This window comes from Thermogemmatispora onikobensis (genome assembly GCF_001748285.1).
In the GTDB taxonomy this organism is placed as follows: Bacteria; Chloroflexota; Ktedonobacteria; order Ktedonobacterales; family Ktedonobacteraceae; genus Thermogemmatispora; species Thermogemmatispora onikobensis.
This window is the reverse complement of the sequence record NZ_BDGT01000010.1, coordinates 1-57671: the sequence shown is the minus strand read 5'-3', so window position 1 is coordinate 57671 and position 57671 is coordinate 1. Positions and strand designations below refer to the sequence as shown.

Sequence of the window (57671 nt, the reverse complement as noted above, 5' to 3'; positions counted from 1 at the left end):
AGCGCGGAGAGGGAACGGATGGAGGCAGGCCGCCGTAAGGCGTGGAGGCAGAGACCAGCGTAGGTGAGTATAAAGAGCAAACTGGCGATCGTGTGGGCCACACTCTCCGGAAGGGACCCCGTATTTGGATTCATCTGGATCAAGCGGATATGGACAATGGTCGCGTAAAGATGAACTAAAAATTCATATAGTGTATTACGGGCCATCGAGGCACTGGGGTTGACCCGGAAGAGGCGCAGCACGGCGCCGTGGTGCCAGAATGGCCAATAGAGCAGCACGATACAGCTCACATACGTGAGGAGCATGGCCGCTGGTAGACGCAGGCGCAGCCAGAGAGGGCGCCGCTCCTCCTGTGCCAGAAGGAAGAGGAGCAGCCCGGGGAAGATGACGATGAAGGTGATTTTGAGACAGGCCGCCAGGGCCAGGGCCAGAGTGGCCGCCAGCAGCCAGGGCACTTGCTGGCGGCGTTGCCAGCGGAGAAGGAGCCAGCAGGCTAGCATGATCAGGAAGAGAATGGTGGCATCGTTGTGAGCGTTGACACAGGCTTCCAGAAGAAGGAGAGGATTCCAGGCCAGGGCCAGGGTGGCGGTGAGACGGGCCAGGCGAAGGCGCGGAGAGGCGCTCTCCTGCGGCGCAAGCGCCAGGCTGCTGCCGCTCCACAGAAGAATGGTGGCCCCAAGGTGCATGGCCAGGCCGAAAAGGCGTAGGAGCAGCACCATGCTCCAGACGCTGCTGTGGTGCAGCTGTAGTGCCAGCCACTGGAGCAGGCTGGTGCAGGCGATCCAGGTCGGGCCGTAGGCCGAGGGTTGAGTGGTCCAAAAGATGTATTGATAGATGGGGTCCTCAGAGATGGCAACGGGGAGGGTGGTCAGGGGATTGAGATGGTAAATTACGCCTATGCGGGCATAGGTAATGTAGGAGAAAACGTCTTGTGAAGTCAGAGCAGGATATAATACTAAAATGAAACCGAGGAAAGCCGTTGATAAGAGGATAAAGCGGTAGGAGATCAAGGGAGGCAAGGCGCGGAGGGCTAGCAGATAGAGCAGGCAGACCAGCGCCAAACCTCCCCAGAACAGGAGCAGGTCGTGCCAGTTGAGCGGAGCATTGTGCAGGGCCTGAGCGTCCAGGGGATGGCGCGGCGAGACAGGTGGCTGGTGGGGGAAAAGCAGGCGCGTTGGCAGAAGAAGCCAATGTTCTACCCACGAGCCGGGAAATGCCTGGTAGAAGTAGAGCGCGCGCAGGGGAAGGATGAGGCCAAGGGCCATCAGGGCCATCCCTAGCAGCAGTGCAAAGAAGACGGGTCGCGATCCTGAAGAAGGCTCCGTCATCCCTGATTCTTTTTTTGTATAGCCTTGAGCTAGAGGAGTTGCTGGATATGTCATCTGGAAAGGTACCCCCGCCGTGGTCTGTGGACTATCCACGCCCTGGTCCTGTTGGGCAAGGACCAGTACCAGTATTTTTACCTATCGCTAGGTATAAATACCTAAACATAGTATACGGTCTCGTGTAAAGTGCCGCTTGTTCGTGGGGACCAGGCATGGTATACTTTGGCAGAAGGGAGCCGCGTGCCATTCAAGCGACTGCTGTGAGCAGAGCAAGTACGATGGGCCAGTACCAGCAATGGCTACTCTGTCAGGAGACAGACCAGAGCCTGAGACGGAAACTGGAGGCGCTGGAAGCTGAGCGAGCCGCTTTGCTAGAGCGGCTCGGCCAGTTAGAGCGAGTGCAGCCGCGGCCAGAGAATCAGCTCGTGCGTCTTCTGCTGAGCGCGCTAGAGGAGGAAGGGCAGCAGCAGGGTCAGCAGGCGCGTGTGAATCTCTCGCCGCCCTCGCCGCCGCCCTCCTCTAGTGGTGCGAGAGCCTGGCCAAGGCATCACACGAGCGAGGTCACTGGAAGCCTTGGCCCTGCTCCTGCCCCTACCCCTGCTCCTGCTCCTGTCCCTGCTCCTGCCCCTACGCAGGCACCGTTGCCTGCTGCAGGCCCAGAGCAGCGTGGTGGTGGGCTTTCTGCTCCTCATCAGGAGAGCCTGGCTCAGCTGGGATGGCCAGTGAAGTTGCAGGAACTTGAGCTGCCTGAGTGGCTTCATCGTCTGACCGTCTCCTCGGGTAAAGATCGGCGCCCTGGTCCCATCGATGAAGAGCGGATACGCACCAATCGCCTGGTACAGCGCTGGTTGGAGCGCTGGGGGCGCATTTCCCCCTCGCCATCTTCGTCCCACTCCTCCGCTTTGGGAGAGGGCCCGGCCCAGGAGTGAAGGCTCCTGCCAACTGACTGGCCCCGTGCTCTGCTTGAGGATACCAAGATGAACAACAGCGAGCAGTTGCTGCATCTCTACAGCCGCCTGAGCCGGCGCGACATCGAGGAGTTCTATGCTGGCTATCAGCTCTGGTTAGCCGAGCAGCGTCTGGCCGTCTTGCAGGCGGAGATCCAGGCCCTGCGTCAGCAGATTGAGCAGAACGCCGAGCGCCTGCGTCAGCTTCAGCCCCCGGAGGGAGTGTTAAACCTCCTGACGACCCTGCGCGCGTGGGGGGTCAGCGATGTCGTCCTGCTCGATCGTCTCTGCGAACGTGGCGAGGAATGGTTGCAGGCCATGTTTCGTCGGCTTGAGACCTGTCAGCGGCTGGGCCTCTTTGACGGCGATTATACGCGCTGGTGTGAGCATGCTCTGGAGGGAGCCTATGACTGGCTCGATTCGATCGAGGAGGGGACGCTGCTGGCGGCGGAGACTGCCACTCAGGCTGGGACGGGGAGCAGGACCCTGGCGGAGAGTGAAGAAGGGGATCTTGACAATGGGCTAAGCGAAGACGAGTTCCTGCGCCGTCTGCTCTCCGAAGAGGCCACTGCAGGGAGTCTGCCTGCAATCGTGCCTGCGGAGGTGGTGGTAGTCGACGGCGCTGAAGCTCCGGTAGTGGAGCCTTCAACGTCCGAGCAGGCGACTCCAGCGGAGGTGGTTCCCCTTTCTGAAGAAGAGATCTTCCTGGCGACAGAGGCCGGACTGGCGGGCGGAGCCGCGACAGCAGAGGGGCCAGGTGGGCAGGAAGAGGCCGCGCCGGAAGTGGAGACGCGGGAGAGCACCGTCGAGAGCGAGATGTCTGAGACGTCTCTCAGTGAGGCCCCGCTAGAGCAGCTCCCCTCTTCTCTGGCCGAGCCGGCCATGCGTGAGTATGTCGGTAGCGCTGTCGATGGGGCAACAACGGCCTCCGACGAAAACCACGATCTGACCAACGAAGAGGGCGCGGAGAAGAGAGAGAGGCCCTCGGTTGAGCAAGAGACAGACCACGCTCTGGCGGGGGCATTCTATGAGTTTAGCGCTGCTGGTTCTCCCGAAGGGGCCTCTGTGAGAGAGGAAGTGATCTGGCCCGAGGGAGAGGATCGGTCTGCGGGGGAGGCAGCAGACCGGTCTGACCCAGCAGATGAGGTCGCTGTTGAGCCAGGATGCGAAAGCAATGGGGAGGAGCCAGAGCTATCGGAGGTTGCTGCCGAGGTGGAGGTCGAGGGCAGCGCGGCGGCGGCTGACGAGACCAGGGCGGCGGCCCTGGCTGACCTGGAGGAGCCGGAGCCGCCGCAGGCGGAGGAGCAGATGCAGGCCAGGCCCGAGACCGTGAAGAAGGATGAAGGGGAGGATGATCCCAACGAAACGGTTGGCATAGAGGAAGGGGAGGAAGATACAGCGGCAGAGCTGCGTTTCTGGCAGCGCATTTTTGGCCGGCATAGTGTCGAACTTGATTGAGCAGCTGGCATCTTGTGCGCTGTCCTTCCCTGTCAAACAGCCGGACCGAGGAGGCGGGGCAGAGCAGAGCAGGAGAGGAGAAAAGACCCCAGGGGACGGGAAGCGGAAGCCCGTCCTTTTGTTTGTTATAGTGGCGGTTCACGGAGCGGAGCTTGCTCAGTCCAATCCTGGTAATTGAATTGGCCCTGGCCACTGACTACTGGCCAAACGTCGGGCGAGAGAAACCGTCTCACCTACACCTGGAGAGGGGAGAGCAGGATCTCCCTCCCTCGGACCAGCGAGGCGAGGTGGAGCAGCCCTCGCCTTAATAGGCTCCAGGCGGATAACCGGCAGGAGGGCCAGGGTGGTGGCCAGGAAGTGTGCCGGGACCGGGCATACCTGGGATACCGGGCATTGGCACAACCGGTGGCATCTGCGGGAGCGGCCCGGAAGGAATGCGCGCCGCCTGCAGAGCTGCTGCCTTCTCTCGCTCAAGTTCGGCCACACGCTTGCGCAGTTGCTCCAGCTCTCGCCGGTCCCTGAGCGAGGCCAGAACTGCGATTACATAGAAGACCAGTGCGCCCAAGAGGAACGAAAGCAAAAGCAGCACTCCCAGCGGGAGAGGAATGTGGAGGTGCCAGGAGAAGAGTGACAGCTCGACGTCGCTCAATGGAGACCCGTTTGCAGTCATCATGGTGCACCGTTCAACAGCAGATCTATCGATGCGTGCTCATGGTTACATATAGCCGGCATCTTGACGCTCATGCACGAGCTTACCTTGCGAGCGAGATAGGAGGAAGGGCCGCGCCAGGAAGAGCCGGGCCTCGCGACGTAGTTCCTCCAACCCACACGGGGATGTTCAAAGTATATGCAAAAGCTGATCGTACTGGCAACCGGGTAGGACTGAACAGCTAGGCGTGCTCATGAGCAGCAGGATGGCTAGAACGCTTTTACAAAGCGGCGGATTCGGGGTAAACTAAGCATCACGCCAAGAGTCTCTGGGAGAGGTGAACCGTGCTATTTGAGGAGTACGAGAGAGAGCAGCAGAGCAACCATAGTCCGATCCGGTCTCAATATCTCGCCATCAAGGAGCGCTATCCCGACACCATCCTCTTTTTCCGTATGGGCGACTTCTATGAGATGTTTGATGAGGATGCCGAGATCGTGGCCCGAGAGCTGGAGATTGCCCTGACGCGGCGCGACTTTGGCCGTGGAGAGAAGGCTCCGATGGCTGGAGTGCCGCATCAGGCCGCCGACAGCTACATTGCTCGCCTGGTGAGCAAGGGCTACCGGGTGGCTGTCTGCGAGCAAGTCAGCGACCCTGCCCTCTCGCGGGGGCTGGTAGAGCGCGAGGTGACGCGCATTGTAACACCGGGAACCGTGGTTGAGCCGGCCATGCTGGCAGCCAAGCGCAATAACTTTCTGGCGGCGGCGGTTATGGGGCGCAACGCCGTTGGAGTAGCCTATGTGGATATCACCACGGGCGAATTCGCCGCGACGCAGATTGCGACCAGCGAGCCGGAGCTGACCTTGCAGCAAGAGATGGCGCGCATCGCGCCGGCGGAGGTCCTGGTGGAGGCCCACTATGGGCAGCAAAGCAATCGCAAGCGGCGCTGGCTGGCAGCAGTGATGAGTGAAAAGCCGGTTCCCCGCCTTGGCAGCAATGGTGATCCCGACGGTGCGGCGGCCCTGTTGGGTGAGCAGGACGAGCTGGAGGAGGATGACGACGAGGAGTTTGCTCCGCTGGCGCGACTCTTTAAAGGGCTGGCCGGCCATGTCACCCCCTACGATGCACGCTTCTTCAGTGAGGCCGATGCGCGTCATCGCCTGCAGACTCACTTTGGCGTCGTCTCTCTAGAGGGCTTTGGCTGCGAAAGGCTGCCGCTGGCCATCCGCGCCGCTGGGGCTGTTCTGGCCTACGTCCAAGAGACGCAGAAGGAGATCGTGCCCCAACTCACCGCCCTGGAGACCTACTCGACCGCTCATTTTATGACTCTTGATCCCCACACGCGGCGCAACCTGGAACTCTTCGAGAGTGGCCGCAGCGGCACCCTCAAAGGCTCGCTGCTCTGGGTACTCGACCGCACGCGCACCCCGATGGGTGGGCGCCTGTTGCGCCGCTGGCTCGGTCAGCCGCTGCTGGATCTCGCCGCGCTGCGCCAGCGCCAGGAAGTAATCGCGGAGCTATTGGCGGCCCCACTGCTGCGGGCGCGCCTGGGCGAGATTCTCAAGAAGATCGGCGATGTTGAGCGCCTGATCAATCGTGTACGCCAGCGCATCGCTGGCCCGCGCGACCTTATCGCTCTGGCGAGCAGCCTGCGAGGGGCGTCGGAGATTCGCGCCGATCTGGCTGCCGCCGATGAAGAGGGAGCGGCAGCGCTGCACTCGATGCCCTCGCTAGCGACCTTACTGCAGCGACTGGCTGATACCGAAGATGTCATCACGCTCATTGAGCGCGCCATTGTAGCGGAGCCTCCGGCCAGCATCTCCGAGGGGGGGATCATTCGGCCTGGCTTCAGCGAAGAGCTTGATCAGTTGCGCGCGATCTCTCAGGACGGACAGCGCTGGTTAGAGCGTCTGGAGCAGCGCGAGCGCGCTCGAACGGGCATCAGCTCCCTCAAGGTAGGGTATAACAAAAACACCGGCTATTTCATCGAAGTCTCCAATGCTCATAAGCAGCGCGTGCCTGCCGACTACCAGCGGCGTCAGACCCTGACCAACAGCGAGCGTTTTGTGACGCCGGAGCTGAAGGAGTACGAGGCGACCATCCTCAATGCGCGTGAGCGCATCAACAAGCTGGAGAGCGAGCTGTTCGCCCAGATCCGGGCGGAGATCGCCGCGCAAGGCGCTGAGCGGGTGCTGGCCACAGCCCACGCCCTGGCCGAGATCGACGTTTATCTCAGTCTGGCCGAAGTGGCGGCGCGCAATAACTATTGTCGTCCCGAGTTAAACGACGGCGATACCATTCGCATCATCGCCGGGCGCCACCCGGTCGTTGAGCAGGCTCAGCCGGACGTGCCCTTTGTCCCCAACGATGCAGAGCTCTCGAATCACGAGGCCCAGATTCTTATTATCACCGGGCCAAATATGGCCGGAAAATCCACCTACCTGCGCCAGGTGGCTCTGATTACGCTCATGGCCCAGATCGGCAGCTATGTGCCGGCCCAGACGGCCACTATTGGCATTGTGGATCGTATCTTTACGCGCATCGGGGCTCAGGACGACCTGGCGACAGGCCAGAGTACCTTTATGGTCGAGATGGTGGAGACGGCCAATATTTTGCACCATGCCACCCCGCGTAGTCTGGTAATTCTCGATGAGATCGGACGCGGCACCAGCACCTACGATGGCCTGGCCATCGCGCGGGCGGTCGTCGAGTATCTGCATAACAATAAGCGCTGTGGGGCGCGGACGCTCTTCGCCACGCACTATCACGAGCTGGTGGAGGTGGCGCGCGTCCTGCCACGCATTCGCTGCTTTAATGTGGCCGTGAGTGAGGAGGAGGGCCGCATCGTCTTTCTGCGCAAGATTGTCCCGGGTGGGGCCGATCGCAGCTATGGGGTGCATGTGGCAGAGCTGGCCGGCATTCCACGCCCGGTCATCCATCGGGCCCAGGAGATCCTGGCCGAGTTGGAGCGCAAGGGCGAGGCCCAGGCGCGACGCAAGGCCATGAAGGATATGACCATGCCCTTGGGCTGGCAGATGACGCTCTTCGCCGCTGAGCCGCATCCAATCCTTGAGGAGCTGAAGACCCTGGATATCGAGAGCCTGACGCCGATCGAGGCCATCAGCAAGCTCTACGAGCTACAGCAGCGGGCGCGCCGTGAGGGCTGAGTCCCTGTCTGTTACACAGAAAGGGGCAGCGCCTGCTCGCTCACTCTTCAACGGGAGCGGGAGTCTGTCCACCTGGCATGGGGGCGGCCTCTCTGTGGTATATTCCAAAACACAATGGTTGTGTCCTGTGCTTTCTTTGTCTCTAGTCGATATCCAGCAAAGGAGCGTCGTCTATGGCGGTTTCTCATCTCTCTCCCGAAGAAGAGGAGCTGATTGCGGCTATTCGCGAAATTGCAACCGAGCGTGTGGCGCCGCGCGCGGCGGAGATAGATCGCACGGGGGAATTCCCCTGGGATATGAAAGAGCTGTTGGCGCAGCAGGATATCTACGCTATGCCCTTCCCCGTGGAGTACGGTGGTCTCGGCTCGACGAAGCTGGCGGTGGTGCGCGCTATTGAAGAGCTGTCGCGCTGCTGTGCCACAACGGGCCTGCTGCTGGCAGTGCAGCAGCTGGGAGCCATGCCGATTCTGCTGGCCGGCAGCGAGGAGCAGAAACGCAAGTATGTACCACCGCTGGCGCGCGGCGAGTGGCTGGCGGCCTTCGGTCTGACCGAGGCCGGCTCTGGCTCGGATGCGGCGGCGATGCGCACTGTCGCGGTGCGCAAAGGGGACCGCTACATACTCAATGGCTCGAAGCGCTTCATCACGAATGGCGGCCTGGCTCAGGTCAACACGGTCTTTGCCCTGACTGATCCGCAGGCGGGGACGCGCGGCATCAGCGCTTTCATTGTAGAACGGGATTTTCCAGGCTTCGCCGTGGGGCGCGTGGAAGATAAAATGGGGATCAAGGGCTCGCAGACGGCAGAGCTGATCTTTAATGATTGTGAGGTGCCAGCAGAGAACCTGATTGGGCGCGAGGGCGATGGCTTCCACATTGCCATGCGCACCCTGGATCGCACGCGGCCCGGCATTGGGGCCCAGGCGGTAGGCATCGCTCAGGGGGCGCTGGATCTGGCTGTCTCCTATTCCAGGCAGCGGGTACAGTTCGGACGCCCGATTGCTGAGAACCAGGGCATTCAGTTTATGCTGGCCGACATGGCCACGAAGGTCGAGGCAGCACGCTTGCTGGTCTACAATGTGGCGGAGATGATCGATCGTGGCGAGGAGCGCTTTACGATGTACTCGTCGATGGCCAAGATGTTCGCCTCGGATATCGCGATGGAGGTGACCAGCGACGCTATCCAGATCCTGGGCGGCTATGGGTACATGAAGGAGTATCCGGCAGAGCGAATGCTCCGCGACGCCAAGATCACCCAGATCTATGAGGGAACCAATCAGATTCAGCGCCTGGTGATTGCGCGCGAGTTGCTGACGCGAGCTTCAGCCTAGCTGAGGCTAGCAACAGAGAGCAATCAGTGCCTGCTTTTATCCAGCAGCGAGAGGCGCGGCTGCCACAGCAGAAGCCTGGTTCAGGGCTGCGCCTCTCCTGGTGAAAGGCGGAACCAGAACCCTGTACTGCACGGCACGCGCAGCAGCTCTAGCACTTCATCATCGGAGAGGCGCTCGGGTTTGCAGATAAAAGGTGTGATACGAGCAAATAGCTTCATACCGAGTGATATGATCGATCATCTTCGATGGCTTTGTGCTATCATGAAGAAGGTGGGTAGGAGGGGCGCCGTCCAATGGACAATGGCAATCTGACGCTCCTTCGCAGCACCCGGCCCGGCATCGGGCGGGCAGCACAGCACAGTGGGCAAAGCCGCCGCCAGCAAGTCATGCTCATCGAGCCAGCAGTCAGGAGCATCAGGCACGATCTGCGGCTGGACTGTCCTTGAAGGCCCGCCGGTGTCTGATTGGCAGACCTGATGAGAGATGGGCACAGCGTCATGAAAAAGTTGCAATACAAATGGATCGCGCTCTCGGTTGTCACCCTTGGCTCCTTAATGGTTGCCATTGACTCGACCATCGTTATTCTTGCCCTGCCGGCCATGTTGCAGGACCTTCATTCTGACCTGGTGCGTATGACCTGGGTGATTACCAGCTATTTGCTGATCAGCACCGTGCTGCTGCTCTCCTTTGGCAGAATGGCGGACATGTTTGGCCGCGTCCGCCTCTATAATCTGGGCTTTCTGGTCTTCACCATTGGCTCTGTCCTCTGCGGTCTGGCTCCCAACGATCTCTTTCTGATTGCGGCCCGGGTTCTCCAGGGAGCTGGGGGGGCCATGCTCAACGCCAATGCGATGGCCATCATCACCGAAGTCTTTCCGCCGGGCGAGCGTGGCACAGCGATGGGCTTCAACTCCATTACCTGGGGGGCTGGCAGTGTGCTTGGTCCTGTCCTTGGTGGTCTCATCCTCTCGCTTGCCAGCTGGCGCTGGATCTTCCTGGTCAATCTGCCCGTTGGTCTGATAGCGATGCTCGCCGCTTATTTTCTCCTGCACGAGATTGCTCCGCGTCAGCGACGCGAGCCTTTCGACATCCTTGGAGCCCTGCTCTTCTGCATCGGTCTGGTGGGTCTCCTCTTTGGCCTTCTGGAAGGCATCAGCGTTGGCTGGCGCTCGCCGCTCATTGTGGCTCTCCTTCTCATTGGCCTGATAGCTCTACTCGCCTTCCTCTGGCGCGAGCGTCACTATGCCTCTCCCATGCTGAACCTGCAGCTATTCAGCAACCGCGTCTACGCATTCTCGGTTCTAGCGGCCATGCTCCAATCGCTAGCCGTCTTCGCGGTCAACTTTCTCGTCATCTTCTATCTGCAGGGTGTGCGTGGCTACTCGCCGCTGGTAGCGGCCTTGCTCATTCTCCCGCTGCCTCTCTTCATTTCCTTGGTGGGGCCGCTTGGGGGGCGTTGGGCTGATCGGATCGGTGGGGCCATACCGGCCACCATCGGCCTGGCTATCCAGGCGCTCGCCCTGGTGCTGTTGGGACTGCTGACGCCGACCACGCCCTACTGGCAACTGGCTCTCATTCTGGCTTTGATGGGCATCGGCGGCTCCTTCTTCTGGTCGCCGAACACCAGCACCGCCATGAGTGCGGCCCCGCGCAGCCATCTGAGCGTTGCCTCTGCCACCCTCAACACCCTGCGCAACGTAGGTATGATCTTCAGCTTCGCCGTCGCCCTGGACGTCGCTGCTGTCTCCATGCCGCCAGCCCTGGTGGCCAGCGTCTTTTTGGGCACTGTCGGGCATCTGGCGCCCGCCATTGCCCAGGCTTTTACCGCCGCGATGGATCACGCCTTTCTGGCTTCGGCCCTGATCTGTGTGCTGGCCATAGCCTGCTCACTGGTACGGGCCGATAAAGGTCCACAGCTGACGGGTCTCACCAGCGCGCCGCTGCAACCCACGGCTTCCGAGCGCCAGGAGTAAGTCAGCAGCGAACCTGGGTGGAATCGCTGGTACGGTCCGCTCCGTAGCGCAGCACAGCACACGAACAGGGAGCCTCGCTAGCGAGCTAGCTAGCCAGAACTCCGCTGTTGAGGTGGTGAGGTCCCCATTCTTCTGCCCAAAAAAACCTGTGCCGGGCAGGAGGTGGTAGGAGGAAGATCCCTGCCCGGCAGTCTCCCCGAGACTCGCGGATTTCCCGTCTGTGCTGATCAGGGCTGGATAGCGCCCTGGGCTGGCTCCTGCGAACGCCGGGCCAGCAGATTGCCCAGCGGGATCAGGATCAGCAGCAGCGCGATCAGAACCACCAGTCCGATCAAGAAGGTCAGCGGCTGAGGCGGAGCGAAAGTGAGCAGCTGGTCCAGCGAGAAGCTACCGGCGCCCGTCAGGCCGAGTACGACGCCCATCATCAGCAGGGTCAGATTGAACTCAAAGCCGCCCTGGCTGTTCCAGAAGCCCTTAGCCCAGTGCACCCTGGCGATGGCCACCAGCATCGAACCCATTGGGAGCAAGACCGCCAGAGGCGTCAGCAGGCCCAGTGCTACCAGCAAACCGCCGCCGAACTCGCCCAGGGCCACGACCCAGGCCCAGAACGGAGCCGGCTGCAGGCCCAGCCTGCTCATCATCTCCTGCGTGCCACGCAGGCCATGACCGCCGAACAGACCGAACAGCTTCTGAGCACCATGAGCCATAATGATGAGACCAAGTGTCAGACGCAACAGCAAGAGACCGGTGGCAAGAAGCGCGTTCATGGTCCTCTCCTCCTTTCCTTAGACATCCAGAAGAAAGAGATGTCAGATCAGACCAGACACACTCTCTGTCAAGGAAGCAGAGTGCTAACGAGCAAAGCTCATTGAGAGACGATGGACAAAACAAGGAAACGAGTGAGAGAGACAGCCTGGCGAAAGCCGTTCGTCAGCCAGGCCAGACCAGACCAGACAAGGACAGCGCCCGATAAAGCGGGGGCCGCTCAAGCCACGCGCCGGAGGACAGGGGCGGCGCTCCTTGCTTGGAGCGGCCCCTGCCTGCCGCTATCTCAGCTGATGAATGAGCGAGCGATCACCGGGCGAGGCTTGACTCAACCGTCAGCGGCTGATCGGAGCCGCTGCGTACACTGATGTGCTTCGGACGATTCTCCTCCCTAACAGGCAGCCAGAGTGTCAGCACGCCGTGTTCGTAAGTACACTCCACGTGATCGGCATCGATGGGTTTCGGGAACGTCAAGCTACGCTCAAAGTGGCCAGGCGTAATCTCCTGAGCCAGCCAGTGCACCTGCTCATCGGGGCCAACAAAGGCCGGCAGCTGGCCCTTGAGCGTCAACGTATTCTGCTGAATACTCACATCCAGCTCCTCCGGCTTCACGCCGGGAACCAGCATGCGCACCCGATACCCCTGCTCCGTCTCGTAAGCATCCAGCTGCGCAACTGGACTCTGGCGACCCACCAGCGGCCAACCAGTACGAACGAAGCTCTGCTCAAAGAGCTGATCAATCGCCTTGCGCAGGCTCAGCGCCTCGCGGAAAGGATCAAACGGTAGCAGTGTTGTCATTGCTCACACCTCCGTACTGACCCACATCCGTCTCTTTCTGAGAAGAAGAAGCCCGCAACCTCCCACCACGACTAACCCAACCCATTGACCGTCACCTCACCTGCCGGGCGGAGCCGGATGGATAGGCGCCAGCTCAGCCCAGTCACCGCCCTGGCAACCGCCTCCAGCGTCCGCCGGCACCCGCTCTTTCATTCGTCCGACCATAGTATAGTCCATCTCACAAAAAATGTCAAGTCATATAACGGTTTTCTGACAATCTTCTAACACAGCTCTAACAGTGTCTCTAGAGAGAGAAGAAAGCGCCCCAGTGCAGTTAACCGGGGCGCCTCAAGGAGAGACAATGGAGGAGAGAGAATGAAAGGGACTGAACGGGGCAGAGACGGGAGCTACTGACCGGTGCGAGCCGGGGCAGGTGTAGCGGCCTCCTCCAGGGCGCGGGCCACGATCTCCGCGATATCCTCGACCTGGAGGCGCTCCTCCGCCTCCACGCCCTTCACGCCATCCTCAAACATCATAATACAGAACGGGCAAGCCGCTGCCAGCACCTCGGCCTCTGTCTCCAGAGCCTCATTGACGCGCGTCTGATTGACCCGCTTACCGAGGCGCTCCTCCATCCAGGCGCGACCGCCGCCGCCGCCGCAGCAGAAACTCTTATTGCGGTTGCGGCGCATCTCCGTGACCCCGTTGCTATTGAGCACCGTCAACACGCGGCGCGGCTCATCGTAGACCCCATTATAGCGGCCAACATAGCAAGGGTCGTGGTAGGTCAGCTTACGCTGATCGAAGCCGGTGGGGAGCTGCAGGCGGCCCTCCTTGATCAAGCGATCGATGAAAACACTATGGTGGATCACCTCATAGTGGCCGCCGAGCTGTGGATACTCATTCTTAATCGTATTGAAGCAGTGCGGGCAAGCCGTAATGATAGTCCGTGGGCGGGCGGTCTGGCCGTTATGGCCGTGGCCATTGTGGGCGGTCTCGGTCTCCGTCTGAGCGGTATTAAAGCCGTAGCTATTGAGCACCTCAATATTCTGCTGGGCCATCATCTGCCAGAGGTACTCATTGCCGATGCGGCGAGCCGGGTCGCCCGTGCAGGACTCCTCGGGGCCGAGGATAGCGAAATTCACCCCGGCGGCCTTCAGAATCTTCACCAGCGCTGTCGCCACCTTCCGGTTCCGCTGATCGAAAGACCCCATGCAGCCGACCCAATAGAGCACCTCGGCATCGGGGTTTTCCGCCATCAGCGGCACACCCAGGCCCGCGGCCCACTCCGCGCGGCGATCGTTACTGATCTCCCACGGATTGCCATTGCGCTCGATATTGTTGAACAGCGACGTCACCTCGGGAGGGAAATCGCTCTCCTCCATCACCAGAGAGCGCCGCATATCCACGATCTTGGGCACATGCTCGATCGAAACCGGGCAGATCTCCATACAGGCGCCGCAGGTAGTGCAGGCCCAGAGTGCCTCTTTACTGATCACCCCGCCCACGAGCGGCTGAATCTCCTCATGGCCGTTGCCGCCGCGCACATCGGCCAGCGGCAGCTTCTGGAAAAGATTCGGCTCACCCACGATCTCATGACGGCGGTCGAGCAGCGACTCCTTGACGCCCAGGATAATCTCCTTGGGCAGCAGCGGCTTACCGGTATTCGTAGCCGGGCAGACCGTATTGCAGCGACCGCACTCCGTACAGGCGTAGCCATCCAGTAGCTGCTTCCAGGTAAACTGCTCTGCCTTAGAGACCCCGTAGTCCTCGCGCTCCTCCAGGTTCTCCAACAGCGGCAGCGCGCCGCGGGGACCATAGTTACGGAAGAAGACATTGAAGGGCGTCGCCATCAGATGCAAATGCTTCGATCCCGGTAGATAGACCAGGAAGCCCAGCACCGTCAGGATGTGGGCCCACCAGAAGACGCGGTAGAGGACCACGTTGGTGGCCGTGCCCAGGCCATAGAAGGAGGGGCCAAGCCAGGAACCGATCAGAGACCACTCCTCGCCGTGGCTGGCGGCAAAGCCGAAGGTCTCAACCAGGGCCAGGGTCAGCAGGACCAGGAAAATGAGGCCCAGGATAATAAAGCCGTCCCACGGGCCGTGCAGGCGGCTCGATAACTGTCGGGGACGCACGATACCGCGCCGGATCGCGAAGACAATCAGCGAGACCAGCACGAAAAGCACAAAGAGGTCGAGCAAGGCTGCAAACGTATGATCGTGGCCGATCAGCGGGAGCGAGCCGTTAAAAGCTCCCAGGATCAGATTCAGCAGCCCGAACTGAATAATGATAAAGCCCCAGAAGGTAAAAAAGTGTGCCAGGCCGGGGATTGGATCGCGCAGGACGCCGCTCTGACCGAGCACCACCAGCAGGAAATCGCCGATGCGCTCCTCCAGATGATCGGTGCGATCCTCGCGGCGAGCCTTAGCCAGCAGCGTCACCAGCTGCCCGGCGCGCAGGCCGAAAACTGTCAGCGCCGCCAGGAAAATTACCACAAAGATAGTCGTCCCGATCCACCCACCGGTTGGAGAAATGGCAGGGGGTGCCATGACAACCTCCCTTAAAGGCGGCGGGGCCCCGTCGCCCTGCCTATCTGCCTGCTTGCTGCTTTGCAGCGGCAGCCGTGCCCCACCGCAGTAGTATGCTGCTTCTTGCCTGCTTGTGCGTCAGCGAGAACGAGCGAGCGTAAGCGCGCTAGAGCTGGGCTTTACGCCGCTTCACTTCCTCGGTCAGCTGGGGCAGGATCGTCAGCACATCGCCGACGATGCCCAAATCGGCCACTGAGAAGATCGGCGCGTGCTCATCCTTATTGATGGCGATGATATACTTCGAGCCTTTCATGCCAGCCAGATGCTGGATCGCGCCGCTAATGCCGCAAGCAATATAGAGGGTTGGCTTGACCGTCTTGCCAGTCTGTCCGATCTGATAGCTGTAGGGAAGCCAGCCGGCATCGACGATAGCTCGTGTCGCGCCCGGCGCTCCGCCGAGCACTGCCGCCAGCTCCTCGACCAGGTGGTAATTCTCGGCCTTCCCCAGACCGCGGCCTCCACTCACAATAATGCTGGCATCCTCCAGGGCGGGGCCTTCGCTCTGGACCTCGACGCGGTCGAGGATCTTCATCTGCTGCGACTCGGGCCGCAGCGTCACCGAGAGCTGCTCGATCTCAGCCTGACGGCCCTCGAAACGCTCCACCGAGAAAGCTTTCGGGCGCGTCAGCACGATTCCCGTTCCCTGATAAGGATGGGTGGCGACCACGACGTTCTCTCCGCCCCAGGGGACCGTCACCTCCAGGCGCTCGCCCTCGTAGCGGAGGTCGGTAGCATCCGTGATCAGGCCCAGATTGTGGCGGGCGCTCAGGCGAGCAGCGATATCGCGGACATCGTAGGTGGTGGGGAAGAGCAGAAGATCGGGCTGCTGCCGCTGCAGCAAATCGCTGATGGTATCGACAGCGGGGAGCGTCAGGTAGGTATCGTAAGTAGGATCGGCGTGGACGTAGACCTTTTCGGCGCCAAACTCACCCAGGGAGGGGGCCACCGTCGCGGCGGCGGAGCCGAGTACAATCGCCTCGGCGCGACCCAGATGGGCGGCCTTACTGAGCACCTCAAGAGACGAGCGAGCTGGCCGGCCATCCTCGATTTCGACCAGGACCCAGATCGTTTTTGCCATAACCTGCACTCCTCCTAGAGCAACTGGTGACGCTGCAAGAAGTCGGCAATGATCTCGGCAGCGTTGCCCTCGTCCTTAATAATCTGCCCGGCGGCGCGGGCCTCGGCCTTCCCGATGGAGAGGATCTGCTCGCGGGCGCCGGCCTCCCCGACCTGCGACGGCTCCAGCCCGAGATCGCTCAGGCTCAACTGACTGAAGGGCTTCTTGCGCGCACTCATAATGCCCTTCATCGTCGGATAGATGGCCTCGAAGGAGCCGCTGGCGATGGTCACCACGGCGGGCAAAGGACTCTCGACCACCTCATAGCCGGTCTGCGTGACGCGCTTGATCACGGCTTTGCTCCCCTCGACGGTAATCTCGCGCGCAAAGGTGAGCTGGGGCAGGCCCAGCAACTCGGCAATCGCCCCAGGCACCATGCCGGTGTAGCCATCGGTGCTCTCGGTCGAGCAGAAGATCAGATCGGGACTCTCGCGCTTGAGGGCGGCAGCCAGTGTGCGCGCCGTGCCCAGCACATCCGAACCAGCCAGGGCCGGATCACTAATGAGAATCGCGCGGTCAACGCCCATCGCCAGGGCGCGTCGCAGGGCCTCCTGGGCACTGGCTGGGCCCATGCTGATCGCTGTCAGCTCGCTGTTGCCGAGACTATCGCGCAGCTTGATCGCAGCCGCGATCGTTGTCTCGTCTCCCGGGTCAAGCACCAGCGAGACCCCGGTGCGCACCAGTCGTTTTGTGGCAGGGTCAAGCTTGCTTTCGACGGTGTTGGGGTCTGGAATCTGCTTTACACAGACGAAGATCTTCATTGCGTTGTTGCCTCATCTTACCTATGTGCGAGCAAAGGCGCAAGACACAAGACAGCCTACAACTGCGTAAGATGGCGCCTTCTCTGCAAAGAAGAACGGCAACGCCTTCTTTGCCTTCTTTGCCATTCTCCATCGGAAAAGGGCCGTGTGCTGTCTGCGTTCGTCAGAAGAGAGGACTGCCCCGGGCGCCTTACGTCTGCACAGATTCTCTCGCTATGGATAGAACGAGCAGGCCAATCGCTGTATTTACCAGGCCCTTTGTATTGTACCTGTCGTAAAAAGAACGTGTCAACGTTGCTGGCTAACGGCCAATGCTCTCCCAGCTAACAAAGGAAAGAAGGGCCAGAGACGCCCTCCAGGCTCAGCTCATGCGGCTCGACGCTGACGGTAGACGAGAATGGCCGTGAGCACTGTCAGCAGGCCGGTCACAAAAGGCGGCAGACTGGTGGCCAGGCTACCCGTGGTGAGCCAGAGAAAGACGGCGATGATTTCGAGGATGAGGCCGCAGGCGAAGAGCAGAGCGATGCCCGCGGGCGAGTGCTCTGCGGAGCCGGCGAGCTGCTGACGATCGAAGCGCGGTGAGGGCACTCTTGCCGGCCCTGCCCCGACCTGTTCTGGCTCTGGGCCGGTCTCTCCTCCAAGGCGATGCAAGGAGTCGTAGAGGCCCTCGATCACACGACGAGGAGCCCGCAGCAGGACAGCACCTTGCCCAGAGCTGATCAGCAGTTCATGCAGCAGCGGCTTGCTCTGGGGACTGCGCAGCGTGATGGCTGTGATCTCTGTCAGAGGAATGGCCTCCAGGAAAAAGCGCGAGCGCGGGAACTGGACCTGGTAATAGCCGAGCAGACGCCTGTTCGTGAGAATGACATCACAGGCGACGCTGCCGTGTTGCTGACTGTGCCAAATGACAGGCCGGCTCTCTAGAGGCTCTTCCCCAGGCTCCAGATGGGCTTGCAAGCCGCGAAAGCGACGAAGAATTCGACGCGCTGCACTCTGCTGGTTGCTTGAAGGGACGCTCATGCTCCTCTCTCTTATGAAACATGCTTCGCTGGCTCTTTGCTCTCTCATTATAGCACAGAACTGGCTGAGCAGAGCCAGCGGCCAGATCTCCTGCGCATTTGACAAGGATGGCTTCTTGCGCTATCCTTTCTATTAGACCCCTACCGGGGGGGTGTGGGTTAATATCGAGCGATGAACACAAGGAGATGCAGCAGATGGCAACCTATCTGCCTGGTCCTGGTGGACCGCAGAGCAGCATAGAGCGGAGCAGTGGAGGGAACGGTGAGTCTGAGCAGATGGCTGCGCTGACGCTGGCGCTGGAGGGCATGAGCTGCGCCTCTTGTGCCAGGCGCATTGAGCGGGGCCTACAGCGCTTGCCGGGCGTCAAGGAGGCTAGCGTTAACTTTGCCACGGAGAAAGCCACAGTGCTTTATGATCCTGGTCAGGTTAGCCCGGCGTTGATGGTCGAGAAAGTTGAGCAACTGGGCTATGAAGCGCTGCCGCTTGGGCCGTCCGCAGAGGAAGGAAGGGGGGGGGAAGAGGATCAGCGCAGCGAGTACGTCGGGGGAGATAGTGTGAGCAGCGGCGGCAAAGACACGGCTGCGGCGGGGGCTTTGGGCGTGAGTGAGGGCCAGCGGCAGGTGGATCAACGTCGGCTATGGCTGCTACTCATGGCGATCGCTCTCTCGCTGCCTGTCGTTGTGCTCAGCATGTTCTTCATGGACCGCTTCCCGGGGGAGAACTATCTCCTGTTGTTGCTCACGACGCCTGTCTGGGCGGTGGTTGGTTGGGAATTTCACCGTAATGCGCTCAAGAACCTGCGGCATGGGTCGGCCACCATGGACACACTCATCTCGGCTGGCTCAACGGCGGCTTACCTGCTCAGCCTGGTGGCCACGGCGGTCCCGCAGCTAGCTGATGAGCCGACCTTTTATGACACTGCGGCCCTGATCATCACACTCATTTCCCTGGGGCGCTATCTAGAGGCGCGGGCCAGAGGCGAGGCTGGTCAGGCTATTCGCCGTCTGATCGGACTGCAGCCGCGCAGTGCGCATCTCCTGCGCGATGGTCAGGAGCACGAAGTACCAATTGCCGCAGTCAAGCCGGGCGACCTGCTCGTCGTGCGTCCCGGCGAGCGCATCCCTGTCGATGGTCTGGTCGTGGCCGGTCACTCGACGGTCGATGAGTCGATGGTCACCGGGGAGAGCCTGCCAGTCGAGAAAGGAGAGGGCGAGCCGCTGATCGGGGCGACGATCAACCAGAGCGGCCTGTTGACCATGCGGGCCACGCGCGTCGGCGCCGATACCCTGCTGGCCAATATCATTCGTCTCGTTGAGCAGGCCCAGGGCAGCAAGGCCCCTGTGCAGCGTCTGGCCGACCGCGTAGCGGGCATATTTGTACCAGCGGTGCTGGTGATTGCCCTGCTGACCTTCCTCGGTTGGGGACTGGTGGGGGCTATGAGTGGGGGGGGGAGCGTGGACTGGATCAGGGCCTTGATCGCGGCGGTGGCCGTGCTGGTGGTGGCCTGTCCCTGCGCATTGGGACTGGCAACCCCTACAGCCATCATGGTGGGTACCGGTGTGGGAGCTGAGCAAGGGATTCTGATCAAGGGAGGCGAGAGCCTGGAACGTATTCAAGCAGTGCAGGCGCTGCTCTTTGATAAGACAGGCACCTTAACACGTGGCAAGCCGCAGCTCACTGCGCTGTTGGCTCTGGCTCCCTGGGACGAAGCTGGCTTACTGCGTCTGACCGCCGAGGTTGAGCAAGGCTCGGAGCATCCGCTGGCGCGCGCCGTAGTGGAGGCGGCCCACCAGCGTGGCCTCTCTCTGAGGCGCAGGCCGGAGCACCTGACGGCTCTGCCCGGTCGGGGCCTGGAGGCCGTACTAGAAGGGCAGGAGATCTTGATCGGTGGGCCGCGCCTGTTGGAGGAGCGTGGCGTGGGGCTGGTGGAAGTGCGTCCCGAGCTGGAGCGGCTGGAGCAGCAAGGGGGCACCGTGATGCTGGTAGCTGTAGCTGGTCGGCTGGCGGGCCTGCTGGCGCTGGCTGATACCTTGAAACCAGGCTCGGCTGAGGCGGTGCGCCAACTGCAGGCCCACGGGCTGCAGCTCTGGCTTGTCAGCGGCGATCACCAGCGTACAGCCCAGGCCATCGCCGCTCAGGTTGGCATCCCCACTGAGCGCGTGCTCGCTGACCTTCTGCCGGCGGAGAAAGCTAAACAGGTGCATCGCCTGCAGCAGCAGGGGCTGACCGTGGCCTTCGCGGGCGATGGCATCAATGATGCACCTGCGCTGGCCCAGGCCGATGTTGGGATTGCGATGGGTAACGGCAGCGATATCGCCCTGGAGACGGCTGATATTGTCCTGGTCAAAGGGAATCTGCGCAGCCTGGCCACCGCACTGGCCCTGTCACGGGCGACGTTGCGCACCGTCAAGCAAAACCTCTTCTGGGCCTTTGCTTATAATAGTGTGCTCATTCCGACAGCGATCCTCTCGCCTCTGATTCCTTTCCTCAAGGAGCAGGCCCCGATCTTCGCGGCAGCGGCGATGGCGCTCTCCTCAGTCTCTGTGGTCGGGAATGCCCTCCGTTTGCGTCGCTTTGAACGGTGGGGGAGCGAGCGGTAGAAGCAAGAGGCGGAAGAAGGAGAAGCGATCAGGCGAGGAATGCGCAGTCGGGACCGGGGAAGGCGGCTGTCGACTGCTGTGGCCGAAGGCTCTCCTTCTTCCGCCCGCTACCAACAGTGCGAGAGCGATGGGGGATGCGTACCGTTTGGCCCGACCTTAGAACTGGCTGCGGGCCGGGCGCAGCAGCTTATGAAAAATGCCGAAGAGCAAGAAAGCTGGTGGCCACTGACCGACGAACAGCCCCCAATCACGCTTGCCGCTTACGAAAAGCACAGCTGAGGTAATGATCGAGACCAGAGCAGCCCAGTACCACATCTCGCCGGGAAGACGATCGGTGGTCCGAAAATACTGCTCTTGCATATCACGAGCAGCTTTTGTCGTCTCATGAATATCGACTTTAGCCATGTCTTCTCCTCTTCTCAACTCGACTGTTTAAGAGAGCAGTACGCGCATCGCCGGAGGTCTCTTGATCTCTGGCGATGGTACTCTGCTCTAAAGACGTTGCGAGATACAACTCTAGGTAAGGGTTACGCTCTGGCAGTTTTTTTCTTGATATCCTTCTTCCTTTATAGAAAAGGGAGCGGGGCCTTGATAGTTACCCGTTCAGGGGGCCACTGGCTCAACAGCTCCTGGAGAGAGTGCGGGGCATGATACAATGCTCGATAGGGCCTGAGGAGGAGGTCGGGCGCACGCGGGGAAAGGAGCTGAGGACTGACATCGCCCGTTGATCTGCTCAGTGGGCGAGCAGGGTGAGGATGAGCAAACTGAGGGAGCATACACTGAATGAAGAAGGAAAATAAGATTATTGCTCAGGAACGTCGTAGAAAGATATTTGAAATTATTGAGTCTAGTGGGGTGGCCTCGGTACGCGATCTGGCGCAGCGCTTTGCCGTCTCTAGCATTACGGTAGTCAGAGATTTGCAGGAGCTGGAAGAGCAGGGGCTGATCAGGCGGGTACATGGAGGAGCCATCAGCCTGCGCGGAGCCAGCTATGAACCGCCGTTTAGTGCGCGCGAGACCGAGCATGCTGAGGAAAAGAGGCGCATCGCGGCGCGGGCTGTGGAGTTGGTCAACGATGGGGAGAGCCTGATTCTTGATGTGGGGACAACGACGCTGGAGATCGCGCGGGCGCTCAAGGGAAAGCGCAATCTGACGGTGCTGGTAACGAATCTACGGGCGGCTCTGGAGTTGGCCAATCAGTCGGCGATTCAGGTCATCGTCGTGGGAGGGAAGCTACGCCCGAGCGAGCTGTCGCTGGTCGGTCATCTGGCCGAGCGGACGCTGCGCAGTTTCCAGGTCGATAAAGCTTTCATCGCTGTTGGTGGTGTTACAGTCGAACATGGGCTGACCGAGTTCAATTTTGAGGAGGCCGGCACGAAGCAGGCGATGATTGAGCGGGCGCGACGGCGCATTGTGGTAGCCGATCATAGCAAATTTGGGAAGGTGATGCTGACAGCAGTGGCGCCATTAAGTGCCATCGATACTATTATCACGGACAGCGGGCTGGATAGCGAGACGCTGACTCGCCTGCGCGAGTTGGGGATCGAGGTCATTCTTGCCTAGCCTCGGCGCTTCCATCTGTCCGGTTGCTTCCCTGTTTCCTGTCGTATTTAACGACGTTGTCTGCTTGTAATGAAGGCAAGCAAGCTTTATTGAATTTTGATACACTCTTTCTTGTGTATCAAGAAGAAATATGAAGATATCCTTTTGGAGAACTTGCTTTTGGTGCCTGGATCTGTTATCCTCTTCTCATGGTTCTGGTGGTATTGACCAGGATCAACCGAGTGACCAGGCCATCTATTTTGAGAGAAGGGAGCTAGACGGAGGATGTCGCTAGAGCGGTTCTGGCTGGCCGATCGCGTCCGTGCCCAGGAGCATGCCATTGCTGTGCTTAGTGCGGATGTTAGAGGGCTGGCTGCCGATATGCAGGTGAGTTTTCGACAGCTGGCTGAGTATCAGCTACACAGCGAGCGCCAGAGCGAGGCCCGGTTTCAGCGCCTGGAGGCGCTGGTGGTGGCAACCCGTGATGAGGTGCGTGCTGTGCAGGAGCGAACGGCTCTGCTAGAGATGCGCACTGCTAGCCTGGAGAACCGCATGGCCGGTCTCGAAGGGCGCATAGAACGTTTGGAAGGGCGTGTGGAACGTCTGGAAGAGCGTGTGGAGAAGGTTGAGAGGCGGCTGGAGGCGTTGGAAGGGCGTGTGGAGCGTCTGGAAGAGCGCATGGAGAAGGTTGAGAGGCGGCTGGAGGCGTTGGAGGAACGTGTCGCCTCGATCGAAGAGAAGATGGTCACCAAAGAAGATATGGCGGCCTTAGAGGGACGCATCAAAGAAGATATGGCGGCCTTAGAGGGACGCATCAAAGAAGATATGGCGGCCTTAGAGGGACGCATCAGAGGAGAGGTGGTGGCCTTAGAGGCGCGTATTATGGAGGCATTGGCTCAAATCACCACCTTGCTCAACGCACGGCAGGGAGGTCAAGTCAATTAGTTCTGCCAGCTCTCTATTTCTATATATGGCGATGTATTCCTAAAACTGGCGGCAGCACAGCAGAGCAAGAGAGGCCAAGGGGAGCGCCTGTCGAGGCCCATAGCCTGGGCAGGCGCTCCCCCTCTCGTGCAAGCAGTTGGGATTGTGGAACGACCGTCTGTCGAGGGAGCGAGCAGCTTGTTAGAGAGGGGATGGTCTGGCTCCTTGCTGGAAGCAGCTGTCAGGCCGTTCTGGCTCAGAGCGAAGCCAGCATGATCCCCAACGCCAGCACCAGGCCACCAAGCCAGAAGCCAGGCCCCAGGACTTCCTGTAGCAAAAGTGCGCTCAGCAAACCGCCGACCAGCGGCTGGGCGAAGAAAAAAATAGCCGCCACTCCCGCGGGCAGCCGTTCCACACCGCGGTACCAGAGAAACCAGGCGAGGGCTGTTGCTCCCAATCCCAGGTAGAGCACACTGGCCAGAGCGCCAGGCGAGAAAGAAAGCACAGGGTGCTGACTCAACTCCCACAGGGCCAGAGGAGCGAAAAAGACCAGGCTCCAAAGCGTCCCGTAGGTTGTGACCACCAAAGCCGAGTGTTTGCGGACAAGTGGCGTCCCGAGAACAGTAAACAAGGCCCAAAAGAAGGCCGAGATAATCAGCAGCCCATCACCGATGAGCAACGAGCGGGCCTGCGCGCTTGGGTTGCTTCCCTGCTCGCTGCCAACGATGATTACCACACCAACCAGAGCCAGCGTGGTACCAGCAACGACGCGCCATTGCGGGCGCTCGCCGAGCAAGAGCCAGGCCAGCGGTACAATGAAAAGAGGCGTGATCGTGGTCAACAGCGCTCCATCATGGGCGCTGGCCAGCTCGGTCCCGACAAACTGCGTGGTGATAGTGGCGGCGATGCACAGGCCGAGCAAAGGCAGGCGCCAGCGTTCCTGACGCGGTAGAGGTTCCCGATGGCCGCCCAGGCGCAGTGCCAGCCAGAGGGCGGCGCCTCCCAACAGAAGGCGCAGCAATCCTAGCGTCACCGGAGGAATAGCGCCAAAGCTGGCGCGACTCACTACGTACATGCCTCCCCAGAGGCAAGAGGCCCCAAGTGGGGCTAAGCCTGCCAGACTCCGTCTGCTGCGGTCCTGGCGTGTCGTTGGTGAGGGAGAAACGTGCACAGTACCCTTTCCTTCATCCTCATCGCTTGCTTAGAGACAGCAGAGAGAGAGACTGCAAGGCCATACACATGCATGGCTTGCAGCACTACCAGTAGTGGAAACTCGCTGAGCTAGCCAGTCGGTCAAACAGACCGCCGCTTAGTCGAGCAAGCGCCGAGAGAGCAGGGAGGGCGAATCTGTGGGTGAAAGCCGGCTCTGGCAACCATATACTGCACTGTGCTCCGCTCGAACAGAAACCTGGTTGCAATCATCAGCAGCAATCATGCCATAGAACCTGGTGGAAAATCAAGGGCACAGACCAGCGCAGGCATGAGATCAGCAGGGCTGTGCCCTTGATTGGATGATTGCCCGCGTGGACTCAGAGTGATCGTGACCTGGGCGGCTACGACTAGATACCTCCGATCCCCAGACCGTGGAGAATCATCTCCACCGCGGTTGCCACAATCACTGGCAAAAAGACCAAACGGATAACGCGATTGCTGAGGCGCGAGAGCAAGCGAGAGCCAATCAAGGCCCCGAGGAGAATGCCCAAGGCTACGGGCGCGGCCACCAGAGGAGGAATATCGCCGCGGGCAAAATAGATGCCGGCGCTTGCCGCTGCCGTCACGCCGATCATAAAGTTGCTCGTGGTTGTCGAGACCTTCAGGGGCAGGCGCATCACAACATCCATAGCCAGCACCTTAAAGGCGCCGCTACCGATGCCCAGCAGGCCCGAGATGACTCCAGCCACATACATGAGAATCAGCCCCAAGGGGGTATGTGTCACCTGATAGCTAACCTCACGCCCGAGATGCTCATCAGGGTAGCTGCTTGCCAGATTCAGGTGGGTGGCCAGCCAATCATTCTGCACGCCCGAGGGAAGCTCTTCGCCCATTTTGAAGAGCGTGGGCAGAGCCGATAGCAACAGGATGATGCCGAAGATGACCCCCAGGACGCCCGGGGCGAGCAGTCCGGCCAGAAAAGCGCCGCTGATGGCTCCCGTGGTGGTGGCCAGCTCCAAAAACATGCCCACACGCATATTGGTAATGCGGTCGCGCACGTAAGCTGCAGCCGCGCCGCTGGAGGTGGCAATCACCGAGATGATGCTGGCTCCGATGGCGAAGCTGATGGGCAATCCGAAAGCCAGCGTCAGCAAGGGCACGATCAAAACGCCGCCTCCCAGGCCGATCAGGGAACCGAGGAGGCCGGCAACGACTGAGCCGCAGAAAATCAAGGCGAAAACGAGGGCGGAAAAGTGGAAATGGGCCAGGCTACTGAGATGGGCGCTACTGGTGCCCCGGTCGCCAAAGAAGAGGCTGTAGAGCAAGATCAGAAGGACGACCAGGGTGATCAGTACATAGCGAAGGTCGCGTTCGAGCGCGAAGGCAACAATCGAGGTAGCAACACGTAGTACCGGTGTGGCGATCAACAAGACCAGACCGAGCACAATGAGCGCGGGAGCTTGCCATTGGAGCAAGTCGCTCATCAAGGCGGGGAGCGAGTGAGGAAAGCGCGTCACACTTGTCGTGGATGGGCTGCCGGGCTGCAGAAAGAGCCAGACAACCCCAGCTAAAATAACGGCGGCGCTCACCAGGACGCCGCCCTGGAGAATCCAACCGATAATGGTCGCGGCCTGAGCATCAATAGCAGGCGCCGTCGTTGCCGCAGTCGCAGTCGCAGGCTGCTGCTCTTCCACTTGGGTAGTTGACTGCGGCTCTGTGTCGTTACGGGTCATGCTCTCCTGTCTCTCCTGTCTCTCCTGCTATCCTGGAATCATCAGTAAGTGGGTCAGGCTGGGGACGAGGGGTCAGCCCTCGGTCGCGCTGAATGGTTCAGCAAGTTCTGCTGGCTGTCTTTCTCTCCCCTCTATGAACTATAGGGCACTTTTTGTAAAAATGCCATCTCTTCAATCTTCGACTCTGCAGCTGGGGTGGCTTGCCATCGAAGGAAGCGCCAGTAAGTGGGCTTTATTCCATGAGCGCTTCTCGCGGGCAGGCCGGGCACGGATCAGACAAGGCAGAGAGGGTAACGGCCTGCCTGACCGTCTGTCTTTCTCCGCCCTTCAGCGCTGGTGCCTGCGGTTGTTCCGCATTGGGTACCAGCGCTGAAAATCCCGACTCAATCAGCTACTGAGGGGTATCCCCCTGATCCCACCACAGCCCCATACGGGCGGTAGTGCCGCCATCGACATAGAGCACCTGGCCGGTGATGAATTCGGCGGCGTCCGAGACGAGGAAGGCAACTGCTGGCCCGATATCTTCGGGGTGGCCGACGCGCCCCCAGGGCACCAGGGTATTGCCCAGCTCGCGGGTGTAGCCCGGGATGGCGAAATAGCGCGGTACCTCGATGATGCCGGGGCCGACAGCGTTGACGCGAATACGCTGGGGGGCCAGTTCGATGGCCAGCTCACGTGTGAAGGCGATGATGGCCCCCTTGGTAGCAGCGTAGGCTGAATGGCGGGGAAAGCCGGCGTAGCCATGAATCGAAGTGATGTTCACGATTGAGCCACCGCCGCGCTTGAGCATGTACTGCACGGCCTGTTGAGCGCAGAAGAAGTAGCCACGCATATTGAGGTCGAAGACCTCATTGTAGGTCTCTTCGCTGATTTTGAGGAAATCATCGGCGCGAGTGACCCCTGCGTTATTGACCAAAATGTCGAGGCCGCCCAGGGCCTCAGCAGCCTCATCGACGACGCGGCGGCAGTCGGCTACGTGGGCCAGATTGCCCTTGACGGCGACCGCTTTGCCGCCCAGTGCTTCAATGCGCGCCAGCGTTTCGCGGGCGCCCTCTTCGCTGTGAGCATAGTGGATACCAACGCTGGCGCCCTGGCGCGCCAGCTCGACGGCAATGCCCTGGCCGATGCCCATCCCGGCACCGGTGACCAACGCCAGGCGACCGGAAAGCACTCCCATAGCTTTGCTCCTCTTCCTTATCAGAGTAGCTCCTTTGCTCGCTCTCTCTGCTCTCGCTTCTGTCATGCGGTGGCGGGGAAGCGCGCTCGGAAAAGGGGCAACGCCCGAGACTCAGTCTCGAACGGCCTCCCAGGCGACAACCCCTTCGTGCTGAAGGCGGCGCACGCGCCCGTAGCGCTCCAGCCAGCGCATATGCGCCTCCAGGGCATACTCCAGGTCGGGTGGAAAGCCAAAGGGGCCGAGCACGGGGTCAGTCAGCTCAATCAAACGAGCGAGCGTCAAGGGCTCCGTCGCCTCGGCCAGCAGGCGTGCCAGCACAGCGTCGGTGCGCAGCACAAAATCGCGGCTCGCCTGCAGAAAGGTGGTCACTTCCTGGTCGCGCATGATAGGGAAATGGCCGGTGAGCAGGAGCGCTGGTTGCAGCGAAGCGATCGTCTGGATCGAGGTCAGATAGATATCACGATCGGTATAGGGAGGAGGAGCCGTCGGAGCACCATCGCGATCGATCTGGGTAGCGCCATTGAGGGCATCGCCGATAATTGCCACGCGCCGGCGGGGTTCCCACAGCATCAGATGGCCTGGCGTATGGCCGGGCACGTGGAGCACCTGGAGCACCAGCTCAGGCCCGCAACGGATGTCCTCACCGCCGGTCAGGCCGAGCGCTGTTGGAATCGGCTTTCCTTGCCAGGAGCGCAGCATCTGCGTCATCTCCGGGGCATAGGTCAGGCCGTGATCGGCATGGTAGGCATCGTAGCGCTCGCGGAAGATTGCCTCTGTGTCCTCGATCCAGCGCCGATCGAGAGCGGGCACCAGCGTCAACGCTCGTGGGCAGGCGGCGCGCAGCGTCTCCAGGCCGCCGAAGTGGTCGACATCGCCATGCGTCACCAGGATCATATCCAGGCGGGCGGGATCGCCTAGCTGCTCCGCGAGCCAGGGAATCAGCACCTCGCGAGCCAGCTCGGGCGTACCTGCGTCGACCAGCAGCGAGCGCTCGCCAACGATCAAGTGATGGGCCATCAGCTTCTTGCCGATGTAGGCTTCCTGGCGGTGAATGCCAGGTACAATCTCCATGACCTTCCTCCATTTCTTGACGCGGCTTGACGTTCAATGGCCACGTAACGTATAGTTCCTGTGGCAGGGCTACCACACCGCATGACAGTCGTCAGAAGATGAGAGGTCGGCATGTTCTAATGGTACATCAGACAAGTACCCCTACTCAATGCATCCATCTTCGCTACCTCTTACTACCCAGTCAGCCCCTCTCAAACAAGCGTGCTGCTCCGGCCTCTCTTTGCCTGCCCCTGATGGGGGACAATGGCAATACGATCGCTGTCCTTTGATTGAGTGAGTGATGAAGAGAAGGGGGAGCAACGCCTGTCAGGTTGGCTTGACTCATGTCAGGCCAGAGGCCAGAGACCAGAGAGCCGAGACGGGAAGAAAAGAGCGCAGCTTAGCGAGAGCACATTGCCAGACAACGAAAGGGAGCAATGAAGCGATGGCTGATCTCATTGTCGAAACCTCTGCCGGGAAAGTCAGAGGAACCACCATCCATGACATCGCAACCTTCAAGGGCATTCCCTATGGCGGGCCGACGGGGGGGCGCAACCGCTTCCGCCCGCCGACGAAGCCGGAACCCTGGGCTGGGGTCCGTGATGCCCTCAAGTATGGCCCGGCCTGTCCGCAGCCGCCCGAAGGGATGAAGCGCCTACGGGCTATCATTGGCGAGGGCGGGCGCGAAGAAGAGAGCGAGGACTGCCTCTTCCTGAACGTCTGGACGCCGGCGGTCGCTGATGGCCGCAAGCGTCCTGTGCTCTTCTGGTGTCACGGTGGCGGCTTCAGCATGGGTTCTGGCTCGGCAGCCTTCTATCGCGGCACCAATCTCGCGCGGCGCGGCGATGTTGTGGTCGTCACTGTCAATCACCGGCTGGGGCCGTTTGGCTACCTGCATCTGGCTGACCTGCTTGGTGATGACTACGCCGAGTCTGGCAACGTCGGCATGCTCGATCTCGTCGCGGCTCTGGAGTGGGTGCGGGACAACATTGAAGCCTTTGGCGGTGATCCGCAGAACGTTACCATCTTCGGCGAATCGGGTGGCGGTGCCAAGGTTTGCGTCCTGATGGCCATGCCGTCTGCCGCTGGCCTCTTTCATCGCGCCATTGTCCAAAGCGGGCCGGCTCAGCGCATAGCCACGCGCGGGAAGGCCACCGAGCGCGCCGAGCGCCTGCTTCAGGCGCTCGGCATCTCGCCTGCCAACAGAGAGCAGCTGCACGAGATCCCAACGCAGCGCATCATCGAAGTCAACGACGCCGTCAATCCCAATGCTCTTGGTCCCTGGGGACCGGTGGTCGATGGCCAGATTCTGCCGCAGCATCCCTTTGATCCCCAGGCGCCGGCCATCTCGGCGCAAGTCCCGCTCATCATTGGCACCAATAAAGACGAAGCGACCCTCTTCCTGCTGGGAGACGCTCAGCTTGGCGCCCTTGACGAGGATGGGCTACGGCAGCGGGTCCAGCTGCTGCTCAGGGACAAAGAAGCTGCTGAGCGCCTGCTGGCGGCGTATGCTGGTGCCTATCCCGACTGGAGGCCGGCGGAGCGGTATGTGGCTCTCCTGAGCGATGCCATGATGCGCATCAACTCCATTCGTCTGGCCGAGCGTAAAGCAGCCCAGGGTGCGGCGCCCGTTTACATGTATCTCTTCACCTGGGAGACTCCGATCCTCGATGGCAAGCTCAAATCCTGTCACGCCCTGGAGATCCCCTTTGTCTTCGACAACCTGGAACCGGCGCGGCGTTTCCTGGGCGCCGCCGAGGGCCTGCAGCCAGAGCTGCAGGAGTTGGCCGCCAGGATGAGCGGCGCCTGGCTGGCCTTCGCGCGCGACGGCCTGCCCGCGGCCCCTGGTTTGCCGGACTGGCCTGCGTACACCCCCGAGCAGCGGGCCACAATGATCTTTGATCTCACCTGTCGCCTTGTGAACGATCCTGGTGGCGAGCTGCGGCGAGCCTGGGAGGGCCTCCCGTTGCGCGGCCTCTCCGAATAATGGGCCGGGATAGGCCGAGGCAACAGAGCAGGAAGCAGGAGGCCAGCAATCTCATCTGTCTGATAGAGAGAGCGAGCAGTACAAGACAGGAGCGGAGAACAATGGCTGAGTTGATGCAGGAGACGCGCGCCTTCTTGCGGCGGCTGGGTCTGCCGACGGGAGACGCCCACGACCTGCCCACCTCCTCCAAGCGTTTCCCCGACGGGGCCCAGTATCGTGTTGAAATTCCCAGTGTTGAGGGACCGGCGGCCCTGGAGGCCGTGCGCCAGGCGGCCCTTGAATATGGGGTGCGTATCCATCGGATCTCGCAGGGGAGCGGCATCATGTTGCTGCGCAGCGACGAAATTCGGGCGATGGCCCATCTGGGGCATGAGATGGGCATTGAGGTCAGCCTCTTTGTTGGGCCGCGGGCCGGCTGGGACACAGGGGCCCAGTTCGTGAGTCGTTCAGGACGGAATCTCGGAGCCAGACAGCGCGGCATGGACCAGCTCCTCTACGCCCTGGAAGACATCCGTCGTGCCGCTCGCCTGGGCATCCGCTCGGTGCTGGTAGCTGACGAGGGCCTGCTGTGGGTTGCTGGGGAAATGAAGAAGGCTGGCGAGCTACCTCCGGACTTCGTCTTCAAGCTCTCCGTCCAGATCGGCACCGCGAACCCGGCGGCGGCGCGTGTCATGGAGCAGCTTGGTGGCACTACCTTGAACACGCCAACCGATCTCTCGCTCGCGCAGCTGGCGGCCATCCGGCAAGCGACCGACATGCCGCTGGATGTCTATGTCGAAGCTCCCGACGACTTCGGTGGCTTCGTGCGTCACTACGAAATTGCCGAGCTAGTGCGGGTGGCCGCCCCGGTTTACCTCAAATTTGGCCTGCGCAACGCCCCCGATGTCTATCCTAGTGGCAGTCATCTGGAGGCCACCGTGGTCGCCCTCTCGCGCGAGCGTGTGCGGCGGGCCAGCATTGGCCTGGAACTCTTGCAGCGCTACTATCCCGAAGCCACCACTTCCGAACTGCGTGCGCCGGGACTGGGCGTACCCGAGCCACCTGCTGCAGATTAGCCAGGTGCCGCCCCACCACCGTCGGGGAAAGAAGAGCGACCGGGTAGTGTTACGATCGTACCCGGTCGCTCTTCTTTAGAGGGCGATTCTGCCTGCTCGGATCAGCTTATCCCCGAACTGTTGGCGTTCAGGCAGAGGTGCAGCTATCCCTCCAGCGTCGTCACGTCGCCCAGCGGCTGGCCCAGCTCGCGGGCACGCAGGACGCGGCGCATAATCTTGCCGGAGCGGGTCTTCGGCAGCGCCGTCACAAACTCGATCTCATCCGGTGTGGCGATGGGGCCGACGTTCGTGCGGACGTGCTGCTTCAGTTCCTGAACCATCGCCTCCGACGGCTCATTGCCGGTCTTCAAGATCACAAAGACCTTGATATGCTCGCCCTTGACCGGATCGGGCTTGCCGATCGCAGCGGCCTCGGCCACAGCCGGATGGCTCACCAGGCTTGACTCGATCTCCATTGAACCCAGGCGATGGCCAGCCACCTTGATCACATCGTCGACGCGGCCCTGGATGCGGAAGTAGCCGATCTCGTCGATCGTGGCCGCATCGCCCGCGAAGTAGACATCGGGGATTGTCTCCCAGTAGGTGCGGTAGCGGGCCGGATCGCCGTAGATCGTGCGCATCATCGACGGCCAGGGATGGCGGATGATCAGGAAACCGCCCTTGCCCGTCTCGACAGGATTGCCGTCCTTATCGACCACCGCTGCGTCGATGGTCGGCAGCGGACGGGTGGCGCTGCCCGGCTTCAACGGCAGGATGACCGTCGGGCTGATCAAGATGGCCCCGGTCTCCGTCTGCCACCAGGTATCCATAACTGGCAGCGCATCGCGCCCGATGTTGTGGCGGTACCACATCCAGGCCTCGGGATTGATCGGCTCGCCGACCGTGCCCAGGATGCGCAGGCTGGACAGGTCATGCTTGGCCGGCCACTCCTCGCCGAAGCGCATCAGGCCACGGATCGCTGTGGGCGAAGTGTAGATGATGGTCACCTTATACTTCTCGACCACGCTCCAGTAGCGATCGGGGGCGGGATACTGCGGAGTGCTCTCGAAGAGGACGCCGGTGGCGCCGTTCAGCAGGGGGCCATAGACGATGTAGCTGTGGCCGGTCACCCAGCCGATGTCGGCGGTACACCAATAGACGTCGTCGGGCTTGATATCGAAGACGAACTTCGTTGTCGTATAGACGCCGACAGCATAGCCGCCGTGGACATGAACCACTCCCTTCGGCTTGCCGGTACTGCCACTGGTGTAGAGGATATAGAGGAGATCCTCGCTGTCCATCTCCTCGCAGGGAACCACGGTATCGTTGGGAATATCCTGGAGCAGCTCGTCGGCGTAGAGATCGCGACCGGCCTGCATCGGGACCTCGGTGCCCTCGCGTTTGAAGACGATCACCTTCTCGATCGTGGGAGTATTGGCCAGGGCCTCGTCGCAGATCTTCTTATACTCAATCAGCTTGCCCCCGCGATGGGCCGTATCGACAGTGATGAGCACCTTAGCACGGGCATCGTTGATACGCTCCTCCAGAGCGCTCGCGGCGAAGCCGCCGAAGACCACCGTGTGGACGGCGCCCAGGCGCGTGGTGGCCAGCATGGCGGCGACCAGCTCGGGTGTGACAGGCATATAAATAGCAACGCGGTCGCCCTTCTTCACACCGAGGTTCTGGAGGGCCTTAGCCAGGCGGTTCGTCAGCACATACAGATCCTCGTACGTCAGGGTGCGGCTGGAGCCATCGTCGGCCTCCCAGTGGTAAGCCACCTTCTGGCGCGTCGAGGTTTGCATGTGGCGGTCGAGGCAGTTGTAGACGATATTAAACTTGCCGCCAACGAACCACTGGAAGAAGGGCTTCTCGGTCCACTGGAAAGTCGTCTGCCAGGGCTGGAACCAGTGCAGTTCCCGTGCCATGTCGTTCCAGAACTCCTCGCGGTGCTCCAGCGACCAGCGATAGAAGTCCTCGTAGTTCTCGAAGCCCTTGGACCTCATGTAGGCCATGATATTGGCCCGCTCAACGACTTCGGGGGATGGGGGAAAGAGCCGTTCCTCCATCAGAATGGTATCGGTGTTCTCAAAGCCGAGGTTGCTCATGACTGCTTTGTCCTTTCTGTCTGACGCTTGCTACCATCGCCACCGACGGCGATGGAGTGGGGTTGAAGAAGAAGATGAAGAAGAAGCAGAAACGACGTACTGCAAGCTGATTGAGAAAGGCCAGGGTCGCGACGCGCCACGCGCGAGCAATCGAAAAAAGACCCTCTACCGGACTATTACCTGGCGGGCCAGGTTGCGCACCCTGACCCGGGGCCTGGCCAGGTACCGTTAAAGGGCCAACTCCCGCGCGTGATACAGATGGAGAGGAACGACGAGGTCCTGTCACTCCAGGTATTCCGCCGTGTGATACTGTATCGCGCAACCTATCGCACTGCGATACGTTATGCATGGTAGCATATTTGCTTGCCTGCGTCAAGAGTAGCTTCTACCTACTTGCACGAAAGTACCAGCTCTGCCGCCTGGGAAAGATAGGCTGCATTGCTGTCCTACGGATCATAGAAGATGAATTCATACAAGTTTATACCAGAAAGTGGAGGTTTCATAGATTCTCAACAGCGTTGCAAAGGAAATGCTTCATAAGAGAACTCTCGCAGTGAGGAGAAAGGCCCATGTCCACAACAGGATACGCAGATCGAGAAAGAGGCGCTTATGAACCGGGAAGAGGAAGAGCCTGGTTCTGGAAGCCTGGGCAGTTGCTGCTGGTAGCGCTGCTTCTGTGCCTGCTGGCCGCCTGCGGTGGGAATACGACGGGAGGGACTGTCACCCCGACGGTTGCCTCCTCGCCGTCCTTGTCCTTGCCCACGCCGACGGCCAGCGTTGCGGCGACTGGAGGAGGAAGCGACTGGACCACCTACCATCGAGACAACTCCCGCAGTGGCTACATCGCTGGCGTTCCTGATCCGGCCCGCCTGGTCTCGCTCTGGACCACCCACCTGGACGGGGCAGTCTATGCCGAGCCTCTCGTCGTGCACGGGCGAGTCATCGTCGCGACCGAAGGTGACTCCCTCTATGCTCTGAATGCAAGAAATGGCAGCGTGCTCTGGCACACCAGAGTTGGGACGCCTGTCCCGCTGGCGACTCTGCCCTGTGGCAATATCGATCCTCTGGGCATCACCGGCACCCCGGTCTATGATCCGGCTACCAACCTCGTCTTTGCTGTAGCCGAAGTGAGTGGGCCGCGGCACATACTTGTCGGCGTTGACGCTGATAGTGGGGTCCTCAAATTCAGCCGCAGCGTCGACCCGCCAGGGGCAGATCCGCGAGTGCACCAGCAGCGCGCTGCCCTGGCTCTAGCTAATGGGCGTATCTACATTGCCTATGGGGGACTCTACGGCGACTGCGGCGACTATCGTGGGCGTGTCGTAGCGGTGCCGACCACCAACCCGCAAGCGGCCATGCTCGCCTTTGCCGTTCCCACGCCCCGCGAGGGTGGTATCTGGGCCCCTGCCGGTCCGGCGGTTGATGCGTCAGGCAACATCTATGTCTCGGTGGGCAATGGGGCTGTTACCTCGGGCGACTGGGATCATAGTGACTCAGTGCTGCGTCTCTCTCCCACGCTCCAGCTCGAGGATGGCTTTGCGCCGACCCAGTGGGCCAGTGATAACGCCGCCGATCTCGATCTTAGCTCTCTAGGGCCTGTCCTGCTTCCCAATGGCTTGCTCTTCATCGCTGGAAAATCAGGCATTGCCTATCTATTGCGCGCCAACGCTCTAGGTGGTGTGGGGGGACAGCTCCAGGAGCAGAAGCTTTGCGATGCCTATGGTGGGGCGGCGCGCGTTGACAGCGTCATCTATCTCCCCTGCTCGCTCGGCGTGCTTCAGGTGAGTATCGGCAGCGGCCCGCGTCTCATCCGCGGCTGGCAGGCGCCAGCCAATATCAACGGCTCGCCTATCGTAGCCGGAAATACCGTCTACGTTGTAGATCGCACCGGGGCGCTCTATGCGCTCAATCGTCAGACGGGAGCGGTCCGCGCTCGCCTCTCGATTGAGCCAACCTCCCGCTTTGCCACGCCGACGCTGGTGGGGCGTACTCTCCTCATTGGCACAATGAACGGAGTGGTCGCGGTAGGAATCGCCTGAGTCTCAAAGAAGAGAAAAGAGAAGAAGAGGGCGACCGGGAGAAACGAAACGAAGCGAAACGGACACGAGACCGAGGCCAGGTCGGCCTGATGGGGCGGAGGAAGCTCCGGCGCAGCAGTGGCCCCAGTTTCCTCCGCTGGCGTGGCCTGGTGCGGCTTGCGTTGCCGACACCGTCCTGCAACGCACTCCCTTAGCTCTGGCGAAGCGCGGCTCCTGGCGCACGCAGCGTCTCCTCCGCAGCTTTCTGCTGGGGTGGGGCCTTGACGCGAAGGCCCGTGATAAAGGCCCCCTCGAAAGTACACTCCAGTCCGGCCTCCAGCGACTCACTCGCTTCGGCAGGGGAGGATTGGACGGGCAGGCCGGCAAATTGCAGATGCGCGGTCACGCGATTCCCCGTCTCGCACAAATGTTGCAGGTGGAAGCGTAAGGTGGGAAGAGCGCTCTGAAGTGTCTGCAGCAGCTCCAGAAATTGAGGTTTGCTGAGATGCTGCGTGCCAGTCCCATAATACACGAAGTGGTCAGCGAGATAGGCGGCGGCTCGCTGGTAATCCTTCTGTTCCAGAGCCGAGGCAAGCGCCACTAGCCTTGCTGCCTTACTCATGCAAAGACCTCCTCTTCATGAATTTTTCGTCATTGGCACATCTCAGATACTAGATCTCTCTTCCCTGAGAGCCTGCCTGGTTGACCAGAACGTAACGGTCATCCTTTTCCTGGTACGTCGTGACCGAGAAAAAGGTGACATTTCTGGCCATAAAACAGGCGCTAACCTCTCTGAACGCTTATAGTGTCTGTTCCCAGCAGAAGACAAAACCAGCTCGTTGGAAGAGAAGGGCAACGCTGCCGCACGCAACAGCTCAAGCTGGCCATGCTCGCTGGGCCTGACCTGCGATGACCGGGCCCAGCGAGCATGGCGAGAAGCCGTCTGTCTGATGGCTCAGCCGACAGTGGCTGAGAGCAGAATGGCCGGGAGCTTCGTCGGTGAAGGTGCGGCCAGAAACTCGATCAATTTTGGAAAGGTCTTGAGGGCCTTGCGCCCCTCGGTCACAAACCAAAGCGGGGTAGGTGTACTGCGGAAGGGGCCACGCAGCACAGATTTCTGTGCACGGGAGAACATCAGGGTATTGTGAACCACGCCAATGCCAGACTGGATATCGTAGCTGTCGTGACCGGGGAAAGCGCCCCAGGTAGTTGCAGCCAGAGCGAAGCCGATACCGGCCCAGTAGTTGACACCGACGGTGCCATAGCGCAGGTTGGCGACGGCGCGCTCGACGGCGTGGGCGATGGCTGGAATCTTCAGCGATTCGGGGTGGACAATCAGGGTGGCATTGAGCGTCCCCCAGAGCCGTTCATTGGCGAAAGCCACGGCCCGATCGATATAGTCGGCGATGCTCTCGGCAGCCAGGGTGGTTTCGGCAAAGAGGCTGCAGAAAGCTTCGGTAGTATAGCAGATATCGCCCTCGCGCTCGGGATCAAGGCCGGTGATGAGGGTCCAGGGGAGTCGCCCATCGCTGGCCTGTCCGTACAGCTCGGCCTCGGGATGCTCGGAGACGAAGGCTCGTTGGCGCTCGCTGGCGCCGGGATAGTAGGCCAGGCGTGGAGGAACGGTCTGCAAGACACGCCGGATAGCGTTGAGCAGCTCGGGCCGCTGCTCCCAGCCGGCATGCTGGATCAGCACGCGCGTAGCGTTGCAGTTAAAGCCGGCATTATTGGTTAAAGAGCTAACGATGTGGGCGGCCTGATAAGCGAGATCGCGCGCCGTCCAGGGGCCGGGAACAACGATGAACGGGCTGACATTGCCCAGCTCGCCGGTGACTCGTTTGTTGATCAGAGGTTGGCGGGCGGCTTTGCGCCGGGCCCCTTCAGGACCGGGGCCGAAGACAATGGCCTCGTAGGTTTTGTCGGAGCCAGTGATGTGGATCTCCTCGACGCCCGGATGCTGGCAAAGATAGGCCCCTTCTTCGGCGCCACCGTAGACCAGGCGCAGGAAGCCGCGATCGATCAGGGGTCGGAAAGCCTCGCTCAGGAGCGGCCCAAGATAGGCGTTTACCGGATTGGCTTTGAACAGGACAACCTGATCTTCGACGAAGAGTTTGTAAAGAATATCCATCGGCCCGATGCTAGCGACGTTACCGGCGCCTAGCACGAGCGCCACTTTACCGTTGTGTTGACGGTCCTGGTAGATGAGAGCCTGGGTACGTGGAAGCTCGCTGATGCTGACCCCCGGTTCCATCCAGATCTCCGCGGTGAGGCCCATAAAAAAGAGGCGGTCGTAGACGCTCTGGGGAAAGACGCGCGCGGCTACCTGCCCGTTGGGCATGGTCAGCACCGGGCCGGGAATCCGGGGATGGCCGTAGCGCTCGATGTCGAGCAACGACTGCCGGAGCTGGCGCAGGTTGTTGATGACGGGTAAGACGCCCGCTCCCCACTCTTCGCTGGCCGCCGGCTCGTCGGGGGCGAGGCCTTTGGCTTTGAGGCTGACCTCAACCCAGCGCGGGGCGATGGCAACGAAGTTGCTGAGGAGCTGCTCTAAGATGGCAATGCGCTCGCGCACCGGCACTGCGACCCAGTGGTCTTTGTGGGCCTGCAGCGCCTGCACGGCGGCATCCATGTCCTGCTGCGTGGATGGGGCAATACTGCCGCTCACGGTGGGGAAGTGAGGAGAGCCGTGTCGGGTGCTGCTGGTGCTCATAAACTATACCTCCATTTGAAAGCATGGCTCACTCTACCCACTAACAAGAGCCATTCTACAGTATGTGACAGGCTGGGACAAGGGGATGTGGGGGGGTAATGAGGGAGTGAGTAAACAAGAAAGCTAATCTGTTTGCAAGATGTGTATACGGCTTTCTTGCTTTCTTTTCACGGTTGCTTGCAGCTTTTCCCGTCTAAGTGTATTTCCTCTTCTTGTAAAGTTGAGGAGAGTGGGATGGCTCGCGCTGACCTACAGGCAAGACCACGCCTCTGGTCGCTCTGCTGAGCCTTGGCCAGAGGCGTGCTGTGTTTGGGGTATGATCATGGCTGAATGCGGTCAATGACCTGATCTCTCTTCAGGCACTCAAGCTGAGAGGAGGCACAAGACAATCGTGATCCTTACCTTTGACGCAGTGGCGCTCCTCGTCGCAGAGTCTTCCCCAGGTCAACAGCTTGCAGCAGGGATGACACGCTGTCTGGTGATGGGAGTATGGCTAATGCTGCCTCCTGAGTAGGCCGGGTGGGCTGCGCCGTTTGGCTCCGCCCGACTTGCTTAGCTTGAGCGAGGGCTGTACCTTGCGGTAAGGCGCATGGGAAGAGATGATGAGCTGGCTCTGGGCGAGGATGGTGATCATTGGTGGATATCCTTCTCTTGTATAATTTGTTCTATTTGTTTGAAGAATTCTGATTTTTTCTGAAGATCGACTCCTTTCTGACGGTAGATCTTTTCGATCTCTCGGGCCAGCAGGCGTTTTGCGGCGGGCGAGCGCATTTTCCTCAAAGTGCTCAGAAGCTCCAGGCTTCCTTTCCGTTGAAGCTGTTCGGGGGTGAGGGCTGCCAGTTCCCTGGCTTGGGCCCGCGCTTCCTCCATGCCCTCGCCTTCCTCTTCCCGCCCTGCGAGGGGAGCGTTGTTGGCGACAGGAGACTCGGCTGCCTGATGGAAGTAGCCGTAGCCGGCGCTGGTCTTGCCGCCGATGCCGTAGTCCGCCAGAGCCTGCTTGAGCAGGGCCAGAGCGAGGACGGTATCGGCGCGGTCGCCAGGTGTGGGAGTACGTGGGGCGATGGCGAAGGCAAAGGTAGTCTTGGCCACGGTGAGAAAGGTGATCGGCACTGGGGATTGATCGTTACTGGGCGGCCTGTTCTTCTGATAATAGTCGGGATAGTGGGGCGTCATGACGTCTAGTTCCAGCCTGGCCTGTCCTTCGAGTGGAATGGCGTCGAAAAAGATGACGCTGCCGGCCTGATCGAGGGTGCCGAAAAGGCGGTTCAGGTCAGCTTCCGCTTTCTTTCTCTGCCGAGGCTGGCCTTGCTCGTCGGGGATGGCGACTTCCCAGTCCTCTTGAGTGGCGTAGTTGCGCGTCAGACCTTTAAGGGCACTGCCGGGGATAATGGGCAGACTATAGTTGCGGTGCAGGGTCAGGTCGGTCTCCAGCACAGAGTTACCGCCCAGGCCAACCACCAGGCGCCAGTCGATCTCGGCCTTGAAATGAAGGGCGTTCAGGGCGCGGGTGAAGGCCTGCCAGCGCTGGTACGCGCCTGTGGCGAGGGCCTGGTCGGGTTGGTAGCCTTGGGCCAGGGCCTGCAGCCACTGCTGGCGCGCCGCCGGGAACGCTTTGCTATCGGAGCCCAGCGAGAACTGAAGAACCGCGCTGGGAATGTAGCGGTGAAGCTGCAGTCCCAGGTTGGGGCAGGCTAGCACGGGGTAGTCTCTCCTCTGTGAGTGGGACTGATCTTGCTGGGGCGAGCCGGGCTTCCCTTTCTGAGAGGGAGGATTGGCTCCGGCTTCCTGCGACGAGCCTGATCCTACTTTCTCTTTGTGGAGCGCTGCTTTGAGCAACTCTGTGGCTCGCGGCGGCAATGGATAGAGCGATGTCTTGCCCTGCGCTGTTGTGTGGCTATCGCGGTTGCTGGGGCCTCTCGGGGGATGCTGTTGCCTTCTCGCGTGGCCTGATTCTCGGTGCTGTGAGTTATTCATCGTCTCGCTTCTCCGTCCCTACTGCCCGGACTTGGCAGACTCCTTGTTCTCCTCTTTCTCCAGCTCAGCCTCGGCGAAGCGGCGCAACCAGTCGCCGAAGGCCAGACACTCGGTTGTTGCCCGGCGGTAATCGTTGCTGCTGGCCTCCTGAATGATCCAGAGCAGGAGAGCGTCCACTTGCTTGTTCTGGTCACCTTGCGTTTCGTCCTCCCACCTCTCGCTCTTCTTTTCGATGGGGGGAATAAACCTACGCCTGGCCATCCACTCGGTAAGATGCTTCAACAGGTAACCATAAGATTTTAGCTGTCTTTGTTGATCTTGCTGAGTGCTCTTCGCCGAAGGCTGGCCTGGAGATGCCTTCTGATCAGCTGTCTTCGTCTTCTTCTCTTCAATCGCTTTTGCTCTGAGAAAGCCGAGGGTGGCCCCCAGGCCGTTGATCTGCACCATCTGGTTAAAGGTTAAGGCCCGTGTGCGATATTCGGCCTGCAGCTCGGCTGAGGGGAGCTTCTTTATCTCTTGAATGCAGTTCCAGGCAAACTTGCCCCGCTCTTGTTCCAGCAGTCGTCGTATGGGTTTTTTCTCTTCTATCATAGGATTCACCTGTTATATCTGTTATTTTTTTCATCCTTTCTAACAAAGGGACGATAGTTTAGGGCTTACCGGTGGTGGTGCTGGTGAGTGGAACTGCAGGACTCCAGCGCACCTTGACGAAGCCACGCCCTACTGTCTCGTCGCCACCGAGCTGCAGGTAGGGGCCGGCCTGCTGGCTGAGTGTCTGAGCCTCTTGGAGCAGTTCCAGGCCATGACGCGGCTGTTGGCCCTGCTCGCTGGGACGTCGCTCGTTGGTCGCGTAGATAGGAGCGTAGAGCAGGGTATCTGCAGGCAGATGTTCCTCTGTCCAGAGGGCGCGCTCTTCGACCGTCTTCGTGCTCTGATTAAGGGCGATGCGCGTGATCAGCTCGGTTGAGTAGAGGGCGAAGTCGCGGAAATCGTCATCGGAGAGGACGACCAGCGAAGACCGCAGCTTGCCGGCCCAGTAGCCGTCAAGCGGGAGGGCGTGCTCCGCCAGCCAGTGCGCCACACTGGTCACCTGCTGGTTCTTGCTGACCTCGAAACTGAACTCTTCCAGCAGCAGGCCTGACTTCTCCTCGGAAGTGATCACCTCTGAATCCTCAGTAACCAGCGCCTGGCCGTTCGTCGGTCGCTCCGGCGGCAACTGCGGAAAAGTCTGCTCCTGGTGGATGTGGGTGAGATCCTTTCGAAAGCGCTCCAGGACATCAAGAGAGGTAGTATAAGCGAAAACTCCCCGGAGAGAACGCACAGGGAAGAGCAGGATGCGGGCATCTCCGACAATCAAGGCTCCAGCGTGAAGCCGGTCGGTCTCTTGAGTTTCGCGCTCGTGGCCAAAAAGCGCCTCGACCCGCCTATCGGACTTGTTGCCGCACTGATCGACGATCAACGCGCGCAGTTTCCCTTTGATGCTGCTGCCCTGGATCATGGGATACTGGGTATGGCGCTCGCGCTGGATCGGCAACTCGATACTGCTCAGGCCACTGCCTACACCGGCGTGCAAGGACGTTTCTGTGTAGATGTACATCATGCTCGTCGCTGTAATCATGTCACCAGACTCCTTTAAGGATCATACCATAGCCTATTTCTTTGCCGATATCTGTTAGCTGGTAGAGATCTCTATCTGTTTTCTTGTCAAAAAAGTAGACGCTTCCTGCAGGAACGCAGCGCCGGGCTGTTTTGCTCTGACCACCGTGATGACTGGGGTTCATCTGCCATCCGCCAATCCACTGGTAGCCACTGATAGCCGCAGCAATAGGTGCGCCGAGATCTGCGGGCCAGCGCTCAGGTTGCCAGCCCTTTCTGAAGATCGCTGGGGTGGCCAGATAAAGCAGGAGCCGCTGCCCGCTGAGGTGATCTGGCGTCTGAGGCGCGGCGGCCCGCACCGGTGTAGCCTGGGGATCAATCAGCCAGACGGTCACAGGACGGCTCTCGCCGCCCAGGGTATGGGCGAAGTGCGTCGGGGGCGCGGGCAGGCGCAAGAGCAAAGCGGTTTGCTCATCAGGTAGCAACTGATCGCTGAGAGGGTCGGCTGTCTGAGCCAGGCGCAGATCGACAAGAAAGCCATAGCTGGGTCGCAGGCGCACAGTGTAGATGGTATAAAGCATACCCTCCTCTGTCGTACGCGTGCGCTCCTGGCGAGCGATTCCCGTGCGTGGCTCTTCCTCGTAGATCTCGCTGTTGGAGATGATCATAGTCTCGCTCATCTCAGTGTTGGAGCGCAAGGCTGCCTCTAATCCTTCTGCTGTCAGCCAGCCTCGCAGCTTGCTCCCCTTGCCAAGCGGTTGCGCCTGCTCTTGGCCTTCGGGATAAAGTAGCTGCTGCCCTTGAGGGAGATTGGTCCAGAGGCCAGCGGGCGAGGCCGGTTTCAGGCGGAGCAGGCGTTTGGAGGGGGAGCCTGGCTGGTGCGGTGCGCGCAGCAAGTGGGCCGGCATGGGATAGAGCAGCTCAAAGCGCTGAGCGCCGTTCTGCGCCTTCTGACGGCGCGCGAGCGTGATCAGCCTGATGCGCAGGCGACCATAGCCTGTCTGGTTACCGATCAGGGCTGTCAGGGCCGGATCACGCAGGAGCTCGGGCAGGCTCTTGCGCTGGTCCCAGTGGCGAGCGATCAGCTCCCGCAGCGACCCCTGTAAGGTTTCAGGAGTGGGGGGGAAGAGCGATTCGGCAAAGTTGACCTCGCCGGCATCGAAGGGGCGCCCACTGCGAAAGAGGAGCGTCTCATGTGGCTCGATGAAAAGATACACTGTCTCCTGCCTCCCTTGCGAGAAAAGCCAGAATCTGCAGCCAGTTCAGGACCTCCTGCAGGCCAGAGTTGTCGGGGCCGGAGAAGGCTCCAGGCTGACTCTTTTCCATGAGAGCTGCGAGACGGACCAGGGCATAGGCCAGGGCGTAAGGCATGAGCCTGGTGGAAGATTCGGAGTTGCCAGTGTCCCGCGGTGTCTTGTCGTGGGCCAGGCTCTGCGATGGCTTCTTGTCGGACTGAAGGGCGGTAGTGTTCCATTGCCGTTTCAGTACACGCGCGATCTCACTGCAGCGCGCCTCCTGTGGCAAGCCCTCTAACCCCGGCAGCTCCCTTTTGAGAATCTCCAGGCAGCGTGGCGACAGCGTATTGCTTGCAAAAAGGTTTACTACATGTTGGAAGATTTGCAGCGGGAGCATAGTCAGCCAGCCACTCTCCGAAAAAGGATATTCCCAGCGGCAGCCGGCGGAGAGCGTATTGCCGGAGCGCCAGAGAATCGTCACCACCAGGGCATTGCGGCCATAGCGCTGTTTAGCCTGTTCCTCAGCCTCACGTGCCATCCGGCGTACCAGCGTCAGCGGCATCAGATGATGAGCGATGGCGATGCCCATACTGACCGTAGCCGTTCTTGTCCCGTTGGAGGCCGTTTGTATGCTCGGCCCCACGATCTCGCGATAGTTCTGCTGCAGGGCTGAGGCGAGAGAGAACATCTGCGCCAGTGGTGCCAAAGCCAGCACGTCATCGCCGCCGGCGTAGATTAGTTTGCCGGGACGCTCATCCTCGACGATGCCGGGAACATGCTCGCGCGCAAAGGTCGAGAGCGCTCCACTGATGGCACGGTGATCAGCCTGGCTCTGGACCTCGCCAATGAGGGTGCCCATCTGGTCGCCATCCATCTGTAGCAAGGCGTAGTAAGGACTAGGCGCACCAATGAGCCGGTGAAGCTCTCTCAGTACTTCGTGGGCCCTGCTGAGATAGCCTGGCTCCTCGATGACCCATTCACTGGGAAAGCGCCGCGGCTGCGATGCGACCAGAGCGCGGTAGTTCGTGCGCAGCCGCTGGGCGGTGAAAGTTTCGACAAAAGCACACTCGCCGTCAACATCCTTGAGCCAGGAGTGGTTAGCCTGCTGAGCTTTCCTTTCCAGGTAAGGAAGAGCCAGATGAGGCTTTTCCCTTTTCAGGAGTGCAGTAATCTCTTGCCAGCCCTTGACTGCCTCCTGAATTTCGCTGCTTGGAGATTCTGACGAAGGCACCAGGGATAACAGGCGCTCAATGAAGGCTGCGGCGGCCATCGTGCTGGTTGAAGGGAAATCCAGACCCTGTTCCAACCCCGGCTTGCCCTCCCCTTGACCTTTGAGGAAGCTCTTTGAGAGCAGAGCAAAGCGCTTCACCGTATCGATGGCGTCCAGACGTTCAGAGCCATCTAAGGCAAGGTCCTTAGCCGAAACCCCCGGCTTGCCCGCTACCTGTATCCAAAACGCTCTGACCTCCTGCCGACTCTCGCCCTGGCTATGCAGGGCCTCGCGCTCGCCAGAGAGCGTGCTTTTCTCGCCGGGTTCATCTTGAGCGGCGAAATCGCGCAGGCTCTTGCGGGCATCGAGCGCCTGGGAGGTACGTTTGAACCAGTCCCCATATACCAGCGGACGGCCCTGACCATCGGTGTTGGAGGCAATGGCCCAGTAGATCTCAAAGAGGCGTTGGGGATCGATCTGACGTTCCCAGATAGTGCGCAGTAGCGTCTCATGCCCATCAGTGCCATTGCCGCCGAAGAGCTGCCGATAGACCTCCCCGCAGATGTCTTGCCAGGCCCTGTAAATCGCTTGCTTGCTTTGCTCAGCCGTTTGGCGGGCTGCTGCCAGTGGGTCGGGCTGGGTCTCCGTTGGAGAGAAGACCGCGACGTAGCGATTGGGCAGATCGGGTATCCAGCGCGAGCGGTCGATCTTGGGCGTGGTCGGGAAAACCAGCACCCCCGGCGGCACTTGGGCAAGAGCTGCCTCCATCAGGTGGGAGAGCAGGAAGCTGCCTAGCCAGAGATCGCGCGACTTGCGCGCCTGAGCGATGAAAGATTGCACCGGCCCCAGGGCGAAGATGAGCATGTAGGACTGGGTCATAACTCTATCTCCCTTTTAGTTGCTTCTGGGAAATTTTTTATAAAATTTTTAATGACATTGAAATGTCTCTGCTGTAGTAATCTACTTTTAAATATAGTTGCAACACATACATAAGAACTATCAATAGTTGCAATATGCAAATGAAGAGGCGAAGCCAGACGTTTCTTGAGCGTAGGTAAAGGCAGGCCGAATGCTCTGCGGTCATCTGCTGGAAGAGAGCGGCGATATTGCTGCAACTGCTTGCCGACGGCCTCTAACGCCTCATCTACTCTTAGCCATCCATTTTGGGGAGAGAGGAGAGCTATATAGCAATTACCTGGGGCAATGATATCAAAGCGGGCGTTTTCAACACTGGATAGCTTACTAACACTGAGAAAACGCTTAATCTCTTGAAGTCCCAGTGTAAGGAGGGTAGCCAACGCATCAAGATCTGTGACCTGGTCTGGCGACAATAGGGGTAGCTCTACTTCAGGGGAGAAGGAGAGAGCAAAAGAGCGAAGGGCCAGGCTACCGGCGCAGCGGCGAGAACGTGCTCCCAGTCCCCCGAAGTGAGTGAGTAACCAGAGGGAGATGATCGCCTCTTGGAGAAAGCGCTGATCTTTCTCATGGGCTGTGAGCAGAAGCCTGAAGCGCGTCCCAGGCGGACAGCATCGGCGGCGCGGTCGATTATTGCTGGAGCCTTCCGTCGACCAGAAGAGATAGCGGATGCCTAGCTTACTCTGATCTTGGCGGAAGTCAGGCGGTGAGGGCTCTGGAGGCCTTACCTCCGTGATACGAACACGTATCGGTGACCCGTGTTCGGTCTCGCCGAACACCTGCGCCTCGCGCCGGCGCACCTCATCCAGGTCGCCTCCGGTAATCCCGCCAATCAGTGCCCGATACCAGTAGCGCATAGCTCCACGGAACGGAGGAGGGCGCAGCTCTGCCTCTGCCTGATTGGCCCCGGCCAGAAAGAGAGGGGTGATAACTTCAATCTCAAAGCTTGCCTTTAACATCTGTTATAAACCTTCTATATTTCTTCGCTATCTAAGGGTAGAAACACAGCGTTTTTCTCGGGAGACGTCCTTATATTAATGCTTTTTCTTTTCAAAAGCTGTGAACCTGTTCACAAGCGTTAGTGAAGACGGAGTACGCTGCATCTCCCCCTGTTGGGAGTCTACCCCTTTGATAGACGGATTGCTAACGGCTAGCTGAAAATGACCATGTGCTTGCCGAAGTGAGCTTTCTTGTGTAAAACTGCCCCGGTTGGTTTTGCACTAGAAAACGGAAAGCCAAGGAGAGGAAGGGGCGAGGTGAGTTGTTACCAGGGCAAGCCCAGTATGGCGGTAGAGGAAAGCGACGGAGCGGCAATGGCCAGCACAGCGCGGGCAGGGCTGTCCTTGCCGCTCCGCCAACCAGAGAGAAGGCGACAGGAGGTGATCTTCTCATCAGAGGTCGCCGCGCACTGCATGTGCAATGTTCGATGCATGGGACAGCACGCGACTCAGAGCGTTCAAGAGATCAAGGTGAATAGAGCTTGACTCCCAGCTCGGCGAGAGGCCACTCTGCAAGCGGCGCACGTGGCGCAGATGGAGCTGGCGCTTCATCTTACTCAGTTCCGCCTTACGCACAAAGAACTCATTGGCCAGCGAAGTATCCTGCGAAGCCAGAGCAGCCAGAGCCTGTTCCAGAGCCTCCGTCACCTCATCGTGGTAATTGAGCAGGTCCTGCCAGCCCTCTTCAGAGAAAGCAACCTGGCGGCGTTGCTTGCGGCGTGCCAGGCGCATCATCTGTCGATCGATAATATCGCCGATGGCCTCGAGATCGGTAATAATATAGAGAAGCGCCAGCTCGCGCTGTACCTGCTCGCGGGTCAGGCGGCTCTCATCGAGCTGCGTCAGATAGCGCTTAATGGCGGCATTGAGCTGATCAAGCTGGTCATCCAGCTCGTTGATGCGCTCCGGCACGCGGGCGTCCGGCTTCTCGAAAGCCAGCATTGACAGACGCAGCATCTCCGTCACAATATCGGCCATGCGCAACACCTCGCGCGTCGCCTGGCCCAGGGCGACCGCCGGCGAGGCCAGGGCCTCGGGATCAAGATAGCGTGGTCCCAGCGGCTGCTCATATTGATTCTCCTGTTCTGGCAGGAGCGCGGTCACGAGGCGTGTGACTGGAGCGGCCAGGGGAACAAAGACCGTGGCCAGGGCCAGATTAAAGACCAGATGGGTCAAGGCCACCTGCCAGGCGGGTTCCAGTCCGAGCTGGGCCAGCAGGCTGGTCAAGGGCTGAAGCAGAGCCAGAGCAATGGCAGCCCCCAGCGACTTGGTGCCAGTATGGAGCAGGGCCAGACGGCGGCCTGTAACCGAGGGGTGACTGATGGCTGTCAGCAGGGCTGTCAGCGTTGAGCCGATGTTAGCTCCGAAGAGCAAGGCCAGAGCGGCAAAGACGGAGAGCGCTCCACTGGCTGTCAAGACCAGCACCAGGCCGATGGCTGCCGCACTCGAAGCGAAGGCCAGAGCCAGGAGCAGGCCCAACAGGGCCAGGACCAGTGGCGCCCCCATCAAAGCGCGCAGCACCTCGGCGGTAACAGGGCTGGCCGCGATCGGGGCGCTGCCGGCCTGGAGCGCCGCCAGTCCGAGTAAGATCACTCCAAAGCCAAAGGCTGCCTGCCCCAGGTCGCGCTGCGGCTTATGCTGGGTCAGCAGTCCCAGGGCGGCCCCTGCTCCGGCGATGGGAATAGCATAGTCGGCCACATGGAAAGCAAGCAACTGCACGACCAGCGTGGAGCCGACATTGGTGCCCAAAACCATGACGAAGGCCGTCGTCAGCGGAACCAGCTCGGCATTCACCAGCTCCACCAGCAGCGAGGAGGTTGCGCTTGAACTCTGCGTCAGCGCTGTTGCCAGCAGACCAACGCCAAACGCCATGAAAGGGCGCTGTGCCAGCGCCATGGTGGCCTTCTGCAGGCGCGGACCGGCGGCGCGCTGCATGGCCTCCGACAGGAGGCGCAGGCCATAGAGTAATAAGAGGGCCCCGCCCAGTAACAGGCCCACGACCATTGTCGGATTGCTTGTCGTTGCCATTGCTTGCTCTCTCTCCCCTCCCGTTGAGTTGTATATAATTACCTGGAATCAGATCCCTGCTCCACACTTGTAGGCGCGGAGCGACTTTGACCGGTACCAGTTTGAGCAGACAGACAAGCTGCCAGATCGAAAGGTGGGTTGGTTGCTGCTGACTCACCTGTGTGCTTGATACGTACTTCTCGTGACGTGGGCGCAAGGCTGGCCCTTGTTCTTGTCGCTGTGTCCGGCTACTGTGCTCTTTCCCTGGAGGCTCGCTGTGCCTGCTGCTGATAGCGTTGAGGTCGGCCTGACGGCCTGGCCCGCTGTGCCCACTCGGGCGACGCTGCCCGGCTGTTCTCTGACTGAGGAAGTATTAAATGGATATTAACCTTATGTTAAGGGAATGTTAAATACACTATAGCACGGGGAGACGGCGACCGCAAGAGGAATCATCGGCTCGGAGGAGAGAACGCTCAGCAGGAAGGCCACCATTGCGCAGGGGCTGATCTCTTCTGCTGCTGGACCAGGCTGCCGGCTGAATTCCGCTGGCGTTGACCAGGTTCTGGCCTGATGGCTGGCACCAGGACCCCAGATGATCACAAGCCTTATGAAGGATTATTCTGAATTCAGGGTGAAAGATGACAAAAGATAACGCCGTGAGCCTCCTCTCTTTCGAGAGAAGCATGTCATTTTCAATGCTTATTGTTGTAAGCGCAGACTCTAGGGGAAGAAAGGCTTCCTTTTTGACCATCTCTATGGATTATTCGTTATACCAATGAAACTCAGCAAGGAAGCGGAGAGCAACAGCAAGTGAAAAGTGACCCTGCGATCCCATCTGATTTGCTATACTAAGAGGAGCGAAGAGTATTCCTTATGAAACGTGCGCCAACCGCTGATATTCTCTGGCTCTTTATCTGCAGCCGCATCGCGCTTCTTCTGGTCACCTATTTTGCCTACACGCTGCTCAATGGTCCGCGACCACCGCAGTACATCGCGCCACCAGTAAGCCTGCTGGCGGCGGCCATGTCGTGGAAGCGCTGGGATGCCGTCCACTACGTTGAGATTGCTCAGTTTGGCTATCGTAGCCCTTTCGACAGCGCTTTCTTTCCTCTTTTCCCTCTCTTAATTACTATTTTGGCCCATCTTGTGGGAAACCACGGCTATCTTTTCTTTGGCATGCTCATCAGCAACCTGGCACTGCTTGGCTCCTTATTCACGCTCTACCAGCTCGCCAGTGAGGCCCTGGGCGATCAAGTCAGCCGTCGCACGCTGCTCTACCTTTGTATTTTCCCAACGGCCTTCTTCTTCTTTGCCGCCTATAATGAGTCGCTCTTTTTGCTGTTGGTCACCGGCTGCTTCCTGGCCATGCGTCGGCGGCGTTGGTGGCTGGCTGGGCTGCTGGGCATGCTGGCCTCCCTGACCCGCTCGCCGGGTATCTTACTTGTATTGCCCTTCCTCTGGGAAGCCTGGGCTGCCCGTAACAGCCTCGGGCTGCTTCCCGAGCGGAGTGAATGGCGTTCGTTCATCCTACGGATACTACCAGTCGTGCTGATTCCGCTGGGTACCGCCATCTATTGTCTCTATTGCTGGCATCTTTTCCATTCACCGTTCAGCTTCGCGGCAGTACAATATCGCTGGTCCCATCGCACCGTCTGGCCCTGGGTAGGCATCTGGAAGGCCCTGGTAGAGCTGTTCTGGCTCCAGCCAGCCGGTTCGCTCTTCTCGGTCCATCTCGTACTCGATCTCAGTGCCACCCTGGGCTTTATCGTCCTGGCGGTGCTGGGCTGGCGCCGGCTGCGCTTCAGCTATACGCTCTGGATGGCGGCCCTGCTGCTGCTCTATTTGGTAGAGCCAAGCATCAATCAGCCCGACTCGCTGATCTCCAACCAGCGCTTTGTCCTGGAGATGTTCCCGGGCTTCATGACTCTGGCGGCCCTGGCCTGCGAGCATCCGCGCCTTCATCAGGCGATCACCTTGATCTTCCCGCCGCTGCTGGCCACCCTGACCATCATTTTCATCCAGGGGTTCTGGATGGTGTGAGAACGGTATGAGAACGGTGTGAGAACGGTATGAGAACGGTGTGGTGAGCGGTCGGCGAAGCGAGTTTCTAGTAGCCGCCCCGCTGCTCTGGTTCTGCGCGAATCCTGGCAGCAGGAGGCTGTTTGTCCATCTGCAGTTGCAGTCTACTCACTACGCAATCTATGACAGAGACGCTGTTGACATACAACAATCCAATCAAGGAGCGGGTGGTGCGGACGAAACCACCGCGGGCCGGTCTGGGATTCTTGGGCGTCGCTCTGCTCCTTGCTTGTTATCTGGCCATCGTTGTTGCGGCTATTGCCTCCCTGGAGCAGCTGGCTGGGCACCCTATCGCCGGTCAGCTTCCTGGGAGAGCGCTCACGCCCCTGGGACTGTGGTTGCCTGCCAGACTGGCGAAGGCTCTTGCGCGTTTCTTGCCTTTTTTAGATAGAGCTGATCTCACCTTTCATACTCTGATTATCATCCTCTTCGTGCTCTATCTGTCTCTGTTATGGCTGAGCTGGAGGCTGGCCACGACGGTGGGGCGTCGCCGTGGGCTGTTGTGGCTCGCGGCTGGAGTGCTCCTTGTCAGTGGGGGAGTACTTGTGGTAGCGCCTGGGATGCTCTCGCACGATATCTTTGTCTACGCCGGCTATGGCCGGGTTATGGTAGCGCATGGGGCCAATCCCTACTTTGTGCCGCTCTCTGCCTTCCCGGACGACCCTCTGACCTCGCTGGATGACTGGAAGACCGCCGTGGCGGCCTATGGCCCGCTCTGGCTGATGATCTGTGCGGCCCTGAGCTGGCTCCTGGGGGGGAATGCGCCGGCGTATCTGCTGGCTTTTCGTCTCCTGGCTCTGGGGGCGCACCTGCTCAATATGGGTCTGATCGCCCGCCTGCTGGGGGACCTGGGTCGCTCACAGCGCGTGATCACTGTAGGGGCCGTGCTCTATGGCCTCAATCCTCTGATGCTCATTGAGAGTGCGTTGGGGGCCCATAACGATCTCTTGATGATGACCTGCCTGCTGCTGGGCTGTTCCTGCTGTGCTGATCCTGATGGCAGCCGTCTGGAGCGGGTGCGCTACTGGTTGCCGGCCCTGGCAGCCATGCTGCTGGCAGTCCTCATCAAGTTTACGGCCTTGCTCGGGGTGGCGCTCTTCCTTTGCCTGCTGCTCTTCCGTACCCTGCAGCGCGACGGGGGCCAGCCCCTGCTGCTGGCGCTGCGCCGGCGCTGGAGGCTGGTGGTCACCCAGCTGCTCCTGGCGTTTGGCTGCGCAATCTTGCTGGTGGGGCTAGCCTATCTCCCATTCTGGCTCGGTCATAGTCCACATGACATCGTCGTCAGCCTGTTGGCCCCGCCCTCGACGAGCCGTGAGCTGGGTCAATTTTCGATCCTGCGCGCCATTCAGGAGTGGAGGTACTATCACCCGCAGCCACTGGGGGGCTGGGCAGGGCCGATGCTCGATCTCTTAGGACGGCGAAGTACCTGGAATCTGCTGCAGGGAGTGGCGTTGCTGATGACCCTGGCAATGGCCCTGTGGCTGGTCTGGGAGCAACCGCGGCTAGAGCGTTGGGCGATGGGGGCGCTGCTGACGATGGGGGCGATCTTTCTGGTGACACCCTGGTTTTTCCCCTGGTATGTAGCCTGGCTCGTCGGGCTGGCTCCGCTGGCCTTGCCGCAGCGTGGGAGACCGGCGGCGCTGGAGTATGCTTTGCTAGTCTTTGTGCTGGTCTTCTCCCTCTCGGCCTTTGCTGTTTATTTCTCGCGTGGCTACCTTCCGGTGGGCGGCGGCTGGATTGGCTGGATGGGGCTTAGCGCTGTCGCGCCTCCGCTGCTGGCCTTTGGGCTAACCTGGCTAGGAGGCTGGTGGCGGGGCAAACGGCAGGGCACTCAAGGGGGTCTCCAGCTACCCATGTCCGGCTCTTGAGGTTGTCTTTGGCCGGACGAGGGCGTATACTGGCCCGGTACACGGTCGCTTGCTTGATGTGTGAGGAAGCCGCAGAAGCAAAGGAGGATGCATGTTCTGGTGGTCGCGCCTGGCGCTGGTGAGCCTTGCCAGCAGGCCAGCCCTGCTTTTGGGGGTCATTGCTGCCCTGATCTCTCTGCAGACGCTACAGGATGCGCTCCATGTTTGGGGCTATCCCGCGGTGGCCCTCTTTATTATGATTGAAAGCTCGGGCATTCCCTTTCCTGGGGAGACCATGCTCTTGCTCGCCTCGTTTCTGGCGGGGGTCGATCGCCAGTTGCAAATTCCTCTTGTCATCGCCTGTGCCGCGCTGGGGGCCATCGTGGGGGATAATTTCGGTTATCTGCTCGGACGGCATGGCGGCAGACCGCTGGTCGAGCGCTTTGGGCGCTATATCTTTCTCAAGCCTGAGCATCTGGATCGCGCTGAGCAGTTCTTTGCTCGTCACGGAGATAAAACAGTTTTTTTCGGGCGTTTCATCGCCGTGCTGCGGGCCTGGGCGGCCTTTCTGGCCGGTGTCAATCGGATGCGTTGGCGGACCTTTCTGATCTACAATGCTGCCGGGGGCATTCTCTGGGCGACCGTTTTCGGACTGCTTGGCTACTTCGCCGGGCGCGTCTTTCATGACAATTTTGCGGCTGTCGAGCATCTGGCGCGGGCCATTAGCTGGGCCGGAGCGCTGGCGCTGGTCATCGTCGGCTTGGCGGTTCTGCTGTTCTATCGCCTGCGTCGTGCTCGCCTGGCCCGGCAGCGGCAGGCGGCTCGCGCTCAGGCTCATCAGGGTGAGACCAGGTGTGGGGGTGAGGCTCCTGCTCTTGAGCAAAGGGAGAGAGCGCTCACTGCGGTCCCGCTGGCAGAAAGCGTCTCCGCTCCCTCGGAGACCGCTGCGGGGGCTAATCCTGAGTGGCCCGCTTCAGGCGAAGAGCCGACAGCGGGCTGGGGGCAGAACGATGGGAGGGCGACGGTTGAGCGCGAGGATCACTAAGTGCTCTGGCGGGCAGTTGCTCGTTGCTCCTTGTGTCTCCTTATCTTGGAGGAGGTTGAGGATCGTTCTGCGGTGTTCCTGCTACCTGGCAGGTTCCCCGATTTAGTACTACTGCTTTGCTGTCTGCCAGCAGAAACATGCTACAATAGCAACAGATGCTATCTGGGGAAAAAGCGAGGTCGCCTATGCCGGCATTGCGAGAAGGCCAGAGGTTCGAACGCTATCGCGTGATCAGGCTCCTTGGCAGCGGAGTAGCTGGTGAGAGCTATGAGGCGGAGGATACGCTGCTGCTGCGGAAGGTGGTACTGAAGCTGCTGCATCCCTGGGCGCCGCTCTCGGATGCAGCGCGGCGGCAGTTTTTCCGCGAGATGCAAGGAATCAGTCAGCTGACTCACCGCTACCTGGCTCCGGTGCTCGATTATGGGGAGCTGCACGGCAATTTGTATGTGGCGCGGCGCTTGTTCAGCAGTGGCTCGCTCCTGAATAGTGACGGGCGCTTGTGGTTTAGTCCGCCGCTGGAGCTGTCAGCGGCGGTCAGCTACACTCAGCAGTTGGCGCAGGCGCTGCAGCATGTGCATCATGCCGGCTATCTGCATGGGGGGCTGAGCCTGACCAATATTATGGTGCTGCGTGGGCCAAATGTGGAAGGAGCGTCGGACTATGCGCCGTTCATGCTGGCCGATGTCGGTCTGGCTCACTTTGTGCGTCGCTTCGGGCGGCTGCAGCGTCCGATCTTGCCGGTGACGGCGGCTCCAGAGCAGCTTGGTGGGCGAGCAACGCAGGCCAGCGATCAGTTTGCGCTGGCGGTGATTGCCTATACGTGGATCGCTGGGCGCCCTCCCTATTTGGGGTTGCCCGAGGAGATTGCGCAGGCCAAGCTGAGTGAGTCATTCCCATCGCTCCTATCGCTAAATCCGCAGATACCGGTGGAGATTGAGGGGGTGATTCGCCGCGCGCTCTCGGTCTATCCCGAGGATCGCTATCCTTCAGTGCTGGCCTTTGCCGAGGCGCTGCAGCAGGCGATGCCGCGCCCAGTGGCGGCGGTCGAGCTGGCTGCTGCCGGCCTGCAGGAAGAGCCGGCGCGAGAGCCACCAGAGCGAGAAGAGCCGGGGACCGCGCTTGAGGCCGGCGGGGTGGAGGAAAGTGCTGTTGGTCAGAGTCAGTCTGAAAGGGCAGCTGTGATGGTACCGGATAAGGAGGTCGAGGAGGTCTCGCCGGAGCAAGCAACTGCCCTGGAGGAGGAAGAGGCTGCCACTGAACAACCCGAGGAGCGGCTCGCTGCGACGCTCCCTGTGGCTGAGACGCAGGCTACAGCTGAGATCTTGCTCACCGATGATGAGTTGCCAGCTTCAGGCGATGCGGAGCGCTTGCTCCCATCTTTGCCGCAGTCGCAACAGGAGGCGGAGGTGACAGCCGGGCCCGAGCAGCGCCAGGTGATAGCTGGTGAGGAAGCGGGGTCAGCTGCTGATTCACTGGCCTCGGGCGAGGAGCCGGCCCAGATTCAGTCAGAGCGGCTAGCGGAACCGCCTGCCTCTGGTTCCGAGGATGAAGGAGAGGCGGAAGCGGGGCCCAGAGAGGCCGCCACCGGGCCGACAGGTGACGTTTCTTCCTCTGGCTCTGCGCTGACCTATTTTGAGGCGCTGCTCCAGGCGACCCGCTCCCCAGGCCCAGATGTGTCGACATCCGAGAGGGTGAGTCAGGTTGCTGCCTCAGCAGCGACTGAGTTGGCGATGCTTGCGCCGGAGATGGCTGTGACCATTGTCACAGGGCAGGAGCGGGTTGACCAGCCTGAAACGGGAACAGCGATCCTGTCGCCTGTGACCGTGGACCTCCCGCCGCAGTCTCCTGTTGAGGTGTCCTTGCTCGAAGTGCTTTCGGGCCTGCATGGCCGGTCAGCGGGGGACCCTGTGTCGGAGACCGACGGACAGCAAAAGGCTGCAGAGGTGGACGCGATCGCAGATGCTGCCCCGGCGCTGCCCGCTGCCAATGGAACTCAGGCGCAAGAAGCATGTGAGGAGGCCCAGGCCCCGGCTGCCAGAGATGATGGAGAGGAGGAGCGCCAGGGAGGCGAGCAGGGACGGTTGTCAGAGCAACAGGAGGAAGCGCAGAGAGCGCCAGTGTCAGCCTCTGCTGAGGGAGTGCCCCTTGTCGCTGCTCCCACCTACATTCTGGTCTTGCCGCCGGCGACAGCTGCCCGCCAGGCCACTATTGTGGAGCTTGCCGCTCCTGAGATCAGCATCGGGCGGGCCGGCGATAGCGGTATTCTGCTGGAGGGAGATCGCCGGGTCTCGCGTCGCCATGCCTTTCTGCGGCGAGCAGGAACGGAGCTACTCATTCAAGACGGTGATAACGCCGAGGGAGTGTTTATCAACGGCCAGCGTCTGGAGCAGAGGGGGAGCCAGGTACTCCGCTCCGGTGATCGGATTCGCCTTGGTGACCACGAGCTGATTGTCTGCCACAGCTGGGAAGAGGCTTACCAACTCCAACAGGAGTGCACCACCTCCAACGGTCAGAGCGGCGCGTAGGCACTGAGAGCAACCCCGGTCCAGCGTCCTCATCGTCCTCCACGCTGTCCACATTGGCTCTCCTGTCCAGGGTGTTGGCTGGCTGCCTGGGCCTGTTTGCCTGGCGCGCGGCCCCTGCCTGCGGTGCGGTTGGACTGGCTGGTTGGCTGACCTGCACGCTTGTCCCCGGTCGGGAGCATCCCGATCGGGCTTTTTTGTCTGGTGAATGGTACTCAGGCTTCCACTGGCGCTGCTGGTGTGGAGCATGAGGCTGAACTGGGAGAGGGAGGGCCTCCTCTTCCCCCTTCCCATATGGGATACAATGAGAACCATAGTATATTGGCTGATGGGAGGAGAGGCAACCTGTGGTTTATAGCCTGCTCAAGGCCATCGCGAGCATCTGTTTTAATCTGCTCAATGTTCTGCTTGTCGGCAACTTACCGCCGCTTGGGGCGGTCAATGTAGTCGTTGAGAGCGAAGGGCGCTTTCTGGTAGTACGAACGGCCCGCGGCACCTGGAGCTTCCCAGGCGGCTTTATCCGCTGGCGCGAGACACCTTTCGAGGCGGCGGTGCGCGAGTGTGAGGAGGAGACGGGCCTGCGCATTCGGACCCAGAGCATTATCGGCTGCTATTGGTTGGTGAGCGCTTCCCTGACGCAGATGAGTGCGCTGACGGCGGTCGTCTGCGGCGAGGTGATCGGCGGCCAGCTGCGGGCAAGTATGGAGGGTGAGCCGCTCTGGCTGGAGCGTGAAGAGGCCCTGAGCCGCCTGGGCGAAGGAACGCAGGCTATCTTTGCCGACTATGAGCGCTTTCTCGCCAGGCAGACAAGCGGGGAGCAAGGGCCAGAGTCAGAGCTGAAGCCTGGGCGAGGGCGCTAGCCTGTCTTCTGATCGGCCTCAGCACCTGCTGCCGGCGGTATGGCTTGTATCAGAGATCAGAGGGCGGGCGCCTTGTCCAATGGCACGGCGTAGCGCGGCACGTTGAGCATGTGGGCTGGCTCTTCCCTTGATTGTTATGGGGGGCGATGAGACCAGCGCTGACTTCTATCAAGAAGGTGGTTGCTCAGATACTCATGGCAGACGAGATCAAGGCAGTTCCTACTGTAGTCATCCCTGTTGATCCCCAGCAGCCGCAAGCGGATATCATTGAGCGAGCGGCGTCGCTGCTGCGCGCAGGCGAGCTGGTGGTCTTTCCGACGGAGACCGTCTACGGCCTGGGCGGCGATGCCTTGCGCGAGGAGGCGGCTCGCCGCATCTTTGCCGCCAAGGGGCGCCCGTTCACTGATCCGCTTATTGTTCATATAGCACAGATAGAAGAGCTGGAGACAGTGGCTGCGGCTGTGCCGGAGCGGGCGCGGCGGCTTGCCGAAGTGTTCTGGCCAGGCCCATTAACGTTGATCTTGCCACGTGGGCGGCGGGTGCCAACGCTGGTGACAGCGGGCCTGGAGACGGTGGCAGTGCGCATGCCGAGCCATCCCGTAGCGCGTGCGCTCATTCGGGCTGCCGGCAGGCCCATCGCGGCGCCCAGCGCCAACCGCTTCAAGCATGTCAGTCCAACGACGGCCCAGCACGCGCTGGCAGATCTCGGCGGGCGCGTACCGCTGATCCTCGATGGGGGGCCAACACCGGTCGGCGTTGAGTCGACGGTGGTCGATGTCGCTGCGCCGGCTCCGCGCATCTTGCGCCCTGGTGGAACCAGCCTGGAGGCTCTGCGGGAGGTGCTGCCGGAGATTGAGCCTCCGCTGCCGCCGCAGACCACGGCCTCTAACGATCCCGAGAGCGAGGAGGGGCCAGCCCAGCGCTCGCCTGGTCAATTGCTGGTGCACTATTCGCCGATAGTGCCTCTGCTGCTCTTTGAGGGCGAAGATGAGGCCCAGAGAAAGGCCCTTGTCGCTGAGGCCCTGCGTCGTCTGGGGCGAGGCGAGCGGGTGGGCATTCTGGCGGCGGTCGAGGATCGGGAGGCATTGCGTCCATGTGAGGAACGCGGGGTGCTGGTGCGCGCACCAGCCTCGCTGGAGGAGCCGGAGAAGGTGGCGGCGGCCCTCTTCGCCACCTTGCGGGCGCTAGAAGAGGCAGGAGTCAATGTGATCCTCTGTCGCAGCTTCCGACCTGTGGGCCTGGGGCTGGCAGTACAGGACCGCCTGCGGCGTGCGGCGGGTGGGCGAATTATCCAGGTTGACCCCTCCGCAGACGCGGCTGAAGGAGTTCGCTGAGCTTCTGAATCAGCATTTCTAGCAACATCCCGCAGGTCGAGGTTAGTAGCAGCCAGATAGGAAAAATGCAGCAATACAGGCTTAGATATGCCACGTCCAGTTGGCTCGACTGTGGCGACGGCTGGGTAAAAGAGGGACTGGA

The 57671-nt window shown here is 60.6% G+C and carries 42 protein-coding genes and 1 pseudogene (1 of these 43 running past the window's edge); 18 read left to right on the top strand and 25 right to left on the bottom strand.

The window, feature by feature from the left end:
- On the bottom strand, positions 1 to 1328 hold the 5' portion of the coding sequence (locus BGC09_RS06565) for an MptA/MptB family glycosyltransferase (RefSeq protein ID WP_069803093.1). It extends 430 nt beyond the left edge of the window; the window shows 1328 of its 1758 coding nt (coding positions 1-1328); its start codon is at positions 1326 to 1328; its stop codon lies beyond the left edge, outside the window.
- A 275-nt stretch (positions 1329 to 1603) separates the two neighbouring features.
- On the opposite strand from BGC09_RS06565, the gene BGC09_RS06560 reads away from it, so the two are divergent.
- On the top strand, positions 1604 to 2254 hold the full coding sequence (locus BGC09_RS06560) for a hypothetical protein (RefSeq protein ID WP_069803092.1): 651 nt from the start codon (positions 1604 to 1606) through the stop codon (positions 2252 to 2254).
- A 48-nt stretch (positions 2255 to 2302) separates the two neighbouring features.
- Entirely contained in the window at positions 2303 to 3730 is a 1428-nt protein-coding gene (locus BGC09_RS06555) for a hypothetical protein (protein WP_069803091.1), read from the top strand.
- Between the two features lie 304 nt (positions 3731 to 4034).
- Here BGC09_RS06555 and BGC09_RS06550 read toward each other — a convergent pair whose 3' ends face one another.
- Positions 4035 to 4403, bottom strand: coding sequence for a lipopolysaccharide assembly protein LapA domain-containing protein (locus BGC09_RS06550; protein ID WP_084658033.1), 369 nt, complete (start codon positions 4401 to 4403; stop codon positions 4035 to 4037).
- Between the two features lie 320 nt (positions 4404 to 4723).
- Here BGC09_RS06550 and mutS point away from each other — a divergent pair, with 320 nt between their 5' ends.
- From mutS to BGC09_RS06535, 4 genes are all read left to right on the top strand, one after another.
- Positions 4724 to 7543 (top strand): DNA mismatch repair protein MutS, encoded by a 2820-nt coding sequence (gene mutS, locus BGC09_RS06545; protein ID WP_069803089.1) that lies wholly within the window; start codon positions 4724 to 4726, stop codon positions 7541 to 7543.
- A 173-nt stretch (positions 7544 to 7716) separates the two neighbouring features.
- Positions 7717 to 8871, top strand: coding sequence for an acyl-CoA dehydrogenase (locus BGC09_RS06540; RefSeq protein ID WP_069803088.1), 1155 nt, complete (start codon positions 7717 to 7719; stop codon positions 8869 to 8871).
- Positions 8872 to 9164: 293 nt separating this feature from the next.
- Positions 9165 to 9317: a hypothetical protein gene (locus BGC09_RS22790; RefSeq protein WP_176728858.1), complete on the top strand. Its 153-nt coding sequence runs from the start codon at positions 9165 to 9167 to the stop codon at positions 9315 to 9317.
- A 51-nt stretch (positions 9318 to 9368) separates the two neighbouring features.
- On the top strand, positions 9369 to 10844 hold the full coding sequence (locus BGC09_RS06535; protein ID WP_176728857.1) for an MFS transporter: 1476 nt from the start codon (positions 9369 to 9371) through the stop codon (positions 10842 to 10844).
- 227 nt (positions 10845 to 11071) lie between these two features.
- Here the strand turns inward: BGC09_RS06535 and BGC09_RS06530 are convergent, their stop codons facing one another.
- The 6 genes from BGC09_RS06530 to BGC09_RS06505 all read right to left on the bottom strand — a co-directional run bounded on the left by BGC09_RS06530 (position 11072) and on the right by BGC09_RS06505 (position 17875).
- Positions 11072 to 11611, bottom strand: a complete 540-nt coding sequence (locus tag BGC09_RS06530) for a DoxX family protein (RefSeq protein ID WP_069803087.1) — start codon at positions 11609 to 11611, stop codon at positions 11072 to 11074.
- A gap of 307 nt (positions 11612 to 11918) precedes the next feature.
- Complete coding sequence (locus BGC09_RS06525) at positions 11919 to 12407, bottom strand: Hsp20/alpha crystallin family protein (protein ID WP_069803086.1); 489 nt, start codon at positions 12405 to 12407, stop codon at positions 11919 to 11921.
- A gap of 386 nt (positions 12408 to 12793) precedes the next feature.
- The gene (locus BGC09_RS06520) at positions 12794 to 14938 is read right to left on the bottom strand and encodes a (Fe-S)-binding protein (protein ID WP_069803085.1); all 2145 of its coding nucleotides are present in this window, start codon (positions 14936 to 14938) and stop codon (positions 12794 to 12796) included.
- 145 nt (positions 14939 to 15083) lie between these two features.
- A complete protein-coding gene (locus BGC09_RS06515; RefSeq protein ID WP_069803084.1) occupies positions 15084 to 16055 on the bottom strand; it encodes an electron transfer flavoprotein subunit alpha/FixB family protein in 972 nt (323 codons plus the stop codon).
- Positions 16056 to 16069: 14 nt separating this feature from the next.
- The gene (locus tag BGC09_RS06510; RefSeq protein ID WP_069803083.1) at positions 16070 to 16855 is read right to left on the bottom strand and encodes an electron transfer flavoprotein subunit beta/FixA family protein; all 786 of its coding nucleotides are present in this window, start codon (positions 16853 to 16855) and stop codon (positions 16070 to 16072) included.
- 366 nt (positions 16856 to 17221) lie between these two features.
- The gene (locus BGC09_RS06505; protein ID WP_069803082.1) at positions 17222 to 17875 is read right to left on the bottom strand and encodes a hypothetical protein; all 654 of its coding nucleotides are present in this window, start codon (positions 17873 to 17875) and stop codon (positions 17222 to 17224) included.
- Between the two features lie 194 nt (positions 17876 to 18069).
- Between BGC09_RS06505 and BGC09_RS06500 the strand changes: the two genes are divergently transcribed.
- Positions 18070 to 20475, top strand: coding sequence for a heavy metal translocating P-type ATPase (locus BGC09_RS06500; RefSeq protein ID WP_218103983.1), 2406 nt, complete (start codon positions 18070 to 18072; stop codon positions 20473 to 20475).
- A 156-nt stretch (positions 20476 to 20631) separates the two neighbouring features.
- Here the strand turns inward: BGC09_RS06500 and BGC09_RS06495 are convergent, their stop codons facing one another.
- Positions 20632 to 20880, bottom strand: coding sequence for a hypothetical protein (locus BGC09_RS06495; RefSeq protein WP_069803080.1), 249 nt, complete (start codon positions 20878 to 20880; stop codon positions 20632 to 20634).
- A 378-nt stretch (positions 20881 to 21258) separates the two neighbouring features.
- Here BGC09_RS06495 and BGC09_RS06490 point away from each other — a divergent pair, with 378 nt between their 5' ends.
- On the top strand, positions 21259 to 22038 hold the full coding sequence (locus tag BGC09_RS06490) for a DeoR/GlpR family DNA-binding transcription regulator (protein WP_084658029.1): 780 nt from the start codon (positions 21259 to 21261) through the stop codon (positions 22036 to 22038).
- A gap of 264 nt (positions 22039 to 22302) precedes the next feature.
- On the top strand, positions 22303 to 22962 hold the full coding sequence (locus tag BGC09_RS06485; protein ID WP_069803079.1) for a hypothetical protein: 660 nt from the start codon (positions 22303 to 22305) through the stop codon (positions 22960 to 22962).
- 235 nt (positions 22963 to 23197) lie between these two features.
- Here BGC09_RS06485 and BGC09_RS06480 read toward each other — a convergent pair whose 3' ends face one another.
- The 5 genes and pseudogenes from BGC09_RS06480 to BGC09_RS06465 all read right to left on the bottom strand — a co-directional run bounded on the left by BGC09_RS06480 (position 23198) and on the right by BGC09_RS06465 (position 28074).
- Complete coding sequence (locus BGC09_RS06480; protein WP_275935495.1) at positions 23198 to 24112, bottom strand: DMT family transporter; 915 nt, start codon at positions 24110 to 24112, stop codon at positions 23198 to 23200.
- 388 nt (positions 24113 to 24500) lie between these two features.
- Positions 24501 to 25325 (bottom strand): sulfite exporter TauE/SafE family protein, encoded by an 825-nt coding sequence (locus BGC09_RS23480; RefSeq protein WP_369695675.1) that lies wholly within the window; start codon positions 25323 to 25325, stop codon positions 24501 to 24503.
- Positions 25326 to 25412: 87 nt separating this feature from the next.
- Positions 25413 to 25826, bottom strand: a pseudogene (locus tag BGC09_RS23475) (DUF1634 domain-containing protein); the annotation flags it as partial.
- Between the two features lie 391 nt (positions 25827 to 26217).
- On the bottom strand, positions 26218 to 27003 hold the full coding sequence (locus BGC09_RS06470) for an SDR family NAD(P)-dependent oxidoreductase (RefSeq protein WP_069803078.1): 786 nt from the start codon (positions 27001 to 27003) through the stop codon (positions 26218 to 26220).
- Between the two features lie 111 nt (positions 27004 to 27114).
- Positions 27115 to 28074, bottom strand: coding sequence for an MBL fold metallo-hydrolase (locus BGC09_RS06465; RefSeq protein WP_069803077.1), 960 nt, complete (start codon positions 28072 to 28074; stop codon positions 27115 to 27117).
- Between the two features lie 424 nt (positions 28075 to 28498).
- Between BGC09_RS06465 and BGC09_RS06460 the strand changes: the two genes are divergently transcribed.
- On the top strand, positions 28499 to 30040 hold the full coding sequence (locus BGC09_RS06460) for a carboxylesterase/lipase family protein (protein ID WP_069803076.1): 1542 nt from the start codon (positions 28499 to 28501) through the stop codon (positions 30038 to 30040).
- Between the two features lie 113 nt (positions 30041 to 30153).
- On the top strand, positions 30154 to 31095 hold the full coding sequence (locus tag BGC09_RS06455) for a U32 family peptidase (protein ID WP_069803141.1): 942 nt from the start codon (positions 30154 to 30156) through the stop codon (positions 31093 to 31095).
- 143 nt (positions 31096 to 31238) lie between these two features.
- On the opposite strand, the gene acs is transcribed toward BGC09_RS06455, so the two are convergent.
- Entirely contained in the window at positions 31239 to 33179 is a 1941-nt protein-coding gene (gene acs / locus BGC09_RS06450) for an acetate--CoA ligase (protein ID WP_084658023.1), read from the bottom strand.
- 569 nt (positions 33180 to 33748) lie between these two features.
- Between acs and BGC09_RS06445 the strand changes: the two genes are divergently transcribed.
- Positions 33749 to 35218 carry an outer membrane protein assembly factor BamB family protein gene (locus BGC09_RS06445; RefSeq protein WP_084658021.1) on the top strand — a complete coding sequence of 490 codons (1470 nt, stop codon included), beginning with the start codon at positions 33749 to 33751 and terminating at the stop codon, positions 35216 to 35218.
- A gap of 190 nt (positions 35219 to 35408) precedes the next feature.
- Here BGC09_RS06445 and BGC09_RS06440 read toward each other — a convergent pair whose 3' ends face one another.
- The 10 genes from BGC09_RS06440 to BGC09_RS06400 all read right to left on the bottom strand — a co-directional run bounded on the left by BGC09_RS06440 (position 35409) and on the right by BGC09_RS06400 (position 47863).
- Positions 35409 to 35819, bottom strand: coding sequence for a nuclear transport factor 2 family protein (locus BGC09_RS06440; protein WP_069803074.1), 411 nt, complete (start codon positions 35817 to 35819; stop codon positions 35409 to 35411).
- 333 nt (positions 35820 to 36152) lie between these two features.
- A complete protein-coding gene (locus BGC09_RS06435; RefSeq protein ID WP_084658019.1) occupies positions 36153 to 37907 on the bottom strand; it encodes an aldehyde dehydrogenase family protein in 1755 nt (584 codons plus the stop codon).
- A 493-nt stretch (positions 37908 to 38400) separates the two neighbouring features.
- Positions 38401 to 38541: a hypothetical protein gene (locus BGC09_RS22785; protein ID WP_176728856.1), complete on the bottom strand. Its 141-nt coding sequence runs from the start codon at positions 38539 to 38541 to the stop codon at positions 38401 to 38403.
- Entirely contained in the window at positions 38538 to 39605 is a 1068-nt protein-coding gene (cmr6, locus tag BGC09_RS06430) for a type III-B CRISPR module RAMP protein Cmr6 (RefSeq protein ID WP_069803073.1), read from the bottom strand. Before cmr6 ends, BGC09_RS22785 begins: the two co-directional genes overlap by 4 nt.
- A gap of 294 nt (positions 39606 to 39899) precedes the next feature.
- Entirely contained in the window at positions 39900 to 40472 is a 573-nt protein-coding gene (gene cmr5 / locus BGC09_RS06425; RefSeq protein ID WP_069803072.1) for a type III-B CRISPR module-associated protein Cmr5, read from the bottom strand.
- Between the two features lie 58 nt (positions 40473 to 40530).
- Entirely contained in the window at positions 40531 to 41499 is a 969-nt protein-coding gene (gene cmr4 / locus BGC09_RS06420; RefSeq protein WP_069803071.1) for a type III-B CRISPR module RAMP protein Cmr4, read from the bottom strand.
- A 1-nt stretch (position 41500) separates the two neighbouring features.
- Entirely contained in the window at positions 41501 to 42694 is a 1194-nt protein-coding gene (locus BGC09_RS06415; protein ID WP_069803070.1) for a type III-B CRISPR module-associated Cmr3 family protein, read from the bottom strand.
- Positions 42669 to 44801 (bottom strand): type III-B CRISPR-associated protein Cas10/Cmr2, encoded by a 2133-nt coding sequence (cas10, locus tag BGC09_RS06410; RefSeq protein WP_069803069.1) that lies wholly within the window; start codon positions 44799 to 44801, stop codon positions 42669 to 42671. The genes BGC09_RS06415 and cas10 overlap by 26 nt, the downstream gene beginning before the upstream one ends.
- Positions 44798 to 45796 carry a type III-B CRISPR module RAMP protein Cmr1 gene (cmr1, locus tag BGC09_RS06405; protein ID WP_069803068.1) on the bottom strand — a complete coding sequence of 333 codons (999 nt, stop codon included), beginning with the start codon at positions 45794 to 45796 and terminating at the stop codon, positions 44798 to 44800. The genes cas10 and cmr1 overlap by 4 nt, the downstream gene beginning before the upstream one ends.
- 432 nt (positions 45797 to 46228) lie before the next feature.
- On the bottom strand, positions 46229 to 47863 hold the full coding sequence (locus tag BGC09_RS06400; protein ID WP_069803067.1) for a Na/Pi cotransporter family protein: 1635 nt from the start codon (positions 47861 to 47863) through the stop codon (positions 46229 to 46231).
- An 852-nt stretch (positions 47864 to 48715) separates the two neighbouring features.
- Between BGC09_RS06400 and BGC09_RS06395 the strand changes: the two genes are divergently transcribed.
- From BGC09_RS06395 to BGC09_RS06370, 6 genes are all read left to right on the top strand, one after another.
- Entirely contained in the window at positions 48716 to 49882 is a 1167-nt protein-coding gene (locus BGC09_RS06395; RefSeq protein ID WP_069803066.1) for a mannosyltransferase family protein, read from the top strand.
- 209 nt (positions 49883 to 50091) lie between these two features.
- The gene (locus tag BGC09_RS06390; RefSeq protein ID WP_069803065.1) at positions 50092 to 51789 is read left to right on the top strand and encodes an MptA/MptB family glycosyltransferase; all 1698 of its coding nucleotides are present in this window, start codon (positions 50092 to 50094) and stop codon (positions 51787 to 51789) included.
- 91 nt (positions 51790 to 51880) lie between these two features.
- On the top strand, positions 51881 to 52813 hold the full coding sequence (locus BGC09_RS06385; protein WP_069803064.1) for a DedA family protein: 933 nt from the start codon (positions 51881 to 51883) through the stop codon (positions 52811 to 52813).
- A 185-nt stretch (positions 52814 to 52998) separates the two neighbouring features.
- Complete coding sequence (locus BGC09_RS06380) at positions 52999 to 55338, top strand: protein kinase domain-containing protein (RefSeq protein WP_069803063.1); 2340 nt, start codon at positions 52999 to 53001, stop codon at positions 55336 to 55338.
- A 344-nt stretch (positions 55339 to 55682) separates the two neighbouring features.
- Positions 55683 to 56195 carry an NUDIX hydrolase gene (locus BGC09_RS06375; RefSeq protein ID WP_069803062.1) on the top strand — a complete coding sequence of 171 codons (513 nt, stop codon included), beginning with the start codon at positions 55683 to 55685 and terminating at the stop codon, positions 56193 to 56195.
- 194 nt (positions 56196 to 56389) lie between these two features.
- Complete coding sequence (locus BGC09_RS06370; RefSeq protein WP_084658013.1) at positions 56390 to 57529, top strand: L-threonylcarbamoyladenylate synthase; 1140 nt, start codon at positions 56390 to 56392, stop codon at positions 57527 to 57529.
- Positions 57530 to 57671: the final 142 nt, after the last annotated feature.

Excerpts from the sequence above, each read along its gene's own strand:
- BGC09_RS06385 (WP_069803064.1), top strand. The coding sequence starts at position 51,881 with ATGTTCTGGTGGTCGCGCCTGGCGCTGGTGAGCCTTGCCAGCAGGCCA.
- BGC09_RS06555 (WP_069803091.1), top strand. The coding sequence starts at position 2,303 with ATGAACAACAGCGAGCAGTTGCTGCATCTCTACAGCCGCCTGAGCCGG.
- cas10 (WP_069803069.1), bottom strand. The coding sequence starts at position 44,801 with ATGACCCAGTCCTACATGCTCATCTTCGCCCTGGGGCCGGTGCAATCT.
- BGC09_RS06455 (WP_069803141.1), top strand. The coding sequence starts at position 30,154 with ATGCAGGAGACGCGCGCCTTCTTGCGGCGGCTGGGTCTGCCGACGGGA.
- BGC09_RS06530 (WP_069803087.1), bottom strand. The coding sequence starts at position 11,611 with ATGAACGCGCTTCTTGCCACCGGTCTCTTGCTGTTGCGTCTGACACTT.
- BGC09_RS06370 (WP_084658013.1), top strand. The coding sequence starts at position 56,390 with ATGGCAGACGAGATCAAGGCAGTTCCTACTGTAGTCATCCCTGTTGAT.
- BGC09_RS06525 (WP_069803086.1), bottom strand. The coding sequence starts at position 12,407 with ATGACAACACTGCTACCGTTTGATCCTTTCCGCGAGGCGCTGAGCCTG.
- BGC09_RS06380 (WP_069803063.1), top strand. The coding sequence starts at position 52,999 with ATGCCGGCATTGCGAGAAGGCCAGAGGTTCGAACGCTATCGCGTGATC.
- BGC09_RS06560 (WP_069803092.1), top strand. The coding sequence starts at position 1,604 with ATGGGCCAGTACCAGCAATGGCTACTCTGTCAGGAGACAGACCAGAGC.
- BGC09_RS06515 (WP_069803084.1), bottom strand. The coding sequence starts at position 16,055 with ATGGCAAAAACGATCTGGGTCCTGGTCGAAATCGAGGATGGCCGGCCA.
- BGC09_RS06440 (WP_069803074.1), bottom strand. The coding sequence starts at position 35,819 with ATGAGTAAGGCAGCAAGGCTAGTGGCGCTTGCCTCGGCTCTGGAACAG.
- cmr5 (WP_069803072.1), bottom strand. The coding sequence starts at position 40,472 with ATGATAGAAGAGAAAAAACCCATACGACGACTGCTGGAACAAGAGCGG.
- BGC09_RS06400 (WP_069803067.1), bottom strand. The coding sequence starts at position 47,863 with ATGGCAACGACAAGCAATCCGACAATGGTCGTGGGCCTGTTACTGGGC.
- BGC09_RS06395 (WP_069803066.1), top strand. The coding sequence starts at position 48,716 with ATGAAACGTGCGCCAACCGCTGATATTCTCTGGCTCTTTATCTGCAGC.
- cmr1 (WP_069803068.1), bottom strand. The coding sequence starts at position 45,796 with ATGTTAAAGGCAAGCTTTGAGATTGAAGTTATCACCCCTCTCTTTCTG.
- BGC09_RS06540 (WP_069803088.1), top strand. The coding sequence starts at position 7,717 with ATGGCGGTTTCTCATCTCTCTCCCGAAGAAGAGGAGCTGATTGCGGCT.
- BGC09_RS06490 (WP_084658029.1), top strand. The coding sequence starts at position 21,259 with ATGAAGAAGGAAAATAAGATTATTGCTCAGGAACGTCGTAGAAAGATA.
- BGC09_RS06445 (WP_084658021.1), top strand. The coding sequence starts at position 33,749 with ATGTCCACAACAGGATACGCAGATCGAGAAAGAGGCGCTTATGAACCG.
- BGC09_RS22785 (WP_176728856.1), bottom strand. The coding sequence starts at position 38,541 with ATGATCACCATCCTCGCCCAGAGCCAGCTCATCATCTCTTCCCATGCG.
- BGC09_RS06505 (WP_069803082.1), bottom strand. The coding sequence starts at position 17,875 with ATGAGCGTCCCTTCAAGCAACCAGCAGAGTGCAGCGCGTCGAATTCTT.
- cmr4 (WP_069803071.1), bottom strand. The coding sequence starts at position 41,499 with ATGATTACAGCGACGAGCATGATGTACATCTACACAGAAACGTCCTTG.
- BGC09_RS06470 (WP_069803078.1), bottom strand. The coding sequence starts at position 27,003 with ATGGGAGTGCTTTCCGGTCGCCTGGCGTTGGTCACCGGTGCCGGGATG.
- BGC09_RS06520 (WP_069803085.1), bottom strand. The coding sequence starts at position 14,938 with ATGGCACCCCCTGCCATTTCTCCAACCGGTGGGTGGATCGGGACGACT.
- BGC09_RS06535 (WP_176728857.1), top strand. The coding sequence starts at position 9,369 with ATGAAAAAGTTGCAATACAAATGGATCGCGCTCTCGGTTGTCACCCTT.
- BGC09_RS06510 (WP_069803083.1), bottom strand. The coding sequence starts at position 16,855 with ATGAAGATCTTCGTCTGTGTAAAGCAGATTCCAGACCCCAACACCGTC.
- BGC09_RS06460 (WP_069803076.1), top strand. The coding sequence starts at position 28,499 with ATGGCTGATCTCATTGTCGAAACCTCTGCCGGGAAAGTCAGAGGAACC.
- BGC09_RS06500 (WP_218103983.1), top strand. The coding sequence starts at position 18,070 with ATGGCAACCTATCTGCCTGGTCCTGGTGGACCGCAGAGCAGCATAGAG.
- BGC09_RS22790 (WP_176728858.1), top strand. The coding sequence starts at position 9,165 with ATGGACAATGGCAATCTGACGCTCCTTCGCAGCACCCGGCCCGGCATC.
- BGC09_RS06495 (WP_069803080.1), bottom strand. The coding sequence starts at position 20,880 with ATGGCTAAAGTCGATATTCATGAGACGACAAAAGCTGCTCGTGATATG.
- BGC09_RS06550 (WP_084658033.1), bottom strand. The coding sequence starts at position 4,403 with ATGATGACTGCAAACGGGTCTCCATTGAGCGACGTCGAGCTGTCACTC.
- BGC09_RS06465 (WP_069803077.1), bottom strand. The coding sequence starts at position 28,074 with ATGGAGATTGTACCTGGCATTCACCGCCAGGAAGCCTACATCGGCAAG.
- acs (WP_084658023.1), bottom strand. The coding sequence starts at position 33,179 with ATGAGCAACCTCGGCTTTGAGAACACCGATACCATTCTGATGGAGGAA.
- BGC09_RS06435 (WP_084658019.1), bottom strand. The coding sequence starts at position 37,907 with ATGAGCACCAGCAGCACCCGACACGGCTCTCCTCACTTCCCCACCGTG.
- BGC09_RS06485 (WP_069803079.1), top strand. The coding sequence starts at position 22,303 with ATGTCGCTAGAGCGGTTCTGGCTGGCCGATCGCGTCCGTGCCCAGGAG.